Origin of the sequence: Treponema socranskii subsp. socranskii VPI DR56BR1116 = ATCC 35536, from assembly GCF_000468115.1 — a bacterium.
Taxonomy (GTDB): domain Bacteria; phylum Spirochaetota; class Spirochaetia; order Treponematales; family Treponemataceae; genus Treponema_D; species Treponema_D socranskii.
Map to the genome: position 1 here is coordinate 1 of NZ_AVQI01000072.1, position 57,256 is coordinate 57,256.

At 47.7% G+C, this 57,256-nt stretch carries 56 protein-coding genes, 2 tRNA genes and 1 other RNA gene (1 of these 59 cut by a window edge); 35 read left to right on the plus strand and 24 right to left on the minus strand.

What is annotated here, in order from left to right; all coding sequences use genetic code 11:
* Together HMPREF0860_RS09800 and pcnB are read left to right on the plus strand one after the other, a co-directional pair.
* The coding region (locus HMPREF0860_RS09800) for a leucine-rich repeat domain-containing protein (RefSeq protein ID WP_021495736.1) at nt 1-931 on the plus strand (931 nt) is incomplete at its 5' end.
* Between the two features lie 184 nt (nt 932-1,115).
* Complete coding sequence (gene pcnB / locus HMPREF0860_RS09805) at nt 1,116-2,222, plus strand: polynucleotide adenylyltransferase PcnB (protein WP_021330208.1); 1,107 nt, start codon at nt 1,116-1,118, stop codon at nt 2,220-2,222.
* Nucleotides 2,223-2,441: 219 nt separating this feature from the next.
* Here pcnB and HMPREF0860_RS09810 read toward each other — a convergent pair whose 3' ends face one another.
* Nucleotides 2,442-3,350 (minus strand): hypothetical protein, encoded by a 909-nt coding sequence (locus HMPREF0860_RS09810; protein ID WP_021330196.1) that lies wholly within the window; start codon nt 3,348-3,350, stop codon nt 2,442-2,444.
* Between the two features lie 21 nt (nt 3,351-3,371).
* Nucleotides 3,372-4,493: an RluA family pseudouridine synthase gene (locus HMPREF0860_RS13365; protein WP_021330218.1), complete on the minus strand. Its 1,122-nt coding sequence runs from the start codon at nt 4,491-4,493 to the stop codon at nt 3,372-3,374.
* Nucleotides 4,494-4,542: 49 nt separating this feature from the next.
* On the opposite strand from HMPREF0860_RS13365, the gene trpS reads away from it, so the two are divergent.
* Nucleotides 4,543-5,637 (plus strand): tryptophan--tRNA ligase, encoded by a 1,095-nt coding sequence (trpS, locus tag HMPREF0860_RS09820; RefSeq protein ID WP_021330200.1) that lies wholly within the window; start codon nt 4,543-4,545, stop codon nt 5,635-5,637.
* A gap of 7 nt (nt 5,638-5,644) precedes the next feature.
* Complete coding sequence (locus tag HMPREF0860_RS09825) at nt 5,645-6,406, plus strand: exodeoxyribonuclease III (protein WP_021330203.1); 762 nt, start codon at nt 5,645-5,647, stop codon at nt 6,404-6,406.
* Nucleotides 6,407-6,464: 58 nt separating this feature from the next.
* Here the strand turns inward: HMPREF0860_RS09825 and HMPREF0860_RS09830 are convergent, their stop codons facing one another.
* Together HMPREF0860_RS09830 and HMPREF0860_RS09835 are read right to left on the minus strand one after the other, a co-directional pair.
* Nucleotides 6,465-6,830 (minus strand): FMN-binding protein, encoded by a 366-nt coding sequence (locus tag HMPREF0860_RS09830; RefSeq protein ID WP_021330214.1) that lies wholly within the window; start codon nt 6,828-6,830, stop codon nt 6,465-6,467.
* Between the two features lie 161 nt (nt 6,831-6,991).
* Entirely contained in the window at nt 6,992-8,407 is a 1,416-nt protein-coding gene (locus HMPREF0860_RS09835; RefSeq protein ID WP_021330215.1) for a CCA tRNA nucleotidyltransferase, read from the minus strand.
* 2 nt (nt 8,408-8,409) lie between these two features.
* Here HMPREF0860_RS09835 and HMPREF0860_RS09840 point away from each other — a divergent pair, with 2 nt between their 5' ends.
* Nucleotides 8,410-9,222 (plus strand): thiamine pyrophosphokinase, encoded by an 813-nt coding sequence (locus HMPREF0860_RS09840; RefSeq protein WP_021330206.1) that lies wholly within the window; start codon nt 8,410-8,412, stop codon nt 9,220-9,222.
* Here HMPREF0860_RS09840 and HMPREF0860_RS13370 read toward each other — a convergent pair.
* Nucleotides 9,194-9,559 carry a hypothetical protein gene (locus tag HMPREF0860_RS13370; RefSeq protein WP_021330207.1) on the minus strand — a complete coding sequence of 122 codons (366 nt, stop codon included), beginning with the start codon at nt 9,557-9,559 and terminating at the stop codon, nt 9,194-9,196. The genes HMPREF0860_RS09840 and HMPREF0860_RS13370 overlap by 29 nt on opposite strands.
* A gap of 71 nt (nt 9,560-9,630) precedes the next feature.
* Between HMPREF0860_RS13370 and HMPREF0860_RS13375 the strand changes: the two genes are divergently transcribed.
* The 18 genes from HMPREF0860_RS13375 (at nt 9,631) to rodA (ending at nt 25,502) form a co-directional block, all read left to right on the plus strand.
* Nucleotides 9,631-10,383: a hypothetical protein gene (locus HMPREF0860_RS13375; protein ID WP_021330220.1), complete on the plus strand. Its 753-nt coding sequence runs from the start codon at nt 9,631-9,633 to the stop codon at nt 10,381-10,383.
* The gene (locus HMPREF0860_RS09855; RefSeq protein ID WP_021330195.1) at nt 10,380-10,769 is read left to right on the plus strand and encodes a chorismate mutase; all 390 of its coding nucleotides are present in this window, start codon (nt 10,380-10,382) and stop codon (nt 10,767-10,769) included. Before HMPREF0860_RS13375 ends, HMPREF0860_RS09855 begins: the two co-directional genes overlap by 4 nt.
* A gap of 59 nt (nt 10,770-10,828) precedes the next feature.
* Nucleotides 10,829-10,902, plus strand: a tRNA-Thr gene (locus tag HMPREF0860_RS09860).
* A gap of 4 nt (nt 10,903-10,906) precedes the next feature.
* Nucleotides 10,907-10,988 (plus strand) — tRNA-Tyr (locus HMPREF0860_RS09865).
* Nucleotides 10,989-11,037: 49 nt separating this feature from the next.
* Nucleotides 11,038-11,493, plus strand: coding sequence for a YkgJ family cysteine cluster protein (locus HMPREF0860_RS09870; RefSeq protein WP_021330198.1), 456 nt, complete (start codon nt 11,038-11,040; stop codon nt 11,491-11,493).
* A complete protein-coding gene (locus HMPREF0860_RS09875; protein ID WP_021330204.1) occupies nt 11,490-12,428 on the plus strand; it encodes an MBL fold metallo-hydrolase in 939 nt (312 codons plus the stop codon). The genes HMPREF0860_RS09870 and HMPREF0860_RS09875 overlap by 4 nt, the downstream gene beginning before the upstream one ends.
* Complete coding sequence (locus tag HMPREF0860_RS09880; RefSeq protein WP_021330216.1) at nt 12,425-12,622, plus strand: hypothetical protein; 198 nt, start codon at nt 12,425-12,427, stop codon at nt 12,620-12,622. Before HMPREF0860_RS09875 ends, HMPREF0860_RS09880 begins: the two co-directional genes overlap by 4 nt.
* Nucleotides 12,619-13,731 carry an endolytic transglycosylase MltG gene (gene mltG / locus HMPREF0860_RS09885; RefSeq protein WP_021330201.1) on the plus strand — a complete coding sequence of 371 codons (1,113 nt, stop codon included), beginning with the start codon at nt 12,619-12,621 and terminating at the stop codon, nt 13,729-13,731. Before HMPREF0860_RS09880 ends, mltG begins: the two co-directional genes overlap by 4 nt.
* The gene (dnaG, locus tag HMPREF0860_RS09890; RefSeq protein WP_021330213.1) at nt 13,731-15,512 is read left to right on the plus strand and encodes a DNA primase; all 1,782 of its coding nucleotides are present in this window, start codon (nt 13,731-13,733) and stop codon (nt 15,510-15,512) included. The genes mltG and dnaG overlap by 1 nt, the downstream gene beginning before the upstream one ends.
* 22 nt (nt 15,513-15,534) lie before the next feature.
* Nucleotides 15,535-17,385: an RNA polymerase sigma factor RpoD gene (gene rpoD / locus HMPREF0860_RS09895; protein ID WP_021330219.1), complete on the plus strand. Its 1,851-nt coding sequence runs from the start codon at nt 15,535-15,537 to the stop codon at nt 17,383-17,385.
* 114 nt (nt 17,386-17,499) lie between these two features.
* Entirely contained in the window at nt 17,500-18,411 is a 912-nt protein-coding gene (locus HMPREF0860_RS09900; protein ID WP_310823817.1) for a zinc ribbon domain-containing protein, read from the plus strand.
* 66 nt (nt 18,412-18,477) lie between these two features.
* Nucleotides 18,478-18,868: RNase P RNA component class A (gene rnpB / locus HMPREF0860_RS13385), an RNA gene on the plus strand.
* A gap of 57 nt (nt 18,869-18,925) precedes the next feature.
* Nucleotides 18,926-19,870, plus strand: coding sequence for a tetratricopeptide repeat protein (locus HMPREF0860_RS09905; protein ID WP_038080920.1), 945 nt, complete (start codon nt 18,926-18,928; stop codon nt 19,868-19,870).
* A gap of 23 nt (nt 19,871-19,893) precedes the next feature.
* Nucleotides 19,894-20,931 (plus strand): rod shape-determining protein, encoded by a 1,038-nt coding sequence (locus HMPREF0860_RS09910; RefSeq protein ID WP_021330221.1) that lies wholly within the window; start codon nt 19,894-19,896, stop codon nt 20,929-20,931.
* A gap of 9 nt (nt 20,932-20,940) precedes the next feature.
* A complete protein-coding gene (gene mreC / locus HMPREF0860_RS09915; RefSeq protein ID WP_021330197.1) occupies nt 20,941-21,804 on the plus strand; it encodes a rod shape-determining protein MreC in 864 nt (287 codons plus the stop codon).
* Nucleotides 21,801-22,307: a rod shape-determining protein MreD gene (gene mreD / locus HMPREF0860_RS09920; RefSeq protein ID WP_021330212.1), complete on the plus strand. Its 507-nt coding sequence runs from the start codon at nt 21,801-21,803 to the stop codon at nt 22,305-22,307. The genes mreC and mreD overlap by 4 nt, the downstream gene beginning before the upstream one ends.
* Before the next feature lie 8 nt (nt 22,308-22,315).
* Entirely contained in the window at nt 22,316-24,184 is a 1,869-nt protein-coding gene (gene mrdA, locus HMPREF0860_RS09925) for a penicillin-binding protein 2 (protein WP_038080938.1), read from the plus strand.
* 4 nt (nt 24,185-24,188) lie between these two features.
* Nucleotides 24,189-25,502: a rod shape-determining protein RodA gene (gene rodA / locus HMPREF0860_RS09930; RefSeq protein ID WP_021330217.1), complete on the plus strand. Its 1,314-nt coding sequence runs from the start codon at nt 24,189-24,191 to the stop codon at nt 25,500-25,502.
* 248 nt (nt 25,503-25,750) lie between these two features.
* Here rodA and HMPREF0860_RS09935 read toward each other — a convergent pair whose 3' ends face one another.
* The 12 genes from HMPREF0860_RS09935 to mfd all read right to left on the minus strand — a co-directional run bounded on the left by HMPREF0860_RS09935 (nt 25,751) and on the right by mfd (nt 40,315).
* A complete protein-coding gene (locus HMPREF0860_RS09935) occupies nt 25,751-27,106 on the minus strand; it encodes a hypothetical protein (protein ID WP_021330205.1) in 1,356 nt (451 codons plus the stop codon).
* Nucleotides 27,107-27,133: 27 nt separating this feature from the next.
* The gene (neuC, locus tag HMPREF0860_RS09940; protein WP_021330209.1) at nt 27,134-28,285 is read right to left on the minus strand and encodes a UDP-N-acetylglucosamine 2-epimerase; all 1,152 of its coding nucleotides are present in this window, start codon (nt 28,283-28,285) and stop codon (nt 27,134-27,136) included.
* Nucleotides 28,282-29,277, minus strand: a complete 996-nt coding sequence (gene neuB, locus HMPREF0860_RS09945) for an N-acetylneuraminate synthase (RefSeq protein WP_021495740.1) — start codon at nt 29,275-29,277, stop codon at nt 28,282-28,284. The genes neuC and neuB overlap by 4 nt, the downstream gene beginning before the upstream one ends.
* Entirely contained in the window at nt 29,274-29,909 is a 636-nt protein-coding gene (locus HMPREF0860_RS09950; protein WP_021495738.1) for an acetyltransferase, read from the minus strand. The genes neuB and HMPREF0860_RS09950 overlap by 4 nt, the downstream gene beginning before the upstream one ends.
* Nucleotide 29,910: 1 nt before the next feature.
* Entirely contained in the window at nt 29,911-30,957 is a 1,047-nt protein-coding gene (locus HMPREF0860_RS09955) for a sugar phosphate nucleotidyltransferase (protein ID WP_021495733.1), read from the minus strand.
* Nucleotides 30,954-32,102, minus strand: a complete 1,149-nt coding sequence (locus tag HMPREF0860_RS09960) for a LegC family aminotransferase (protein WP_021495729.1) — start codon at nt 32,100-32,102, stop codon at nt 30,954-30,956. Before HMPREF0860_RS09960 ends, HMPREF0860_RS09955 begins: the two co-directional genes overlap by 4 nt.
* Nucleotides 32,099-32,869, minus strand: coding sequence for an acylneuraminate cytidylyltransferase family protein (locus tag HMPREF0860_RS09965; protein ID WP_021495739.1), 771 nt, complete (start codon nt 32,867-32,869; stop codon nt 32,099-32,101). Before HMPREF0860_RS09965 ends, HMPREF0860_RS09960 begins: the two co-directional genes overlap by 4 nt.
* Nucleotides 32,862-33,797, minus strand: a complete 936-nt coding sequence (locus HMPREF0860_RS09970; protein ID WP_021495732.1) for a Gfo/Idh/MocA family oxidoreductase — start codon at nt 33,795-33,797, stop codon at nt 32,862-32,864. The genes HMPREF0860_RS09965 and HMPREF0860_RS09970 overlap by 8 nt, the downstream gene beginning before the upstream one ends.
* A gap of 3 nt (nt 33,798-33,800) precedes the next feature.
* Complete coding sequence (locus tag HMPREF0860_RS09975; protein WP_021495741.1) at nt 33,801-34,772, minus strand: Gfo/Idh/MocA family protein; 972 nt, start codon at nt 34,770-34,772, stop codon at nt 33,801-33,803.
* Between the two features lie 11 nt (nt 34,773-34,783).
* Nucleotides 34,784-35,995, minus strand: coding sequence for a polysaccharide biosynthesis protein (locus tag HMPREF0860_RS09980; protein WP_021495730.1), 1,212 nt, complete (start codon nt 35,993-35,995; stop codon nt 34,784-34,786).
* A 127-nt stretch (nt 35,996-36,122) separates the two neighbouring features.
* Nucleotides 36,123-36,401: a hypothetical protein gene (locus HMPREF0860_RS09985; protein ID WP_021329361.1), complete on the minus strand. Its 279-nt coding sequence runs from the start codon at nt 36,399-36,401 to the stop codon at nt 36,123-36,125.
* Between the two features lie 50 nt (nt 36,402-36,451).
* The gene (gene mfd / locus HMPREF0860_RS09990; RefSeq protein ID WP_038082411.1) at nt 36,452-40,315 is read right to left on the minus strand and encodes a transcription-repair coupling factor; all 3,864 of its coding nucleotides are present in this window, start codon (nt 40,313-40,315) and stop codon (nt 36,452-36,454) included.
* A 172-nt stretch (nt 40,316-40,487) separates the two neighbouring features.
* On the opposite strand from mfd, the gene HMPREF0860_RS09995 reads away from it, so the two are divergent.
* From HMPREF0860_RS09995 to HMPREF0860_RS10005, 3 genes are read left to right on the plus strand one after another with little or no spacing between them, the layout of a single operon-like run.
* Entirely contained in the window at nt 40,488-41,336 is an 849-nt protein-coding gene (locus tag HMPREF0860_RS09995) for a hypothetical protein (RefSeq protein WP_021329368.1), read from the plus strand.
* Nucleotides 41,333-42,043, plus strand: coding sequence for a hypothetical protein (locus tag HMPREF0860_RS13380; protein WP_021495731.1), 711 nt, complete (start codon nt 41,333-41,335; stop codon nt 42,041-42,043). Before HMPREF0860_RS09995 ends, HMPREF0860_RS13380 begins: the two co-directional genes overlap by 4 nt.
* Nucleotides 42,040-42,441 (plus strand): zinc ribbon domain-containing protein, encoded by a 402-nt coding sequence (locus HMPREF0860_RS10005; RefSeq protein ID WP_021329375.1) that lies wholly within the window; start codon nt 42,040-42,042, stop codon nt 42,439-42,441. The genes HMPREF0860_RS13380 and HMPREF0860_RS10005 overlap by 4 nt, the downstream gene beginning before the upstream one ends.
* Before the next feature lie 666 nt (nt 42,442-43,107).
* On the opposite strand, the gene HMPREF0860_RS10015 is transcribed toward HMPREF0860_RS10005, so the two are convergent.
* A complete protein-coding gene (locus HMPREF0860_RS10015) occupies nt 43,108-43,590 on the minus strand; it encodes a hypothetical protein (protein ID WP_021329371.1) in 483 nt (160 codons plus the stop codon).
* Nucleotides 43,591-43,818: 228 nt separating this feature from the next.
* On the opposite strand from HMPREF0860_RS10015, the gene HMPREF0860_RS10020 reads away from it, so the two are divergent.
* Nucleotides 43,819-45,390 (plus strand): P83/100 family protein, encoded by a 1,572-nt coding sequence (locus tag HMPREF0860_RS10020; protein WP_021329363.1) that lies wholly within the window; start codon nt 43,819-43,821, stop codon nt 45,388-45,390.
* Between the two features lie 74 nt (nt 45,391-45,464).
* Here HMPREF0860_RS10020 and dnaB read toward each other — a convergent pair whose 3' ends face one another.
* From dnaB to rpsF, 5 genes are all read right to left on the minus strand, one after another.
* Nucleotides 45,465-46,787 carry a replicative DNA helicase gene (dnaB, locus tag HMPREF0860_RS10025; protein ID WP_021329366.1) on the minus strand — a complete coding sequence of 441 codons (1,323 nt, stop codon included), beginning with the start codon at nt 46,785-46,787 and terminating at the stop codon, nt 45,465-45,467.
* A 177-nt stretch (nt 46,788-46,964) separates the two neighbouring features.
* Nucleotides 46,965-47,576, minus strand: a complete 612-nt coding sequence (gene rplI, locus HMPREF0860_RS10030; RefSeq protein WP_021329377.1) for a 50S ribosomal protein L9 — start codon at nt 47,574-47,576, stop codon at nt 46,965-46,967.
* Between the two features lie 127 nt (nt 47,577-47,703).
* A complete protein-coding gene (gene rpsR, locus HMPREF0860_RS10035) occupies nt 47,704-47,964 on the minus strand; it encodes a 30S ribosomal protein S18 (RefSeq protein WP_231364258.1) in 261 nt (86 codons plus the stop codon).
* Between the two features lie 101 nt (nt 47,965-48,065).
* Nucleotides 48,066-48,536, minus strand: a complete 471-nt coding sequence (locus tag HMPREF0860_RS10040) for a single-stranded DNA-binding protein (protein ID WP_021329356.1) — start codon at nt 48,534-48,536, stop codon at nt 48,066-48,068.
* Between the two features lie 30 nt (nt 48,537-48,566).
* Nucleotides 48,567-48,860: a 30S ribosomal protein S6 gene (gene rpsF / locus HMPREF0860_RS10045; protein ID WP_021329362.1), complete on the minus strand. Its 294-nt coding sequence runs from the start codon at nt 48,858-48,860 to the stop codon at nt 48,567-48,569.
* 103 nt (nt 48,861-48,963) lie between these two features.
* Between rpsF and HMPREF0860_RS10050 the strand changes: the two genes are divergently transcribed.
* From HMPREF0860_RS10050 to HMPREF0860_RS10085, 8 genes are all read left to right on the plus strand, one after another.
* Nucleotides 48,964-50,580 carry an ankyrin repeat domain-containing protein gene (locus HMPREF0860_RS10050; protein WP_038080358.1) on the plus strand — a complete coding sequence of 539 codons (1,617 nt, stop codon included), beginning with the start codon at nt 48,964-48,966 and terminating at the stop codon, nt 50,578-50,580.
* Between the two features lie 2 nt (nt 50,581-50,582).
* Entirely contained in the window at nt 50,583-51,128 is a 546-nt protein-coding gene (gene rsmD, locus HMPREF0860_RS10055) for a 16S rRNA (guanine(966)-N(2))-methyltransferase RsmD (protein ID WP_021329365.1), read from the plus strand.
* A gap of 89 nt (nt 51,129-51,217) precedes the next feature.
* The gene (locus HMPREF0860_RS10060) at nt 51,218-51,568 is read left to right on the plus strand and encodes a hypothetical protein (protein WP_021329376.1); all 351 of its coding nucleotides are present in this window, start codon (nt 51,218-51,220) and stop codon (nt 51,566-51,568) included.
* A gap of 22 nt (nt 51,569-51,590) precedes the next feature.
* Nucleotides 51,591-52,769 (plus strand): tetratricopeptide repeat protein, encoded by a 1,179-nt coding sequence (locus HMPREF0860_RS10065; RefSeq protein ID WP_021329355.1) that lies wholly within the window; start codon nt 51,591-51,593, stop codon nt 52,767-52,769.
* Between the two features lie 48 nt (nt 52,770-52,817).
* Nucleotides 52,818-53,840 (plus strand): dual-specificity RNA methyltransferase RlmN, encoded by a 1,023-nt coding sequence (gene rlmN, locus HMPREF0860_RS10070; RefSeq protein ID WP_021329358.1) that lies wholly within the window; start codon nt 52,818-52,820, stop codon nt 53,838-53,840.
* Nucleotides 53,841-53,901: 61 nt separating this feature from the next.
* Nucleotides 53,902-54,105, plus strand: coding sequence for a heavy-metal-associated domain-containing protein (locus HMPREF0860_RS10075; protein WP_021329373.1), 204 nt, complete (start codon nt 53,902-53,904; stop codon nt 54,103-54,105).
* Between the two features lie 89 nt (nt 54,106-54,194).
* A complete protein-coding gene (locus tag HMPREF0860_RS10080) occupies nt 54,195-55,484 on the plus strand; it encodes a 3-isopropylmalate dehydratase large subunit (protein WP_021329359.1) in 1,290 nt (429 codons plus the stop codon).
* Between the two features lie 13 nt (nt 55,485-55,497).
* Nucleotides 55,498-56,031 carry a 3-isopropylmalate dehydratase small subunit gene (locus tag HMPREF0860_RS10085; RefSeq protein ID WP_021329367.1) on the plus strand — a complete coding sequence of 178 codons (534 nt, stop codon included), beginning with the start codon at nt 55,498-55,500 and terminating at the stop codon, nt 56,029-56,031.
* 132 nt (nt 56,032-56,163) lie between these two features.
* Here HMPREF0860_RS10085 and HMPREF0860_RS10090 read toward each other — a convergent pair whose 3' ends face one another.
* Nucleotides 56,164-57,256: the 3' portion of a response regulator gene (locus HMPREF0860_RS10090; RefSeq protein ID WP_021329374.1), read on the minus strand. 521 nt of this gene lie beyond the right edge of the window; the window shows 1,093 of its 1,614 coding nt (coding positions 522-1,614); its start codon lies beyond the right edge, outside the window — the gene reads right to left on this strand; its stop codon occupies nt 56,164-56,166.

Below are 57,256 nucleotides of genomic sequence, written 5' to 3' on the forward strand. Positions count from 1 at the left end.
GTGGACGGTAAACGGCACGGCCGTTCCGGGCAATATCACAAACACCTACGAGCACACCGTAACAGAGGCGGCGACAATACAGGTATCCTTTATATCTTCCGTAGAGATTCCCAATGAGTTTACGCTCTCAAACGGCGCAGAGTACGAGGTAGTCGACAAGACGCAAAAGCATGTAATAATGACAAAGCGTGAAAACGGTTCTGTCGGCAGCGTTTATACCGTTGCCGTAACGGTCGAATACTCGGGCATTACCTACACCCTCACCGGTTTCAGCGGAAGATGTATCGGTGACTTCGGTTATTTAACCTCGTTGACGGCTTTTGCTTTAAGCGGCGAAACTGCATTTTTAAGCGTAGACGGCGGCGTTTTGTTCAATAAGGATAAAACAAAGCTGATCCGCTATCCGACCGGTAAAACCGGCACATCTTATACGGTGCCTTCTTCCGTCAGGGTGCTGGGAGATCACTCTTTTTACTACAGTGAAAAGCTTACTTCCATTGTTTTGCAACCAGGTCTTACAACGGTGGAAGACCATGCTTTGCATTATTGCCAGAATTTACAAACGGTCAGCATTCCCTCGACGCTTACTTCCATAGGGAGTAACTTCCTTGCCTTCAGCAAGGTGGAACATGTCAAGATTCCCGAAGGCGTTACCAAAGTGGGATTCCAGTTTCTTGATAGTTGTTCAGAACTTAAGACGGTTGAACTGCCTGCAAGCCTTACTACGACGGACGGTCTTTTCTGCGGAAGATGTCCGAAATTACAAAGCGTTACCTGTAAGGCGGCAACACCTCCCCCACTGGAAAGCGATGCTTTTGAGAATGTAGTCTTGTCCGGCGTAACATTAAAAGTGCCTGCCATCTCGGTCAGCGCGTACGAAAATGCTCCGATCTGGAAGGACTTTAAAAAGCCGTTTTTGACGCTGCCGTGATTTAATGGGTAATTCGGTTTATTCCCGGCTTCCGTGTCGGGGATAAACCTCGAGTTTTTGCAAATCCTCACGGTTTTGCAAAAACATCGCAAAACTCGTCTTGAGCGATTTTTTCAAAATTTCCGTATCAAAGCGGACACGATGTATTGACGCGGACGGACTCATTCCTTATTATTAATTTATTGTGCTTATTCGCTATGGAACGGACGAACGGGGCAAACCCGTCAAAAAGGCTCTCATCTATACAAAACTTGAACACGGTATTTCAAAAGATAAAATCGACGTCGATGCGCTCAAGATAATCGAGCGGCTGCGCGGCGCGGGTTTCAGCGCGTACATCGTCGGAGGGGCGGTGCGCGATCTGATCGTCGGAAACGTTCCGAAAGATTTTGACATCGTTACCGATGCGACGCCGAATCGCATCAAAAGAATTTTCAGAAATGCGCGCATTATCGGGCGCCGTTTCCGGCTCGTACACGTCGTATTCGGATCGAAGATTTTTGAAGTGAGCACTTTTCGTTCGACTGTCGACGGTTCCGTCGGAAACGAATTCGGTTCTATGGACGAAGACGTAAAGCGGCGCGATTTTACGCTCAACGCGCTGTACTACGATCCCGTAAAAGAACAGGTTGTCGATTATGTCGGCGGCATGCGCGACATCAAAAAACACGTCCTTCGCCCGGTCATCGCGCTTGACCGCATCTTCGTCGAAGATCCGGTGCGTATGCTGCGCGCGGTAAAGTATTCGGCGATGACGGGAGCACGCATGCCTTTTTCGCTGCGATACAAAATCCGAAAGAGCGCAAACCTTCTCGAAACGGTGTCGGCGTCCCGCCTGACCGAAGAACTGCTGAAAATCATCAACAGCGGCCGCGCTTACGATATCGTGCGTGAAGCGCTCGAAACCGACTTATATATGTACTTGCAGCCCGCGGCGACTTCTCTCATATACGAAAGCAAAGATTTTGAAAGCTCGTATATGAAACATTTGCAAGCGCTCGACGAATTGAGCGCATCGGACGGCGATGTGCGGCTCGGAAGGAAGCTCGTTTTTATCGTGCAGGATTTTATCGAAACACTTACCGATTGGAAAAAAGAAGTCGCCCTTCGCACGCCTTCCGGAGAGCTTTACATACGGACGTGGAGCGAATGCAGAAAGTACGTGCTTCCGATGAATCCTCAGCGAACGGAGCTCGAATTCGCCGTACGCTCGGTACTGCAGACGCTCGGCGTTGCAGTCCGCTCTTCAAAAAAGCGGCGAAAACCGATCGAATACACAGACGATCAATAAGATCCCGTTTTTTGATTAATTAATAAAACTGAAAATGAAAATACCGCTTACGCCCGCGTGGAGCGGCGCCGAAGGCGGCCACTGGAGCGAGAAGAGCGAGCGAAGCGGCCGAGCGTGAGCGAGCCGCGGAAGGCGGGATGGCAAAAAAATGCGTCCGAAAATGTCAAAGGTAAAATCGAAAAATTATTAATTTTTTTATAAAACAAATTTCCGACAGCCTTACCCGGGAACGCGTTCGGTTACTTTGTCGATGATGATATTCGCTTCTTCGATAAAAGTGCCGGTCGTGCTTTCGACGGCGTCGATGATCGATTTTTGCAGTCCGTCGACGCGCTTTGTGAGCGGAGTACCCGATGCGGACTGCGCGTCCGAAGGGATGTCGATCGTGATCGTGAGCTTATAGCCGCGGCTGTCGGCCGCAATCGAAATCTTTTTGACGACAATCGCGCCGTCAAGGCCTGCGATACACGAAACGGCCAGCTTTGCGATCGCGGCTTCGGAAACGTGCAGGCGGTTTTGTTTTGAAAATTCCGGCTGTACGATCGATTTTTCGACGACTTTATTATCCTTGCGAAGGAGCGAGAGGGGATTGAGGCGGTGAAAGCGGAAACGGATGCCGCCTGAAAATATTTTCGGGTCGAGTTTCCGCACTTCCGCCGCTGCCACGGGGATAACGTGTTTGCCTTCGATTTGGCGTGACTTTACGGCGAGCGCGATTTCGTCTTCGGTCGAAATGTCTTCGATGCGGATTATCTTCGACGGCGGGGGCAGCTGCAATCGGGATGCGATGCGCATAACCATTTTTTCGGACGTGCCGAGTATGAGGATGCGCCTGATGTGGTAGCGTTTGATTTTTCGCGCGATTTCGTCGCGGTGTTCTTTGTCGTCGAAAAGCGCAACGCGTACGGCGCCCAAAAACGACTGTTCGCTTTTTGCCGAATGCCCCGCAAGAATTTTATCGGCTTGAATGAGCAGTCCGTCGTCGATGATGGCGCGAAGCCCGAAACGCGCGGCGATGAGCTTTGCCTTATAGCTTTTGCCGGTGCCGCTTCCGCCGACGAGCGCATATACGGTATCCGGTTTAAACGGCTGAATCAATTCGCTTACGACATTACGAAATATCCGCACTGCTTTGTCTTACATCCTTATCTACAGTATAAATGACTTCCGCCAATTCGGCAATATTTTATCGTTGAACGATTCGAAAGCGTGCGGCAGCTTTGATGTGATGACGGGCGGAAGACCGACGGGATTTTCGCCGATGCGCACTTCGTACGCGTGAAGAAAAAAAGCTTGGGCTTCGTCGATGCGGCTTCCTCCGTACGCCGTATCGCCCAAAAGCGGAAAACCGTGAAACGCGGACTGGGCGCGGATTTGATGCATACGCCCCGTTTCGATTTCGTATTCGGCGAGCGTTACGCTTCGTCCCTTGTACGATGCGCGGCAAAGGGGCTTCGCTTTTGTGATCGCGCGTTTTGCGCCGTGCATTGCGGCGAGCGAGCCCGATGCCGCGCCGTTTGCTGCGCACACGGTTTTGTCCGCTTGACCGCTTGCACGGTTTTGCACGTCGCCCGTGCCGCTTGTGAGGTTTTGTACGTCGCCCGCACCGGCCGTACTGCCGGACACGACACGCACGGTATAAAAGAGCGCTTTCGGCTCATCGTTTTTTTTAATAAAATCTTCCCACACGCATTCGCTTTCCATGTCGCCTTCGACGAGCGCGATGTATTTTTTTCGTATGCGATGCGCTTTCAGCTCTCTCGAAAACCACGCAGCTCCTTTAAGGCTCCACGAAAAAAAGAGGATGCCCGTCGTATTTTTATCGAGGCGGTGGAGGGGGCCTGCGACAAAAGAGAGCGAGCGTTTTTTTTTCGGCACGGATGCATCGTAATAGACGGCGATTTTTTCGGCAATCGAATTTTTTCCTTGAACCGCTACACCGTACGGTTTGTCGATGACGAGAAAATGTTCGTTTGCAAAGACGACGGTGTAGGGCAGGGTGGCTGCTTTGTTCTCTCGCCGATTTTCGATCGGGTTATTTTCGCTGCCGGAGGAGTTTTCGTTTTGCAGTAAAAACGATGCGATCGATATGACATCTCCGCTTTCGATGCGCGCATCGGGTTTTACGCGTTGAGCGTTGACGAGGATGAGCCCTTTGCGGAGAGCGCCATATACGGAAGAAAGATTCGCATCGTACAAAAAGCGGCGGAGCACTCTGTCGACCCGTCTTCCGCCGTCGTCGCTTCCCGCAGCAAAATCCGTAAAATCCATAACCGACGACAGTATAGCTTACATCCGCGCGATGTGCTATATTCGAGTAATGAACGAACGCGATGAAATACAGTATGCCGACGAGAGCGGCACCTACGAAGCTTCTCTCGCCAAAAGCCGGGAAATCGAAAAAGATATTCAACTCAATCCGAAAAAATACCGCGTACTCACGGGCGACCGTCCGACGGGAAGGCTGCACATCGGGCACTATTTCGGCTCGCTTCAAAACCGCGTGCGCCTGCAAAATCTCGGCGTTCCGACTATGGTGCTGATCGCCGATTACCAAGTGCTCACCGATCACGACGCTTTCCGCGAAATCAGCCAAAATACGAAACAGCTCGTCATCGATTATCTTGCGGCTGGGATCAAACCGGGAAAAGACGTCGTCATCTATCCGCACAGCTGCGTACCCGAATGCAATCAGCTCATGCTGCCCTTTTTAACGCTCGTGTCGAACGCGGAGCTTATGCGGAATCCGACCGTCAAAGAGGAAATACAGTCCGCCGGTATAAAAAACGTAAACGCCGGCATGTACACGTATCCCGTCCATCAGGCATGCGATATACTCTTTTGTAAAGCGAACGTCGTTCCCGTCGGAAAGGATCAGCTTCCGCACCTCGAAATGACGCGCACGATCGCGCGGCGCTTCAACGACCGCTTTGCAAAAGACGCTCCCGTGTTTCCCGAACCCTATGCGCTCCTTTCGAAAACGCCGAATATCAAAGGGCTTGACGGCAGCCAAAAGATGAGCAAAAGCCGGGGCAATGCGATCATGCTGTGCGCGAGCGAAGACGAAACGGCGGCTTTGATACAAAAAGCGAAAACCGACGGCGAGCGGCGGATCACCTACGATCCGGTAAATCGTCCCGAAGTGGCGAACCTTTTGCAGCTCATTTCGCTGTGCACGGACGAAGCTCCCGAATCGATTGCCGAACGCATCGGAGACGGCGGCGGAAAAATGCTTAAAAGCCTGCTCGCCGAAAGCCTAAACGAAAAACTCCGCCCGCTCCGCACCGAGCGGAAAAAACTCGAAAAGGACGAAGCGTATATCAAAAGCGTCCTCACCGACGGCATACGAGCCGCTCGCGCCGTCGCGGAAAAAACGCTCGACGAAGTGCGGACAGTCATGAACATGGCGATATAGGGAAAGTATGAACATCATTTCGTGGAACGTAAACGGTATCCGCGCCGTTGAAAAAAAAGGATTTGTCGACTGGCTCGCCTCCTGCAAAGCCGATATCGTGTGTATTCAGGAAACGAAAGCAAAACCCGAACAGCTTTCGCCCGCTCTTTTGCAGCCCGCAGGCTATACGTCCTTTTTTGCATCGGCACAAAGGGCGGGCTACAGCGGCACGGCGCTCTATACGAAAAAAGCGCCCGACAAAGTCGAATACCTCGGAGATGCCGCCTACGACGCGGAAGGAAGGGTCGTGAGCGCATATTTCGGAAAACTCGTCGTCATAAGCGCGTATTTCCCGAACAGCCAAGACGGCGGCAAACGGCTCGAATACAAGCTCGGCTTTTGCGCTTCGATTTTAAACTATCTCGATACGCTCGTCAAAAAAGGTTTCGACGTCGTGCTGTGCGGCGACTACAATATTGCGCATAAACCGATCGATTTGGCAAACCCTAAAGCGAACGAAGGCAATGCGGGCTATCTTCCCGAAGAGCGGGCGTGGATGGACGAATTTACATCAAGCGGCTATACGGATACGTTCCGAATGTTTTGCACGGAACCCAAACGGTATACGTGGTGGAGTTACCGTTTTCACGCGAGGGAAAAAAATATCGGATGGAGAATCGATTATCAGTGCGTAAACGAAAGCTTTGCACCGCACGTAATATCGAGCGAGATTTTGAGCGACGTCGCCGGCTCCGATCACTGTCCGATACGGCTTATAGCGGATGCGTAACGACGTAGCCGCACATTCGATGCTTTGAATATGCGGCTACGTTTTTTCGGAAACCGTTTTATTTTTTCAAAGCAGCCGCATCGCCGCCTGCAGCTTTGACCGCTTTTTCGACGGCTTCAAGGATCGCACGGGACGTATTCGTCGCTCCCGAAACGGCGTCGACTGCGAGCGTTTGTTTTTTTACGATCGCATCGGGAATCTTTGCGAACGCGGGATCGGAAAGACCCGGCGTTTCTTTGTGCGAAACGACTTTAATGCTTTTGATCGCATTCTTTGAAAAGGTTACGTCGAGCGTTACATCTCCGTTATTGCCCTTCGCCGACTCTCTGTAGGTTCCCGCTTTGTACGAGACGTCTTTACCGCTTGCATACAGCGAAAACATTCCGATTACGGCAGCCGCCGCAATCACACACAGCTTTTTCATAAAATTATGCCTCCTGTTCTCTTATACAGTCTTTTCGAATATAAACGATATTTGAAAAAATCTCCAGACACCCATTGCCTCACATATCCCTGTTTTCATTCGGGTTTTCGTGCTTTGAGATTTCATCCGTACGGGCAATCGGCTTTTTTGTCGCAGCGATTTCATTTTACATCCTTTCCGTCTTTTCGGTATATATTCCGTGCGATCGTCAAAAGCTTCTCTTTTGTGTTTTCTTTCGGATCGTCGAGTACGGTGTCGAAGAGTTCTTTGAGCACGCGCCCCATCTCTTTTCCTCGAGGTATTCCGGCGTCTGCAAGATCGTCTCCGCTTACCGCCAAATCCTTGAGCGAAAGCGCCGAATTTTCTTTTTGCACGGCTTCGATCCGCTTTTTCAATTCGACAAGATTTTTTCCGACAGCGCTGTCGTGCATTCGCACGGGTTTCCGCTTCATGCCGTAGATATCGGCAAGGCGCAAATCGAAGAGGTCGTCGATAGACTCCGTTCCTGTGCGCACGATAAAGCGGCGGACGGCGGCATCGCTCCATGCGCTTTCGTAATGGAACATGTGTTCGGTTATGAGATGCGAAACCGAAGCGACGGTTTTTGCCGGAAAGCGAAGACGCGTGAGGATTTTTTTCGTCATTTCGGCGCCTGTCCGCTCGTGGCTGTAAAACGTTATCGTTTCGATGCCGTTTTCAGTGAGTACGCGCTTTGTTTTCGGCTTTCCGATATCGTGGAAGAGGGCTGCAAGGCGGACGGTAAGATTGTCTTTCGGCGCTCCGTCGCAGGCGTAAAAGAGGTGGTCGAGCACGTCGAAGTCGTGAAAGCCGCGAGAGTCGGACTGGAGGCAGTCCCGTCCTTCGAGGAGTTCGGGGATAAAAAAAGCGAGTATGCCCGTTTCTTCGAGCATTTTCAGCGCGACCGAGGGGTCGTCGGAAGCCAGCATTTTGATGAATTCGTCACGAAAGCGCTCGATCGAAATTTTTTGGACGACGGCGAGCGTTTTCTCCTCGAAAATATCCGAATATGTATACTTTTCTATACGAAATTTCAATTGAGCGGCAAATCTGATCGCGCGGACGGGGCGGAGTCCGTCTTCGCCGAAGCGTTCGTGCGGGTTTCCGACCGCACGGATGAGTTTTTCTTTGATATCGTCTCTGCCGGAAAACGGATCGACGAGTTTTCCGTCGGCGAGATCGACGGCAACCGCGTTCATCGTAAAGTCCCGCCGCGAAAGATCGTCTTCGATCGACGCCGCATAGGCAACGCTGTCGGGATGCCGTCCGTCCGAATAGCCCGATTCGGTGCGGAAAGTCGTCGTTTCGATGTGGTACCCCATGAGGTGCACGGTTACCGTTCCGTGCGCGATCCCCGTCGGAATGACGCGGTGAAAGAGACGCATGACGTCTTCGGGCTTTGCGTCGGTTGCGACATCGTAATCGTGCGGGGGAATGCCCATGAGCATATCGCGTACGGCTCCTCCGACGAGGTAGGAGCGGAAACCGCCGCGGGAAAAAATGTCGTGCATTTTTTTGAGGACGGGGGGAATTTTTATATTTTTTGCGCTACTATACATGTATGAGCGATTATAAGTTTTCCGAGCGGAAAAAGTCTATACGCTGCACGATCTTTACCGGAGGCGATGCCCCGGAGCCGAAAGCGGTCGAATCGTACTTTATTTCCCATGCGCCCGACATCGTCATCGCTGCGGATTCGGGACTCGATACGCTCAAGCGTTATGCGGATGCGTTCAAAAGCGGCGAAGCGGCGCACATCGATTTGACGCCCGATTTTATCGTCGGGGACTTCGACAGCATTTCAGATGTAAAGCTCATCGATGTGTACGGGCGGAGCGATGATGAAAGTCCGCAGTTCGGAGAAAAACGGGGAGCGACGCGCATTGAACGTTTTCCCTGCGACAAAGATTTTACCGATACGGAACTCGCTTTGGATGCGGCGTTCCGTGAAGCTTCTTTACAAAATGCAATTCCGTTTATCACGCTCATCGGCGGCGGGGGCGGCAGGCTCGACCACCTTTTGGCGATATGCGATTCGTTTTGTTCTCCGCAGCATGCCGACCTATGGCTCCTTCCGAACGAAGCCGTCCGGCTGCTCAAAAGCGGAACTGCTTGCGACATCTCCGATTTAAAACGGGATGACATCGTTTCCGTCGCCCGCACGGCTTCTTCCCGTACCGAAGGAAAGCTCGTATCGCACGGTCTTTTTTGGGAAAACTTTCGAAGAGAGGGTATGCCGAGCATCAGCAACCGTATTTCGGAAAATTATTTTACGGATCGAAAGCCCGTGACGCTTACCGCATGCGAAGCGGATTTTTTACTCATTCTGCCCTTGTCCGCATCGGTTACATTCCGTCCGCAAGAAAATCGATAAGGCGGGATGCGAACATGCACACAAAACCGAAAGCCGCCGTAAAAAGCATAAGTGCCGCGGATACGATGTAGAGCGCGCGGCGAGCGATATCTTTTTTGAGCGCGTATACGAGCGAAACCGCAAAGCCCCAAACGGAAAAAACGAAGAGCATGATAGCCGCGAGAGAAGCCGCGGTTAAAATAAGATATTGATTTTCGTCGAGAAAATTTTGGTAATTTCCGATCGCGTAAAAGACGAGGAGTGAAAATAAAAAGAGGGCGAAAAATAAAACCGTACGCATGACGAGCCGATATAAAACGGGTTTCGAATCGTCCTTTTCAATTTCTTTGCCTCTCATCGCCCACCTTGCAGTTATCGTAAAAAAGATTATAATTTTGAGTATACAGTAAAAACATACATAGAGGAAGTATGAAAAAGGTTATCGCAATATTTTTTATTTTACTTGTTTCAGCGGGCGTCGTGTTTTATTTCGGATGGACGCAATTCAAAATCGGAGCGGGCGAATGCGGCGTGCTCATATCGAAAACGAGCGGCGTCAACAGCGAACCTATTTTGCAGGGCAAATTTTCATGGCATTGGGAAAGCCTGCTTCCGACGAACGCGGTACTCCGCGTATTCAGCTTAAAGCCGCACACGGTAACGAAAACCGTATCGGGTTCTCTCCCGTCGGCTGATGTGTACAGCACCGCTTTTCAATCGGCTCCCGATTTTTCATATCGATTCGATTTTATCTGTACAGCGCGCGTTACGCCTGAAAACATCATCGCTCTCGTAAGCGGCGGCATCGTCACCGACGCCGAAAGCCTCGACGCATATCTCGATTCTTCGTGCACCGCCCTTGCGGGAAAAGCCGCGTCGTATATTTTAATGAAATCGTCCGACAGCACCGACTTCCAGCCGGAAACCGTTACATCGGAAGAGCTCCTCGAAGGCCTTCGCGCATCGATCGATTATCCGAACATCGTCTTCGACAACTTTGCCGTTCTTTCGTCGAAGCTGCCCGACCGCACATTGTACAACAGCGCGCGCGATGCGTATATCGAAGCGCAGCACATACGGCAAGTACGTACGGAAGCGCGGAATAGGGACGTATCCGAACTTTTAAAAACCTATCCCGAATTGCAGGGAAGTTTTTCGGGAAGCGCAGCGAGCGGCCGATGACAAAACGTCTCTACGGTTTACGCGGAGCGACGGGCGCGGAAAATACGGCCGAATCGATTACGAAAGGGGTGTGCGATATGTGCACTTCTCTTTTTAAACTTAACAATATCGCTTCGAAAGACGTCGTATCGATACAGTTTACGATGACCGAAGATCTGGACGCAAAAAATCCCGCTTCCGCGCTCAGATGCGGACAAAACGAAATCGACGTTTCCGCCTGCGCACTTTTTTGCAGTCAAGAAGCTTCTGTCCGCGGCATGGCGAAAGGTATGATCCGCGTGCTCGTTACCGCATACATGGACGAGGGCGCATCCGTGCGCCACGTATACATAAACGGAGCGGAAACGCTGCGCCCTGATTTGAAATTGTATACGGCAGCCGTATGATTTTTTAAAAACTACTTGACGAGATTTATATTATTATATAGTATGTGCCGACCTGCAGCGCCGATTTAGCTCAGCTGGTAGCAGCGCGTGATTTGTAATCTCGAGGTCCAGGGTTCGAATCCCTGAGTCGGCTTTTTGGGGAGTTTCCAGAGTGGTCAAATGGGACAGACTGTAAATCTGCTGGCTATGCCTTCGTAGGTTCGAATCCTTCACTCCCCATTGCGAAAAGCCCGTTGCCTGTAACGGGCTTTTTCTTTATACTGATACTATGCCGGCTTTTTTTGACGACGGTCTTTATTTTGAGTGCAACCGATGTTCCCGCTGTTGCAGAATCGAACCGGGATTTGTCTTTTTGTCGCAAAGCGATTTGACGGATCTGTGCCGATGGTTTAATTTGAGCGAAGATCAGTTTATTAAAACCTATTGCCGCCTTGTTCCCCGGTATGACGACGAATACCTTTTGTGCTTGAAAGATACGGAAGATTACGACTGCATTTTGTGGAAAGACGGCTGCACCGCTTACGGTTCTCGTCCCGTGCAGTGCAGGACATATCCGTTTTGGACGGGATTTTTGACGGACAAAGAATCGTGGCAAAAAGAAGGAGACGCCTGTCCCGGCATAAACCGCGGAAAGCTTTGGACAAAGGATGAAATAAACGCAGCGCGTACGGCGTATGAAAACAACGAGCCGCTGCGTTTTAAGCGCGGAGGGGAGTGCAGATGAAAGTATATTTCTGGGGAGTGCGGGGTTCCATTCCGACTCCGCTTACGCCTCAGCAGATTCAAACGAAAATCACCGCAGTCGTCCAGCGTATTACGCAAAAAGACATCGCGTCGGAAGATGCGCGCGAACGGTTTATCGCATCTCTGCCCGAGTGGCTGTACGGCACAACCGGCGGCAATACGCCCTGCGTTGAAGTAAAAACTGCAAACGGAACGGAGATCGTGCTCGACGCGGGTTCGGGCATACGCGTGCTCGGAAAGACCGGCGTAAAGCCCGCCGACAATCACTACAATCTGCTTTTATCGCATTTTCATTGGGATCACTTGCAGGGCTTTCCGTTTTTCGACGCGATCTACGACACTTCGGTCAAAATCGATATCTATTCGGCTTTCCCCGCAGCCGATCGTATTCTCGCTTTTCAGATGTCGCGGCCGTATTTTCCGGCGCCCTTTGACGTGTGTGCAAAGCGGATCACCTTTCACACGGTCAAATCGGGCGAACCGTTCAGCGTCGGAGGAGTTCCCGTATGTTGCTGCAAAATGTCACATCCGGGAAATTCGTATTCCTATGCCATAAGCGAAAACGGAAAGAAATTCGTGTACGCGACGGACGTCGAGCTTTCGCAAAAGGATTTCGAAAAAACGAGTGCACGCATAAAAGTGTTTCAGGACGCCGATGTCATTGTGCTCGATTCGCAGTACACCGTCGCCGAAGCCTATCAAAAAGAAAACTGGGGTCACTCGGCGTTTTGCTATGCGATCGATTTTGCGGTTCACTGGAATATCAAATCGGTGTACCTCTTTCATCACGAACCGACGTACGACGATAAAAAGCTTCATTCAATTTTGCACGCGGCGCGGTGGTACGCACAATACATCGAACACGCGAATATGCAAGTTTACCTCGCGACGGAGGGCGCGGAGATAAGTCTATGACGGACGATGTAACAAAGCTCACTTCTCTTTCGTTTTCATACGATTTTTCACCGAACGAAACGGCGCTCATCGCGCATTTTTTCCGCGACCACGAAGAAAGCATTCCTTCAGGTCTTGAAAGATTCGTACACGCCGTCGAAAAAGCGGTGTATAATTCCATTTCGATCGGAGATGCGGAGCGATTTTATTCATGAGAACAAAAAAATCGGGCGGAGTGCGCGATAAGCGCGGCATAAGGTTATTCGACACAAAAGGCAGACGCAATTTTTTTGCCGCGCTTTGTGCATTCGTATTCGTTTTTTTTGCCGCGTCTCTTTTTTTTATATACGAAACGCGGCCGGCATCGAGCGCGGAGAAGGCGATAACCGAACGCATCGAAGTTCCGGAAGGAATGACCGTAAAAAAATTCGCCCGCACGCTCAAAGAAAAAAAACTCATCAAAAACAAAAATGCGTTTTACCTTGCCGCACGCTATTCCTTTTTCCGTTTTCTTGCCGGCGGCGCAAAGCTCAAGCTCGAAAGCGGCGTATACCGTATTTCAAGCGGTATGAGCGTCGCCGACATATTCGCTCTCGCATCGTCGGGAAAAAAAGAATACGTGCACATAGCTTTTCCCGAAGGATTGACGATTTCGAAAATCGCCGAACGCCTCGAAAAAGCGGGCATCTGTTCGGCATCGGATTTTAAAGCTTCGGCGAAAGACGGTGAACTTATTAAAAAATACGATATCCGCTCTTCGACGCTTGAAGGATATCTTTTTCCCGATACCTATTTTTTTACACCCGGCATGGCATCTTCGTCGGTCATCGATATGATGGTAAAAAATTTTTTCGAACATATACGCGCAAATCCTACTCTCGCATCCCTTCCTCCGGACGAACTCCAGACAACGCTCGTCCTCGCGTCCATCGTCGAGAGGGAATACCGCGTTGCGGATGAAGCGCCGCTTATCGCGAGCGTGTTTAAAAACCGCATCGCAAAAAATATCGGCTTGTATTCGTGCGCGACGATCGAATACATCATCACCGAAATACAGAACAAAGCGCACCCCGACGTCATCACCTACGACGATTTGAAAATCGACAGTCCCTACAACACGTATAAGTGGGCGGCGCTTCCGCCGACTCCGATTTCGAATCCCGGCATGATCGCGCTCGAAGCGGCAGCCGACGCTCCGAAAACGAATTATTATTATTTTCGCCTCATAGACGAAAAAACGGGACGCCACGCATTTTCGGATTCATTCGGCGAACACATCAAAGAAGGCGTTCGCTATACGACAAAAAAGGCGGCGGAAAACTGATGGCATCTTTCATATCTCAGGATACGATCGAAGCTGTCCACAATATGTCCGATATCGTTTCGATTGTCGGCGAATACACGAAATTGACGAAGCGGGGAGGGAACGACTGGTGGGGCTGCTGTCCGTTTCACAACGAAAAAACCGCCTCATTCCACGTCGACGGCGATAAAAAATTTTACTATTGCTTCGGCTGCCATGCAAGCGGAGATGTTATCAAATTCGTTACGGAGACGGAAAAGATTTCCTACGCCGACGCCGTGCGCTCACTTGCAAAGCGGGCGGGAATCGAAGTGACGTATTCGGGGGGCGACATACCCGAACGGCCGAAAGACGACGGATTAAAGGATCTCTATATCGATCTCTACGAGCGCACGGCTTCTCTCTTTCACTACCTGCTCACTGAAACGCCCGGTGGAAAAGATGCGCTTTCGTATATCACCGGCCGCGGTATCACGGCCGAAACGATAGCGGCGTTCAAGCTCGGCTATGCGCCGGCCGACAGAAGCTGGCTTAAAAAATTTTTGCGCGGAAAAAATTTCAGCGACGAATTTCTTTCCCGCTCGGGACTTTTCAGCAAAAATTATCCCGACTCGGCTTTTTTTTCCGATCGTCTCATGTTTCCGATCTTTAATCGGAGGGGACAGTGCTGCGCGTTCGGCGGGCGCCTGCTGCACGGAGACGGGCCGAAGTATTTGAATTCGGGAGATTTGATCCAGTATAAAAAAGGCGAAACGCTCTACGCGTTTAACTTTGCCAAAAATAAAATCCGCGAAGAAAAAAAAGTGATCTTTTGCGAAGGCTATATGGACTGCATCGCTTATCACCAGTGCGGCATTTCATACGCGGTAGCGCCTCTGGGAACGGCGCTCACCGAAGAGCAGCTGCACATCGTCAGAGGGTTTGCGGATACGATACTGCTTTCCTTCGATTCGGACAAAGCGGGCGAGGCGGCGACAATGCGGGCGATCATCATGTGCCGCTCGTTTGACTTTACGGTAAAGATCATTAAACTGTCGGAAGGAAAAGATCCTGCCGAAATTATGACAAGCTACGGGGCCGATGCCTTGACAAATGACGTAAATAATGCTATATTGGATAGTGACTTTCTTTTATCCAAATTGGGCAGCGATTTTGCTGTCGATACCCCCGAAGGCAAAACAAAAGCATCGCTCGAGTTTTTTCGGTACGTCGACGCGCTCCGCTCCGATATCCAAAGGGAGTCGTGCCTTGAGCAGCTGTGCCAGGCATTTAATCTAAAGCCGGAGGCCGTTAAGAGAGATTTTGAAAATCGTGAACAGGCCCGCGACCGCTTAAAAACCCGGCAGCAATCACCGACAGGCAGACAGAATTCGGATATCTCTCTCAACGCCGAATTGCGAACCGTTCTCGCCGTCATTGCCGAACTCGACCTGTATACGGTCATGCGCGCGGAAATCGCCGTCGACGATTTTGAAGACCCTCTCGCAAAAAAATTATTTATTATCTTGGAAGATTGTTTCAGAGAAAATACCGTATCGATAAGCGGCATACTGAACCGATGCGACGATGAAGAGCTCGGACGGATGATTACACGTGTCATATCGTCGGGTGAGTTTTCACAAAACGGAAAGCGCATTGTGAACGACGGTATCAAGCTTATCAAACGGAACGCGCTCGAACGCAAACGGAGCGCGCTCATGAGCAGAATCCGATTATTCAATCCCGCAACGGAAAGCGACCGCACACAGTTCGAATCGCTTCTTGCGGAAAAAATGAAACTCGACAGCGAATTAAAACAGTAGCAAAACAGGTACCGAAAAAAATATGGATCAACAAAAAGATCAAAACAACCGAGAGTTGGATTCCAACGTACAAAAACTTTTCGAATATGCAAAAGAAAAGTCCGTCGTCACGTGGGACGAAGTGACCGATATGCTGGGGCAGGATTTCGTCAATTCTCCGAAAATGGAAAACGTGCTTCAGCTTTTTTCAAGCGAAAATCTGCAGATCGTCGAAAGCGACGATTTGCTCGTCGAAGATGAAGAACCTGAAGAAACGGGCGAAGACGACGATGCGGACGAGAGCAACGACGATGATATCGCCGACGATGTTTCGAGCGAAGCGGCCGACGTCGCAAAAGCCGTCGACATTGTCAAAAGCAGACTCGTCAACAGCGACAAAGAGACGAGCATCGACGATCCGATCCGGCTTTACCTGCGTGAAATCGGCAAAGAAAATTTGCTCACCGCCGAACAGGAAGTCATCCTGTCGAAAAAAATGGAAAACGGCAAAAACATCATCAAAGACGTCATCAAAAATTCCGGCATCATGATTCCCGAATTTTTCGCCGTCGCGCAAAAAGCTTTTACGCGGATCGATATCCACGAACCCGGCCGCCCGCGAAAAGAGATAAACGAAGAGATGGCGGAAAAGCGGCGGCTCAAAAGCTGTTACAGTGAATACATCAAACCGGTGCTGCCCGAAATCAAGCAGTACATGACGATAAAAAAACAGCTTTTCGAAACCGATCAAACCGTCCGCATATTCGATACGTCGCAGCTTATATCGCTTCGTAAAAAAATCCAGCCGCAGCTGCAGCGAATCGACATACAGTCGGAAGAGCTCGATAAATTTACGATGAAGTTTCGCGACGCGATGCAAAAGATCGCAGATTATCATCAAAAGCAGGAAAAAAAGATGAAAGAGCTGCGCGTCGTCAACATAGCCGACCTCCGCAGTCTCGGCCGTCGCATCGCCATCCGTTCGGAATCGCAAAAGCTCGAAAAAGAACTCAACATGACGACCGACGATATCCGCGATATCTACACGCAGATCCAAAAAATCGACAGAAAGCTCTACCGCCTCGAATACGAATTCGAAAACAGCGTCGACGAAATTTTGAGCATGGGCAAAGAGATCGAAAGAGGATCGGCGATGATGGAGCAGGCGAAAAACAAGCTTATCAATGCGAACCTGCGCCTTGTCGTTTCGATCGCAAAAAAATACACGAACCGCGGTTTGCAGTTTTTCGATTTGGTGCAGGAAGGAAATATCGGTCTCATCAAAGCCGTCGAAAAATTCGAATACCGCAAAGGCTTTAAATTTTCGACGTACGCGACGTGGTGGATCAGGCAGGCGATCACGAGATCCATTTCCGACCAAGCGCGCACGATCCGCGTTCCGGTGCACATGATCGAGCAGATCAATAAAGTCGTGCGCGAGTCGCGGCAGCTCATGCAAAAGCTCGGACGCGAGCCGAGCGACGATGAAATCGCACAGCAGCTCGGCTGGCCGGTCACCCGTGTCAAGCAGGTAAAAAACGTCGCGCGCGAACCGATTTCGCTCGAAACGCCGATCGGAGAAGAAGAAGATTCGCTGCTTGGGGATTTCATCGAAGACAAAGAAGTCGAAAACCCCGCGTCTCAAACGGCGGACACGCTGCTGCGCGAGCAGATCCGCTCGGTGCTCGACACGCTGCCGCCACGGGAACAGGAAGTGCTCAAAATGCGATTCGGATTGGACGACGGCTATTCGCTCACGCTCGAAGAAGTCGGTTTGTACTTCAACGTCACGCGAGAGCGTATCCGGCAAATCGAAGCGAAAGCGCTCCGACGCCTCCGCCATCCGCGACGCGCGAACGGTCTTCGCGACTACATCGATCCCGCGCAGCAATAGCATAGACACAACGTTTTTTTTATTATACAATAGGATATTACAGACTTCAAAAATTGTAATTTTTAGAGGTCTTCCTTAGATGCGGTAATCTGGAAGGGTATAATCGACATGGTGATGACAAAGGTTTTCGACAAATTAAAAGATCTACAGGAAATACTCGTACACAAATACGACCTTGAAAGAAAGGTACGCGAAGCGCCGAAACAGCTCACGTCGCAGGAAGAATTGCTCGATCGCATGAAAAAAGAATTTATCGGAAAAAACACCGACTACGAAGAAGCGAAAGCGAAAGTCGCCCGGTTGCAGAGCGAGCTCGACGAAGCGGTCAAATCGCGCGAATCGGGCGAAAAAGGCATGGACAACATCACGACGCACCGTGAATATGAAGCGCTCGACCGGCAGATTTCGGAAGCGTCACTCAAAGAACAGGACATCCGTAAAGATCTGCAAAAAGAGGAAAAAACGCTTGCCGATTTGAACGATAATTTAAAGCAAGTCGAAGCGATGATCAAATCGCAGGAAGCCGACCTCAACGCCGGGCGCGCTTCTCTCGACAAAGAGCTCAATTCATACAAAAGCGAACTCGCAGCCCTGCAGAAAAAAGAAAATAAAATCACGCCCGATCTCGATCAGGAAATATTGTTTAAATTCGAGCGTATCATCCAGCGTAACACGCAGGGCATCGTCGCCGTCAAAAACGGCGTGTGTCAAGGCTGCTGTATGTTCCTTCCGGCGCAGTTTGCAAACGAAGTGCGCAAAAACGAAGATATTTTATTCTGTCCGTACTGCAGCCGCATTCTTTACTACGAAGAGGCGTCCGAGGATCAAAAACAGAGCTTTACGGGCAGCCTTGCAAACCTCGATGACGACGATGACTTTGAAGACGATTTCGAAGACGAAGACGAGGAAAACGAAGAAAAAGAAGCGGCCGGCGATGACGACGAAATCTTCGATGAAGAAGACGATATCGATGATGACGAAAACGAAGAAGACGATATCGATGATGAAGACGATGATCAGTCGTAAGCGATTCGGAATTGAACGCACAAATGCCGGTGCGAAAAAGTGCCGTGCATAAAATTGTTAATAATACGGATGGGATATAACCGCGCGGGCATTCTCTGATGAAAGAGCATATCCGTGAGGCAAAGTCCGGGCTCCGCCGGAAAAAATGCCGGGTAATCACCGGGCGGATGCGGGAACTGCAGAAGTGCAAAGCCCGCCTCCGACAGACAGTGCAGCAGAAAATATACCGCCCGTTGTAAAACGGGTAAGGGTGAAAAGGCGGTGTAAGAGACCGCCGCGCATCCGGCAACGGGTGCGGCAGTGCAAACCTCATTTGGAGCAAAACCAAGCGGCAGCGGGTTTCCGGACCGTAACTGCAGGTAGGTTGCTTGAAGCGCAGGGTAATCTGCGTTCGAGACAGATGGTTATGTCGGCGTATCGTCGATACCAGAACCCGGCTTACCGTCCCATCCGTTTTTTTATTAGGTCGAATGTCGAGTTTCGGCGGTTTCCGAACGTGATTTTGTTAAACAGTATGAACGGCAGCAGTAAAGAAGCGCACATATTCAAACGCAAAAGCAATCTCCTGCGCAATGCACTCATCGCGTTTTCCGCGTGTGCCGCGGCAGCCGCACTCGTGTTTTCATTTTCCCGCTTTGTCTTTCCGCGACTGCGCTCGGGATCCGTGTACGCGCTTTCCAAAAGCTGGAAATCCTACGACTATGAAAGCGTATATGAAATCAGCAAGGGCATTTTAAGCAGAACCCCGTTCAACAACGCCGCTCTCACGTACCACGGGTATGCGGCTTTTTACCTCGGCGTATCGTCTCTCGATAAGATGAACGAGCAGAATTACCTCGACGAAGCGATCAACAGTTTGCGTCTCGCGCTGCTCGACGCGCAAAGTTCGCTTACATCCCAGCTTTTCTACATGCTCGGCAAAGCGTATTTTTATAAAAATACCGTTTCGTCGTATTATTATGCCGACCTCGCGGTAAAATATCTCGAACTTGCAAAAGCGCGCGGCTACAAAGCCGACGACATAGCCGAATATTTGGGATTAAGCTACGCCGCGCTCGGCATGACGATGGAGAGCATCTCTTCGTTTACGGAAGCGCTCCTTGTACGGGAATCCGATATGCTGCTCTTTTCCATCGCGGAGCAGTATTACAAAGCGGGGCAAAATGCGGCGGCGGAGCAGTACCTCTTCCGCGTCATAAAAGAATGCGACGACGAAAATTTGATCTTGCAAAGCCGTATGCTCCTCGGTAGTATTTACATTGCGGAAAACAAATACGAAGAGGCGACGGAAGAATTTTTGAGCGTTTTGGAAAAAGATGAAAATTCCGCCGATGCGCATTACCAGCTCGGCATACTATATGAAAAACAGGGCGATATGGTGAAAGCCAGAGCGGAGTGGCGAAACGCGCTTCGCATACAGGTAAATCACCGCGGCGCTTTGGAAAAAATGGCGGACTAAATCGTTTCGGGAGGCATAACAAAATGGGTCTGTTTGATAATTTTTCGATCGACATCGGCATCGATCTCGGTACCTGCAATACGCTGATCTACGTGCGCGGCAAGGGCATCGTCATAGACGAACCGTCCGTCGTCGCCGTCGAAAAAGGGACAAAGCGCGTCAGAGCCGTGGGTGCCGAAGCGAAAAGCATGCTCGACAAAACGCCGAGCAGCATCATCGCAATCCGTCCGCTTGCAGACGGCGTCATCGCCGATATCGACAGCACCGAAAAAATGATAAAATATTTTATCTCGAAGATCACCCCCCGTCATCAGTTTTTCCGCCCCATGCGCATGAGAATCGGCATACCCTCGTGTATCACCGATGTCGAACGAAGAGCAGTTATCGAAGCCGCTCTCCGTTCCGGCGCAAAACAAGTCGAAACGATTGCGGAGTCGAGAGCCGCTGCGATCGGTGCCAAAATTCCGATCTTCGAGCCGGCCGGTCACATGGTATGCGACATCGGCGGCGGCACGACCGAAGTCAGCGTCATCTCCCTCGGCGATATGGTCATCACGAATGCGATCCGCGTCGGCGGCGACAAATTCGACGAAGCCATTGTCAAGCACGTCAAAAGCGTTCACAATTTGATCATCGGCCGCCAGATGGCCGAACGCCTGAAAATTCAAATCGGAAATGCAACGCCCGATAAGACGATCGAAAAGATGGAACTGCGCGGGACGGACGCGATCACCGGTCTTCCGCGCCGCCTCGAAATCGACAGTGTCGAAGTCAGAGAAGCGCTGAAAGATCCCGTCACAAGAATCGTCGAAGAGATCAAGAGCACACTCGGACACACGCCGCCCGAACTCGCCGCCGACATCGTAGACCGCGGTATCGTCATGACCGGCGGCGGCTCCATGCTCAAAGGGCTTCCGAAGCTCATCTCAAAGGAGACGGGAGTTCCCGTCATCCTCGTCGAGCACCCGCTCGAATGCGTTGCGATCGGAGCGGGGGAGGCCTTCGAACTGTTTAAAGACAGATCGCTCGACCGCGCGATTTACGCAAACCTCAACGACTAGCGGCGCCTCATGCACATTCGCGTAAAATCATCCTTCAGATTCAGATTTCCCGAATTCGTGCTCGCTTTGCTCGTCGTCGTTTCGGGCGTTTTTCTCGCGTTTACGACCGGCAGCTTTGTCGTCAATTTCGGACGCATCGGCTTTTCGATCTTTTCGACTGCGGAAAAAGGCGTTTTTTTCGTAACGGATTCGGCAAAACGGAGTATCACAGCCGTACGGGAACTGTCCGAGCTGAAACAAAATTACGACGAACTCGTCCTCAAACTGCAAAATTACGAACAGATGCAGCGGACAAATGCCGAAATACGCAAAGAAAACGAACAACTTAAAGAGCAGCTCGATTTCGCCAAATCGATCGAACAAAAAAATTACCCTGCGCAGATCATATCGCGCGATGTCGATAAGCTCTATGCATCCCTCACGATAGATAAGGGAAGCGTCAGCGGCATCGGCAAAAACATGCCGGTTATCGCATACCAAAACGGAAACATCGCCCTCGTCGGAAAAGTCGTCGAAGTCGGCCGATTTACGAGTACGATCATGCCGGTGTACAGCATCGACTGTACGGTGTCGGCACGCATTCAAAATACGCGCGATTTGGGACTCGTGTCGGGCTTCGGAGACGATACGAAGCTTTCGCTCAAATACATCAAAAAACGCGTCATGGATACGCTCAATTACGGAGACGTCATCGTGACGTCGGGCGAAAACGGAAACTATATGCGCAATATGCCGATCGGCTCCATCTCCGAAATCCGTGTCGTCGAATACGATTCGTCGCTCGAAATCGACGTTGCTCCTCTCATCGATTTTCCGCGCCTCGAAACGGTTATCGTCGTCGACGTTAAAAGCGAAACGGAGGAAACGCGATGAAGTCATACATCGTATCGGCGATCGTTCTCTTTTGCGCCGTCCTCATCGAAACCGCGGTTCTCTCGAATATCGCTTTGCTTCCTGCCGTTCCCGATCTTTTGCTTTTGTGTTCGCTCTACCTATCGTTTTTAAACGGCAAAACGTCGGGCGAAATAAACGGTTTCGTTTCGGGCGCGTTTTTGGATTTCCTTTCGGCATCTCCGTTCGGCTTCCACTGCCTGTATCGGACGCTCATCGGATACGTTTTCGGCGCGCTCGGCAGCGTTTTCAATTCCGACGGAATCGTCATGCCTTCTCTGTGCGCATTCGGGGCGACTTTATTAAAAGCTTTTTTCGTGTGGCTCATATCGTTGCTTTTTCCGAACGTAAACGCCGTGTACCGCGTGTTATCCCTTCCGTTCCTTTTCGAACTCGCATGTAATACGATCCTTGCACCCCTCGTCTTTAAATTTCTGTCGCTGTTCCGTTCGGTGCTTTCAACAGAGCGAAGGAGCGCGCTGTGACGGACGATATGCCGCAGGACCGCCGTGCACCCGTTTTGTCGAAATCCCTCCGCATCGTTTTGCTCGAAGCGGCGATCGTGCTTTGCTTTGCAGTTTACGTCTATCGGCTCTTTTCGATGCAAGTGCTGCTTTCAGATACATATCGCACGCAGTCTCGCACGGTTTCGAGTCAAGTTTCCCGCATTCCTGCACAGCGGGGCGAAATATTCGACAGAAATGCAACCGTACCGATGGTCATCAATACCGATTCCTTTGCCGTCGAAATAACTCCTGCGGAAATTCCGGCGGGATACTACGATACGGTCGCTTCGCGCCTTGCGCAATACCTCGGCGTTTCGAAATTCGATATCGATAAACGCATTCCGGAAAAACTTCGAAAATCTTATACGGCGATCACCGTGCGCTCGAACGTTTCGTTTGAAACGATTTCGAACATCGCCGAAAATAAAATCGATTTACCCGGAGTTTCGTGGGTATCGCGCCCGATTCGAAACTACGTGGAAACGGGTTCTCTTTCGCACATCATCGGCTACGTCGGAGACATCACACAGGAAGAGATCAACGTGTTATACAATCAAGGCTATACGAGAAACAGCGTCGTCGGAAAAACGGGAATCGAACGGCAGTACGATCAGCTTTTGCAGGGAACGAGCGGCATCGAAAGCCGCACGGTCGACGTTCGCGGGCGTATCCTTTCGGACAAGCCCGACATCCGTCCGCCCCAGCCGGGAAAAAATCTCGTTTTGACGATCGACTCGCGCATTCAAACGCTTGCCGAAAAAACGCTCGGAAATAGGGTAGGGGCGGTCGTCGTTTTAAAGCCTGCGACGGGTGAAATACTTGCGCTCGTATCCTATCCGTATTTCGATCCGAACATATTCAATTCCGACGACTATGCGCAGGAATTCGTAAAGCTCCGCGACAGTCCGGAAAAGCCGCTTTTAAATAGGGCCGTCGCAGCGCAATATCCGCCGGGTTCGACGTTTAAAATCATCATGGTATCCGCTCTTTTGCAGGAAAAAAGTTTTTCTCCGTTTGAAAAAATCGAATGCAAAGGAAAACTCGTCTACGGTAACCGCACGTTCCATTGCCACGTCCACGAACCCGGACACGGCTGGCTCGATTTGAAAAACGCGCTCGCGCAGTCCTGTGACGTTTACTTTTGGACGATCGGACGCGATTATCTCGGCATCGACAAAATCGCACAGTATTCGACGATATTCGGACTCGGAAAAAGCGCCGAAATCGATTTACCGAATCAAGTGTCGGGTTTTATTCCGACGGCGCAGTGGAAAGAGCGAAAGTACCACGAACGGTGGCTCGGAGGCGATACGATGTCCGCTTCCATCGGACAGGGCTATATCCTCGCCACACCTCTCCAAGTTGCCGATATGATGGCGATGGTGTGCAACGAAGGCGTCATCTATAAACCGCATCTGCTCAAAGAAGTGCGGAACCCTGTGACAAATGAAGTTATCACTGAAGTAAAGCCGGAAGTGTTATTTAAATCCGACATACCGAGCGACGTGTGGAAGACCGTGCAGGAAGACTGCCGTTATACGATCACCGACGGCACACCCCAATACCCGATGCGCAATCGATTCGTGCAGAGCGCGGGAAAGACGGGAACGTCCGAAGTCGCGCAGTATAAAAACAGCTGGCACTCGTGGATGGTCGCCTATGCGCCCTACGATGCGCCGGTCGAAGATCAAGTCGTCGTTTCGACGCTCGTCGAAGCGGTAAACCCGTGGGAATGGTGGTCACCCTATGCGACGAATATCATCATACAGGGCATCTTCGCAAATCAAACCTATGAAGAAGCCGTAAACGCGCTCGGCTTTCATTACCTCCTTGCAAACGGAAACCGACAGGAGTAGGGAAGTGAAACTGAAAATTACCGATGCCTTCGATTACGTTCTCCTCTTTTGCGTCCTTGCGCTCACTGCAGCCGGCATCGCATTTATCTATTCGTCGGGAATCAATTCGGACGGCATTCTTGTCACAAAAGAATACGTCAAACAGATTGTGTGGGCGTCGTTCGGTCTTGCACTTATCGTCGTCTGTGCGCTCTACGATTACCGTAAAACCGCCCGCTACGCGTACATCGTATACGCAGCCCTCGGCGCAGTGCTTTTATATACCGTCGTGTTCGGCCGCTACGTCAACGGAGCACGCAGCTGGATCGGTATCGGCGACTTCGGCGTACAGCCGTCCGAATTCGGTAAAATCGTATTTATCGTTTTTCTCGCAAAATACCTTTCCGAAAGCCGTACCGAAGTTCCGCTAAAGCGCTTTGTAATCGCCGTTTTGATTTTCGGCTTTCCCGCATTGCTGATCCTCGCGCAGCCGGATTTGGGAACCGCAAGCGTCTATATTCCGATCTTCCTCGTCATGTGCTTTATGGCGGACATCCCGCTGCGCTACATATTGTTCGTATTCGGTACCGGCATGGCGACGATTTTTTTTACCGTGCTTCCCGTGTGGAACGACGTCATCGCGCATCGGAAGATTCCCGCGATCGGAGCGCTCACCGACATACGCTTGCGCCTTTTGCTCATCGCCGCATCTCTTTCGATTACGCTTATCGGAATCGTCGTGCGGCGCTATTTGCGCGGTCAACGGTATTTTTATTGGATTTCATACGTATCGCTCATCGTTGCGCTTTCGCTTTTCGGTTCATACGGAGCCGGACGCGTACTCAAAGAATATCAAATCAGCCGCCTCATCGTATTTATGGATCCGTCCGTAGACCCGCGCGGAAGCGGTTGGAATATCATCCAGTCAAAAATCGCGATCGGAGCGGGCGGCATATTCGGCAGGTCGTTTTTACACGGAACGCAGAGCCACTATCGATTTTTGCCGCAGCAGAGTACCGACTTTATATTCAGCATTTTGTCGGAAGAACTCGGCTTTATAGGCGGACTTGTCGTCTTTGTGCTGTACGGCCTTATCTTTTTCCGGACGTTGAAAATCATGCGGAATGCGACGGGCTATGGATTGTATATTGCAGCGGGTATACTCGGCATGTTCTTTTTTCACTTTTTCGTCAACATCGGTATGGTTATGGGCATCATGCCGATTACGGGAATACCGCTTTTGTTTTTGTCCTACGGAGGTTCTTCGCTGTGGACTGCGATGATCGCCGTAGGGCTCCTCATGAGTATCAATTACCACAAATACGGATTCGACGCGTAAAAGTAAAACGACTTATTTTTACGGGGTACTGCATATTCATCGGTAGACAGAATTCGACACATAATCGACATTTTAAAATACTATCTAAAAAGCAGGGTAAACACCCCTGTTTTAAATGGCTTTTTTTATATCTTTTGGTAGACAGAATATACATTATCGGATGTAAAATTAAGGCGGAAAAAAATATATAAAATTCTCCCCATTGTCTTTTTTTATTCTCCATCTCTCTCTCGTAACACACTGTTTTTTTATGCTTCAAAATATCTTTTTATAGAAACCTTAGTGTCATTCGTTAATTCGGTTATTTTTACACATTCACAATAGCCGTACGCATTATTTGCTGCAACTCCTATGACATCGATATCGTTTAGAAAAACCGTATTGTTATCAAACGTATATGTCCATTCTTTACCGGGAATGGCAAAATCAAAATTATCCCAATAATAACGCCCTTGTTTATCTTTGATAGCTAAAAACGGCTGTGGACCAAAAATGGCATGTGACGTTTTTACGCGCAGAATATCCTGTGTGTCATTTTTTGTAATTTTTACCGTAAGTTCAAATGTTTCCGGTTTTAAGTTCAAACAATTTCTCATTGCAGAAACCGCATCGGAATATATAAAATCTACGTCAGAATATTTTATTGAGGTTGATTTTATTAAATCTCGTACACGATTTATTTCAAAAATCATATCTTTGTAATCATGATCGGTAAATGCAAGTATCGCATTCATACCCGAAGCAGCCTGTTTGAATGCGTCATCAACATCTTCCAAACTTAACTGTCTGATTCTTGCATACATATTCAAGCATTTCGTGATCCAACGACGACAAGTACCCTCCTTTTGATAATCATCGTGATCGGGATGATAAGGATACCACTTTACCGGTGCATGCCGCCAATCTCCAAAACGACCGTTTGCGCAGTCCAATTGTTGCGTATCTTCGTGAACTGCTTGGTTACCATAATCGAACGGTATCCATTGTTCCAAAAAGAAATTCGAATCCGGCCGCTCAGTGTGAAATCCCGGTCTAAAAACGACAGGAAACCACTGTCGATCTATTATTTTACGGCAGTAAATCTGATTTAAATTTTCACTGCCCCAAAAAGCGGTGCCGGAATCGTTATAATTACCTGAGTATGAAACAGGATGATGATGAAATCCGATACAATCGCCTTTATTTTGTTCGGACACCATTTTCATATAACGATCGAAAATTTTATGATGTCCGGCATCACGATGTCTCGGATTATTGCCGGTAAAACCCACGTGATCCATGCAAAACCAATTATATATCCATCCGTGTCCATAGGAGTCGGGACAGGCGTTTCGAAATTCATCCGATGTAATTTGAGCAAGCATTTTTTGAATCTCGTCCCAGTCTCCCTTTGTGGTTATTTTATTTTTATCGACTAAATTTTTTACAGCTTCCTCTTTTCCGTCAAGGGGATATTCGCCTTTTTGAAGTTTTATTAAATTTTCTTTTGTTGGTTCAATCGTTATGCCGAATACATCTTTTATCCGTTCAAACGGTACGATAGGTGTTTCGTACAAAGGGCCTTCAGTATCGATACAATGCACGATATATACTTTCCCGTTCATTTTAATTATTCCTCTTTAAATCGCTGTTCATAGATCCCAAAATTCTTTTTTCAAGTCAATTCCTTTTTTCAGATAACGCAGGATATGCTTTGCTATTATTTCTGATGGCATTCTAGATTTATTCTGTGTATTCATAACCGAATCGGATTTTTGCATCGACAATGCGTTTTTTATCGCTTTACCGATAGCGTATCTGTTCGGACTGCATGATATCACAGTTTGGGGAATCAATCTCCCCTTTTGCCGATCGCCGATATTGACCGAGGGAATACCAAGTGCAGGAGCTTCCGTCAATCCGCTGGACGAATTTCCCAATACGAACGCCGCATATTGCAATGCGCTTAAATACCGCCGTGTTCCCAAAGAAAAGAACGATTTGCAATTGGCGTGTGTTTTACAAAAATCGTCTATTTTCCGATTAATAATTCTGCCATCCGTATCCGAATTCGATTTTGTAAAAATAAACTTTAAATCGTGATACCCTTCAACGGCGGAAAGTATCTCATCGATTTGCATGGAAACGGTATTAGCTTCCAGCGTGACGGGATGAAAGGTAACCACTGCATAGTTTTTTAATTTAAGCTCCATCATCAAATCGCTCGAAAGTTCGGACAGCGACATTTTAGGAATTTTCAATATATTTTCAATTCCTAAATACCCTGCCGTAAAAACCCGAGCGGGATTTTCACCGAGCTGAATAACTCTTTTCGTATACGGTTCCGCTTCAGTAAAGTGAAGATAACTCATTTTCGTGATACTGTGCCGGATCGCATCATCAATAGCACCCTGTGTCGATTCACCGCCGGCAATATGAGCTATCGGAATTCTTGCGTTCATTGCGGCACAGCATACGGCCAGTGTTTCGTATCTATCACCTAAAACTAAAAGCATATCAGGTTTGGAGCGTTCAAAGTAATCGGCAAAGCCGGACAAAGCGAGCGCCATTGTTTTGCTGGTGCAAACGGGGGAATCGCCGCTCATAAGTATATCAATTTTCGTATCGATGGGGATAGCATCTTTTTCAATTTCGATATAGGTATTTCCAAATTCGGGAGAAAGATGCATGCCGGTTACAGCGATATTTATTTTAATATCTTTTTCGGTAAGAAATCTTTTGATTATCGGTTTTAGCAAACCGTATTCGGCGCGGGTTGCCGTCAATATACAAACGGTTTTCATAGCTTTATCAATTCATCCTCTGCAAAATCATACTTTGCTTTTTTCCCCAGCACGCTATACCAGTTCATCGGCGATATTCCGTCTCCCGGACGTTTACATGCGAGATTTTTATCCGTAAATATCTCCCCTGCTTTTATATCACATGCAGCAACGATACTTTTTCGCACTATTGATATATTCTTTCGTTCGGAAGGACTTGGCTGTTTAATTCCGTTTCCTAATGCCCTTTCAATTTTTCTAACTCCGTCGACAAGGGCTTTCAATTCTTGTACTTCGATACTTGCTTTATGATCGGGACCGTCCATAGTACGGTCAAGTGTAAAATGCTTTTCCAAAACGACGGCACCCAATGCAGCTGCCGCCAAAGCAATTTCGATACCTTGCGTATGATCGGAATATCCTATAGGAACATTAAACTTTTTTTTCATCGAACGCAAACAAAGTAAGTTCACATCATCCAACGGAGCAGGATATTCGGATGTGCAATGCAAAATCGTTATCTCAGAAGCTCCGTTTTTTTTAAGAATTTTTACGGCATTACCGATTTCTTGTAATGTTGCCATACCCGTCGATATAATAACCGGCTTATGCAATCTCGCAATTTTTTCAAGATACGGCAGATTAGTGATCTCTCCGGACGGAATTTTCCATTCGTTTACACCGATATGATCGAGAAAATCGATACTGTCGAAGTCGAAAGCGGAGGAAAGAAATATGATCCCCTTTTGTTCACAATACCTCTTCAGTTCCGTAAAATCTTCATATCCGAGTTCCAATTTTTTCAGCATGGAAAATTGTGAATCGTCATTTTTCGTATTAACGGTTTGGTAATATGCTTTTTTTGCATTTTTTGAAACTATCTTTTCTGTTTTAAAAGTTTGAAATTTTACATAATCCGCACCGGCGTCTTTTGCTTTATCTACAAGGCGCTTTGCAATTTCGATCGAGCCGTTATGATTGACGCCTGCTTCAGCAATAATTTTTATGCTCATTTTCTCACCTTACACGGATTACCATATGCAATACAATCGGCGGCGATCGAATTAATAATATTACTGCCCATACCGATGATCGCATGATCGCCGATTTCTATATACTGCTTTACTGTCGAATTTGCACCGATATGGCTGTCGTTGCCTATCGCCGCGCCGCCGCAGATCACCGAACCCGGCGAAATATGAACAAAATCTTGAACGATACAATCATGCTCTATGATTGCACCTGTATTTATAATTGCAAAGTCACCGATAACGGCCCCTGTATTTATAGAGACGTTTTTTCCTATAAATATTCCCTGCCCTAACTTTGCAGTTTTACTTACAGCAGCGGTCGGATCGATAAGATTGGGGATCTCAAAGCCGATTTTCAATAAATTATCTGCAATTTTACGTCTTATGCTCGTATCGCCGATACTTCCTACCGCGACAAATGCCTGCGCATATCCGTTCCGTAACAGCATCGGTAAATCATCGTCGGTTCCGGCATGTATGACAGTATCGATCTTCGGAATTTCATCGTTCTTATCTTCCGAAACGATCCCGATCTGCGAATATACGTTCATTGAGAGAACAGTGTCGAGAATCGATCTGCAGTGCCCGCCGTTACCGACTAAAAGAAGTTTCATTTCACTCCCCTACCCCGAGCTTCCGTTCCATTTCTTTCATCGCATCAAATTGCCCCATATCCATCCAATTATTTTCACTTATGGGATACATACCGAGCCGATTATGCCGGTTCATATATTTTGCTGCGATATCGGGAAATCCGATCGAAGTATTTTCAGGAATATCGTTTAAAACTTCCGGCTCTACGATATAACATCCCGTATTCGTAAGAAAAGAAAACAATGGCTTTTCTTTCATAGCTTCTATATGACCGGTTTTATCCGTTTCTATAACGCCGTAAGGAATAGTAAAATTTTTAAGACAGCAGATCATCGTAATAAGATTTTTTTGTCGTTTATGGTGTGCTAGGATTTTTGCAAAATCTTCCGTAATCAAAACATCACAATTTGTAAGAATAAATGTTTTATCGATCTTTCCTTTAAGTAAACCGATCCCCCCTCCCGTCCCAAGAGGAATATTTTCATCCGCAAAAGTTATCGTATAGTTCTTTTCCAAATCGTTAAAATACGCTTTTATCATATTTTTTTTATAATTAACAATCATGTAATAATCATTGCAGCCGTATTTACAAAATCCGTTGATTATATGTTCCACGATAGGAATTTCTCCGATCGGAATAAGGGGTTTAGGAAGAATTTTCGTATACGGATAAAGCCGTACTCCTCTTCCGCCGGCTTGAATGACAACGGGTAAATTGAGCTCGGTCCTTTTATCGACTGTTAAAGCAGGTGTCAAAACGATATCGATAATTTTCATGCCGTCATTTACAATAGGAAGCGCATCTATGGAACAGTTAATAAGTTCTTTGTGTATATCGTTTGATCTATCTTGCTTTGCAAATCGAGGTTTATAGTTTGCAAATTCTCTTGCCCTTGCATCAAGACTTCCTTTAGAGAGAATCCAGCGACGAATATCGCCGTCCGTTACTGACGCTTGCAAAATTTCGTTTTCGGCGACAAAAAGAGTTTTTTTTGCAGTTTTATCGAGACGTTCCATCGCCTGTAAAAGCGTACAATCTTCCGTAATTAACAAGTCTTGAAAATTCATTTTCTGTATCCACTTGGAATATTAACTATCCTATCGGCAAACATCTCCGCCGTAGCTAAATCTCCTCTTGTTGCACTGATAAACATCGGCAGTCTATTCATCAATTCCCAAATCGGACGAGTTTGAATTCCATTATCATTCGTTTCCGCAAGAAAAATATCCCGTTCACGTTTATCTCTGAGCAGAACGGCATTGAGCCAAAAATTCGATTTGCAATCTTTAGGCTCATCAAAGAAAGAGATATCGTCTATGTTCGAAAAAAAATCTTTATACATGCGCGAAGTTTCTCTTTTATTTGCGAGGATCGTATCTATGCATTCCAGCTGTGCACACCCGAGTGCGGCATTGATATTCGGCATCCTTAAATTATATCCGATTGCATCGTGTTTGAATTCCCATCGGTGGGGGATCTTTGCCTGCGTTGTAATGTGTTTCGCATAATCGCCTTTCTCTTTATTTTGGAACAGCAATATCCCTCCCCCGCCGCACGTAATCGTTTTATTGCCGTTAAAGCTCATGCAGCCGATTTCACCGTATGTTCCCGTATGTCTGCCTTTATAGAAACTGCCGATACTTTCCGCCGCATCTTCGATAAGCGCCAGTTTCCATTCATCGCAGAGTTTAACAAAGTCGTCAATTTTTACCGGGTGACCGAATGTATGCATCGGAACTACAGCGCGTATCTTTTTGCCGCTATGTTTATCATAGCAGCCGTCCGATTTTACAGCGGCATTCCGTTCGAGCCATAAACGAACTTTTGTCGGTGAAAGTCCCATCGTATCTTCGTCGACATCCAAAAAGACAGGATGAGCATAACAATAGGCAATGGCATTTGCAGTTGCAATAAAAGTCAACGGCTGTGTGATAACTTTTTCATCGGGCTTTATACCGCACAGTTTAAGTGCCATAAAGAGTGCCATCGTTCCGTTTACACATACTACTGCGCGATTCGCGCCTGTATATTTTGCGATCGCATCCTCAAAACGATCTACATACTTACCGACACTTGAAACAAATGTCGTGTCAATGCAATCATCAAGATATTTTTTTTCATTACCGATAAAAGCAGGCGCATGGAGAAGGACATGGTCAACATTCTTATAAATTTGTTTAATAAAATGTATTGTCGATTCGTATTTCATCATTGTTCTTCCTGTACGAATTTTCGTATTTGCGCAAAGCTTTCGTTTTTTTTGTATAAATACTCCGCTATTATTTCCATAAATTCAAAATCTTGCTCGCTGTCTATATCGAGTACAGCCGTATCAAACATTCGATAAATATTCGATTTCGCATTTAACAACATATTTTCGGTATCGTTTCGCAAATAATCGGCATCGATTATGTAAATTGATGCGTTCATATCATACACCGCGGGAGCTTCTTGCCGCGTCGTGTAATTTGAAGATATAAGTTTTACGGCAAAGCCGTTTTCCGCTTTTACCATATTAAAGTAAGGATTTCTTCGACTGTCACATACGCTGTAGATCAATTTACAGTCGCTATGCTGAAGTTTTGTTTTATATGCGTTGATCACATCATCAATCTGTCTCAACGGACTCGTAATATCAAGGTCGATCACAAAGTCAAAACAACAATCATATTTTCTTTCGAGTATATCAAGACAATTATGCCAAACCGCCATTTTGGCAACTTTGTCACCGCAAAGCTCGGCTGCTCGCTCGATGATTTCTATATCTTTATATCGTTTTGAAACAAGGTCTTTTAACACTCCGCTATCGGTATTAAGACAAATCAATGTTTCACATTCGTTTGTCATCCTCTTTTTGAAATCTTCCGCTATTGCTGCAGTATAATAGACAAGCGGTACGCCTAGAAAGTTTTTTATATTTTTATTTTTGAATCCCTTACTCCCTGCTCTGCCGCAAATCGTGATAAGCACTTTATTCATTTTTTACCTTCCATTCGCCGAGCGCCGCTCGCAACACCGCTAATGCTTTGGCAGGAGGATTGATATTTTGCTTTTTACCTGCCGTAAAATCCAAAAAATATTTCATTTCACGGATATATCTGTCATTTATGCTTTCGGTACAATCGATAATCGAATGATCGGAAAAATATATCTTCGATGCTAAGTAATCCGCTGTATACACATCCTCGGCGGTAAACGCTTCACAATACCGTTTCGGTTTGCGCCCGAAATAGTCCAAATGAACTTCAACAAGTTTATCGTCATAAACGGCGATATAAACGCTTAAATCATCGCTGTCTATTTCCAAATTACTGTATTTTCTGTGTACATTTATGATCCGATTCGGATAACCGTACAAAGCTATCATATAATCGATTTCATGAATCAAATCAAGCGTAACACCGCCGCCGAGTGCTTTTATCGCAGAATAATTTTTTCGGTAGTCTATATTCGGTCTCCAGTCAGGCAAATAACTTGAACAGATTATTCGAGAAGAAAAAATTTTTTTATCTTTAATTAAATTAAAAAATTCCGTGTAGACTTTTGTATGCCGCAACGGACAGGCGATATATGCGTTTGCCGCATTGATATCGAGAAGTTCTAACGGATAATCGATTTTTTCGAAAAGCGGCTTTTCAATAAAATAAAAATCAATTTTTCCGAGTAACTGTTTGAGTATCGTATAATGCAAATTTGTCGGATTCGTAATAAAGGCACAATCATAATGTGTATTCGATAATTCCGTTATCTGTTGTATATTCATCGATTCAAAATCATCCGCCAAACCGCCGATTTTTCTACGAAGCACTTCTATCTCTAAAAATATACCGCGTTCACGGCATATTGAGTGGAGATTCTTAATATGTTTTGTCGCAATAGAACCTAATCCCGTAAACAATACTTTCATAAGCTATTTTTCTATTTCATCAATAATAGATAATATCTCTTTATCTTTTGCTAAACTGTACAAGGGTACGGTATGATTATACACTGCGCTTAGAAAATCACGAATTTCAGCTTCATAATCGTTTTCAATGATATTTTCAGCATACCCGTCTTCGTGATTTACAACGGACAGCAGCTCGAGTTTTTCTCTTTGTTTTGTACTGATATTATAATTAAACAAACCGTTATTTTTGCCGTCCCATATCAAATGGATTTCTTCACCGATAACTTCAAGATATGTGGTCGCTTCGCGGCATACGACATCTACAAGAACGGTACCGATATTTCCGTTTTTATGTTTAAAAGACACTACGTATGTATCATTGAAAGGAATATCGAGCGCGCTTGATTTATTGGAAATACTTGACAGAGTCTCTATATCACCGAATGTATTGATAAGCCACGGCAGTTGGATCGCAAAAATTTCCCGACACCCGTTGCTTTCTTTTTTTGCGGCAAAAAACGATGTATAGCTCTCCCATGGATGCCAATCCGGCAAATACTGTCCTATGTGATACATATAGCTGAGCGGTTTTGTTTGCTGATGCACTAAGGCTTTTATTTTTTGTATCTGCTTGCTGTATAACTTTGTATTCGACATAAATAAAACGACATTATTATTTTGTGAAAGCATCAGTATGTCATCATAACGAGATGAGGAAAGATTTAATTCGGTAAATGTAGGAATTTTATGTTCCAACAACGTTACGATAATATCCGCATGTGCTAACGGAGTGGTACATACAAATGCAATATCCGGACATTCCGTAAGAGCTGTATTCAAAGACTCAAAAGCTTTAAAACCGTCTTTAACGACTTCTTTCCTCCGTATGTCATTCGAATCTACGCAGAGAATTTCCCATGAGCGATCTATTTTTTTTAAAAGACGAATACGTCTTTTTCCCATTGAACCGTATCCAATGCATAAAGCTTTCATGCGTCATCCTTTTACATTTTTGCATCAAGCGATTTATTGCGCTCTTCATGCGTAAAGGACGGAAGATATGATTTTAGTATTTGTACAACTTCAGCTTTTTCAGTATCAGGTTTTGCAAATACCGTTTGCAATTTATCGAAAAGCGCATCGAGTTTTTCTTTCGGCTGCTGCGATTGACTATCTTTTATCACGCCGAGCGAAATAAATTGATCCATGTCTACAATTTCCGTATCGGTATAAAACTCTTCATAGGCTTTTTCACCGGTTGTATCGCTTCCCGAATAATGAACGGGATATTCTTTTGAACCGTGTTTTAATAGTTTCGATTTTTCAATCGCTTCTGCATCGCTCGAACATTCGAGCACCGTATAACCGTTTACTTCAAGAAGTTTTGTCGCAATAGCGGAAAATGTCATCATCGTTGTTTTTTCAAGTTTAGGAAAAAAAATTTCTTTACTTTTTCCGAGCATACATGCAAGCATACAAATTTGGCCGCTTTCTTGTGGGGAAACAAAATATCGCTTAACATCATTCGGTGCGCTAATCGGCTGCATCTTATGTATTCTATCGAGAAATCCGGCTGGGAGAGAGCCGTTAGAAAATGCAACATTCGCAAATCGTGCCGTATTAACCGGAAAATATGGAGCATACGAGAAGATCATATCTTCCATAATCCTTTTACTTGCTCCCATAATATTGACCGGATTTGCAGCCTTGTCGGTGGAAACGCAAAAAAATCTTTCCGGCGGGAAAGATTTTAATAAGTCGAGAAGTTTTTTTGCATTTAAAAGATTGTTTTGAATAAGTGCTTCTACCGAATAAATATCCTTTTCGCTTCTTACATGTTTATGTGCTGAAAAGTTTGCAACGATATCGAAACCATTTCGGTTGTTGAACATCTTCTTAAATACCGAATCCGCATAATTGATAGGATATGTGATATAATCATCCGGTACATGTATACCGTACGTACTGCGCAAATCACGGCTCAATTCTGCCAATCCGTTTTCATTTATATCAACTACGACAAGCGATTGCGGCTTAAAGGGCAGACAAGCTTTAATAAATGAACTACCGATACTCCCCGCTCCGCCGATAACAAGTATACGCTTCCTAGCAATTACTTCTGCAAGTTTTTTTTTGTTGGCTGTTATATCTCTTGCAAAAATGCTCTCCGTACGCTTGGTAATATTACATGCGATAAAATCTTCTAAATTAAACATAAAACCTTCTTTAAAAGGAACTTCTCAATTTAGAGGCTTTCCTTAGATTTAAAACGTTTGGGATACATTGACAAAAAACATATCTAAAACTATAGCAGTCAGTTTTATTTTTGTAAAGATTGTCTTGTTATAACTTCATCATTCTTCCCTTTCCCATTTCCTCTACGAGACGCTTAGCCGCATCTTCGTTTTCCGGCCTCACGTACACGGACCACAGGTACGGGCTGTAATTTGGGTTGATAACTTGGCGCATATTGATCTTTGCGCCGCAGCCGCACGCGACTTCCGTCTGTACCCAGCCGGTACCGTAGGCAATGCCGTTTTTTTTGAGCAGTTTTTTGAGCGCTTTGAATTCGCCGTAATTCCGACTTTCGTAGATTTCAACTTTTTTTCCGAATAAAAGCATGTCTACCTCGCTTCCTCATTATATCATGTTCCGAGCCGATACTGCAAAGGTTATGCAAGTTTTTCGAGGCGCTCTCTGATAAATTCGCTTTTTTCTTTGAGGCCGATTTTTCCGAGTTTTAAAAACAGCATATTCGGTTTTGCCGCGTCGAGCCATACGCTGCCCGAACTTTCTTTTATCAGCTGCAATACGCGATCGACAGAAATGTCGGACACTTTTGCAAATTCGATTTCGACGACGCCCTTCGATTCTTTGAGCGCGCTCACCGAAAGCTTTTTGCACAGAATGCGTATTTCGGCGAGTGACAAGAGGCTCGCAACTTCATCGGGTACGGGACCGAAGCGGTCTTCGATTTCGTTCATCACCGCGATCAATTCGTCGTCCGTCTGCACCGACGCGATCTTTTTGTAGATTTCCATTTTCGTCTCCGCCGAGCGCACGTAGGCGTCGGGGATAAAACCCGTATATTCGAGTTCCATGAGCACTTCGCTCTGCGCTTTGTAATTTTCAGAGGCGGTAAGGCGTTCAACCGCTTCGTTCAGCAATTTCAAATACAATTCGAATCCGACGGCATACACGTCTCCCGACTGGTCGCGGCCGAGCAGGTTTCCCGCCCCGCGGATTTCCATATCTTTCATTGCGATTTTAAAACCGCTTCCGAGTTCGGTAAAATCGCTGATGACTTGCAGACGCTTCATCGCAACTTCGGAAAGAGACGTATTTTCGGGATATAAAAGATAGGCGTACGCTTTCCGGTCGCTCCGCCCGACACGCCCGCGGAGCTGGTAAAGCTGCGATACGCCGTACATATCGGCCCGGTCGATGATGATCGTATTGACGTTCGGTATGTCGATGCCGTTTTCGATGATCGTCGTCGAAACGAGTACGTGAAATCCGCCGAGTTTAAAACGGCGGAAGATGTCTTCAAGTTCGGCGCTCATCATTTGTCCGTGCGCGACGTCGACGAGCATTTCGGGGACGAGCCGTTCGATTTTACGCCGTACTTCAAAAAGGGAGTCGACTCGGTTATGCAAAAAAAACACTTGCCCTCCCCGTTCCGTTTCCCGCCTGATCGCAGTCGCTACGCGTTCGTCGCTGTACGGCTCGATCGCCGTTTCGATCATCTGCCGGTTTTGCGGAGGCGTCGCGAGCAAGCTCATATCGCGGATTTTCAGCAAACTCATGTGGAGCGTGCGCGGGATGGGCGTTGCCGAAAGCGCAAGGCAGTCGATATTCGCTTTCATCTCTTTGAGTTTTTCTTTATCTTTTACGCCGAAGCGCTGCTCTTCGTCTATTATCATGAGGCCGAGATTTTTAAAGACGACATCCTTTTGAATGACACGGTGCGTGCCGATAAGAATGTCGATATCGCCCGATGCGAGGAGAGTCAAAGTCTTTTTTTGTTCCGCGTGCGGCACAAAGCGCGAGAGGACTGCGATTTTGACGGGGAAATTCGCAAAGCGTTCGACGCAGGTTTCGTAATGCTGTTCGGCGAGGATCGTCGTCGGCGCCAAAAAAACGACTTGCTTTCCGCCCATTACCGCTTTGAACGCGGCGCGCATCGCGATTTCGGTTTTACCGTAGCCGACGTCTCCGCAAATGAGGCGGTCCATCGGAACGGGCTTTTCCATATCGCGTTTGACGTCTTCGGTGACAATCGCCTGATCTTTCGTATCTTCATAGGGAAAGGCCGCTTCGAACGAAGTCTGCCATTCGGTATCTTTCGGAAACGGAAATCCCCTCGACGCTTTTCTCCTCGAATAGAGGTCGATGAGCTTTTTTGCCAAATCTTCGACGGCTTTCTGTACTTTGCGCTTTCGGTTTTCCCAGCTTTTGCTGCCGATTTTATCGAGCTTCGGAGCATCTCCTTCGCTTCCGATATAGCGCTGTACCATGTTCACTTGTTCGATCGGAACGAAGGCGACCTCTTTGTCCGCGTATTCGAGCTTTATATAGTCCCGCTCGTTGCCGCCGGCTTTTACGCGCTCGATGCCGCAAAAGATGCCTATGCCGTACTGTACGTGCACGACATAGTCGCCGGGGGTGAGTTCGACAAAAGTGTCGATTGCGGCGCTTTTCGCTTTTTTCAGCGATTTCGGCACTGCCCGCCTTCTGCCGAATATTTCGTTTTCCTGTATGACGATGAGCTTCAAGTCGGGGATCGAAAAACCTTCGGATATCGCTTCGGGAAAAACCGCGAGCGCACAGCGTTTTTCGATCGGAGCGGAAGAGCGCTCGAGCGTGCGGTGTTCATGCGTACGCTCTTCGTGCGGTTTTGCATCGCGTTCATGTATTTTCGCATTGCGTCCGTTTAAAGCGATTTCGTTTCCGCGCTCTTCGGTAAAATCCGAAAGCAGTTGGGCTATGCGCCGCTCCTGATTTTCGCCGTCCGCAAAGACTGCGATCTTCCAGCCGGCATCCTGCAGCTTTCCGATTTCTTCTTTCAAAAACGGAATATTGCCGAAAAAGCTCCGCGATACTTCGCACGGAAAAGCGATATCGGACGGAGATTCGTCAGTTGAAGGTGTATCCGCACGGGAAGCCGTATGAAAAAGTATACTTCTTGAGACGATTTTTAGGTTTTTTTGAAAATCTGAGAGTATTTGCTCGGGCGGAAAGGCAGGAAACGAAAGACGCGCTTTCCGGTACATGCCGCCGTATTCCCGAACGATCGTTTCTTCGGCGTTTACGAGACGATCGTAATCGAAGAAAAAAACGGTCGTCCGCTCGCCTATATAGTCCGAAATCGTATAGCGCTTTTTCCACAACACGGGATATAAAAGCTCTTCCCCTTCGCACGATTTTGCCGTTTCAAGCTCGGAAAGCATATTCGATAACGCGGCTTTCGCTTCTTTCGTAAACGGAAGGTGTGCGCGACAACTTTTTCGCAAAGGCGGCTCTCCGTCTTTCGGTGCGCCTGCATCGGAGAACTCATCTTCGTCGGAAGACGGTATCTCGCCGGCACTCGTGTTATCCGCCGTATCGGAGTGTCTGTCCACATTGCAAAACGGCGTCTCCCCGTTTTGTGATGCCGCATCCGACAGCCTCATTTCGTCTTCGGCGCTCACTGCCGTCGCTTCGTAGGCTTCGATCGCATTTTTCAAATCGGTCAAAAGCGCATCGTCCCAAATCACTTCGCGCATCGGGGAAATAAAAACGCTTTCGAGGGAGCCGGTCGTCGTTTGCGTATCCGTGTCGAAAGTTTTAATCTGTGCGACGGTATCGAAGTCGAAAATGATGCGGCACGGAGCGGTGCTTTGCGGAACGAATACGTCGAGCACTTCGCCTCTCAAACTGAACTCTCCCTGCACGTAGACGCGCGGCGCTCTCGTATAGCCGAGAGATGAAAGCCTTTCCGCCGTTTTTACCGTATCGACGTGAGCGCCGCGCGAAATCGAAAACGAGCGGCGCTTTACCGATTCGGGAGGCGGAAGCGGCGAAAGAAAAACGCGCTCGCTCACGATAAAGATTCTCGGCTTTTGAGAAAAGCCTTCCCTCCCCGCTCCGGCAAGTTTTGCGAGAGCCGCCGCGCGCTCTCCGAATACGGCCGCTCCCCGCGATACCGGACGATAGGGTATCATACCCCACCATGGTATATCGATTATCTCCGCTTCGGGAAAAATCGAAGTCAAATCGGTACGGATATCGATCGCTTCGTTTTCTCCAGGCGTGACGATGACGATGTCGGATGAACGCGAATCGAAGGATACTCCTCCCGATACGCTTTTTTTAAACGCTAAAGATTGTATGCGTTCACAGTATTCGGCTGTAAAATAAGCTGAAAGAGAGCCGTGAAGTCCTCTGACCGAAAAAGGAAAACGGCACGAAGCATCCGTCAAACGGAAAACGGCATCGCGCATGGGAGGCCATGAGTGTATTGCTTCTTTGATAGAATTTGTCGATAATGTATACATACGGTTTGTCCGATATTATAAGAAAGGTCTATTACCCTTATACCTTTGGGAGACGTAATTGAAACGTACTGTTTTTTTGATTATATCGTGTTTAGCCTTCTTTGGACAGTCGACATCCGCGCAAAGCCGCGTACAAAACGCAGCGGTTTCGATAAAGTTTTATGATAAAACTATGTATTATCCCGATGCTGCGGATTCGAATCCCGTGTTTATTCACATAACGGTGCGCAATACGGGGACGGATACGCTTCGTTTTAAGCTCGCCGACGACAGAATGTTTTCGATCGATTTCAATGCGTACACGATCAAAAACGAACGCCTTTCGCAAACCGAAACGCTTATTCGAAAACGCACGACAAATCAAACTGTGTATTTCCGGGAAATCGCGCTTGAAGCGGGCGAAGAATATTCGTTCGTCGAAAACTTAAAAGAATATCTTACCGTTGCAAATCCGTCGGTCTACTATGTCGATCTCGCGTTTTACCCCGAGCTTTACCGTTTTCGAGACGAGCGCATCGTATCGAACAGACTCACGCTTGAAGTGCGCCCTTCTCCGTCGGCCGCATCGTCTTCGGCGATTCCCGTCGAAGCTGGAACCGTGCGTATCCTGCAGCCGGAAGCGATTCCGCCGGATCAAGTCGTAGAACGGACTATCGTCGCGCGGCAAAAATCGCTGTGGGATCAGTATTTTTTGTATATGGACGTCGAAGCGATGCTCGAACGTACACCTGTGCAAAAGCGGCGCTACCGAGCGGCTTCGGCCGATGAACGCGAGCGGATGATCGACGCGTATAAATCGGATTTGATGCAGTCGCGGATCGACGGCGATATCGTTGCCGTACCCGAGCGCTTTCAAATCGAAAAGACGGTGTATTCGCAGACGGAAGGAAGCGTGCTCGTCATCGAATGGTTTAACAACCGCACGTATTACGAAAAGAAAAGCTATACGTACCGTCTCCGCCGGAGGGAAGGCGTTTGGCAAATCTACGATTACACGGTCGTAAATCTGGGGACGGAATGAAAGCGATCATCATCTGCGACGACGAAGACGTTATCGCGAAAGTCGATGCTGTTCTCGCATCCTTGTCATACGATACGATCATCTATCGCTGGCTTTTAAAAGCGCTCGACAATATCGAAGAGATTCGGCCGGATATCGTCGTCGTGAGCGCTTCCGATTATCCCCGCCATTGGAAAACATTGACGCAGTTTATTAAAAGCGGCATCGGAGGAACAATCCCCGACGTCATCCTCTATGTACCCGAATCGTTTTCGGATGCGGAAAAGAAAAAAGCTCGACAACTCGGCATCAAAGGCATATTTTCATCGTCGGATAAAAGCGGCATCTCGCTCTTTCGCTCGATCGTCACTTCTCCGACAGGAGAACCCGCTCCTTCACTTGAAGAAGCCGAAACGGATGTGCCGGACGCGGAAGCGGCTTCGATATCGGAAACGGAAACTGTATCGCCGGAAGGACTTTCGGACGACAAAATCGGAACGGCTGTTTTTACTCACCCGAAGACGGGAGCTTTCGTTACCGGAAGTATACGGCGCCTCTCTGACGGAAATGCGGAGTTTACAGCCGACATCCCTTCTCTAACCCAAGGAATTTCTCCCGGAGACAGGATCGAAGAGCTTTCACTTCGTACGGGCGGTGTGCCGACGTATTGTACGGCTTCCGTCGTGAACGTCGGAAACGAAATTATTATACGACCGGACAGAGCATGACAGCAAAACGGAAAGCAAAATTTTTTTGCGAAAACTGCGGCGCCGAAGTTCCTGCAGACGCGCGCGTGTGCAAAAACTGCGGCCGCTTTTTTTCTTCCGTACGCTGCCCTTCCTGCGGTGCTACCGGAAGCGCTTCGAGATTTGCAAAAGGCTGCCCTGTCTGCGGCTACGCGATGGATTCGGGTACGTTCAATATAGAGGCGTATTCGGAAGAAGAAAAAGAAGAAGTCCACCGTCGTCTTTCCGACGCCGAACAGAAAAAAATAAAAAGCGCCTTTGCCTCATACGAAAGAAAACGCGCAAGAGGAGCAGGCAGCGCGCTTCCGCTTTGGGTGTACGCCGTAACGCTCGCAGTCCTTTTGGGAGTCATCGCGGCCGTCGTAAAGCTCGTGCGGTGAGAGATGATACCGCTTTCTAATAATAAAATACGCTAAACTTCCGCCGCAATATATTTTTTAATTTTTTTTCACGGGCATAATTATTCCAACTGTCGGATCCGCATATACAATAATCAACGCAGATACACTCCGTATTGCGATCATAATTATTAAATTTAATAATATAATTCTTTGAACGGTAATTATTTCGCGCAAATACAGTATACGGTAAAAAGCTTTTTATATCATTACGTGCGTCAACCATGGAAAGAAAATCATCTGCCGTATTGTTAACGGTACATACGATATTCAGTATATAAATTTTACTTTCATCATATTGTTTACAAAGTTTTATGAGTTCGTCAAAAAATATGTTTTCGGAATTCGTTAACATTATTTTTTTCTCATAGTTATTGAATATTCTGTATTTCGTTTTACAATGTGCCGCTTCTATAAATATTGAGAGATTCGCGTCCGTTTTTAAATTTAAGCCGAACATTCTACGGGTGCGAAATTTATAAAATATCAATTTTTCATTTTCGTAATCCGCGCGGATCGTTTTACGATAAGGTATTATGCCGCAATTTTGCATACCTAAAAAGAGTATGCATAAAAAAGCACACGAACCGATTACATAAAAAATCTTTTTTCGCATTTCGGCATCCGAAGCCGCTCGGCGGTTTTCTCTCAATACGTAAACGTGCTGTAAATCGCTTTAAACGTATCCGCGTAGCGGTCGAAATCTTCGGGAGTCGAAGAAAAAGTCAATACGTACGCTTCGGTTCCGCTGATCGACACGAACTGCATCTGCTGCAAAGCGATTCCGTTGAGCTCGCCTGAAAATATCTGATAATCGGCACCTTCTTCGATGAGTTTAAAATTCGCGTAAAGCTTTTTCAGCACTTCCCTTCCCGCTTTTAAATATGCTTTTACCGAATATTTTGACGGAAGTTTTTCTACGGTCAAATTGCCGTTTTCCTGAAACGTATCGTTTTCTTCAAGCGGCGAATACAGGATAAACACGGTCGCGGAATCCGTCCGCTGTGCGAGCCAAAGCGAAGGAATCGTTATGGAATAGTTGTCTATCTTTATCTGCATACCGTCGTCGCCGAACGCAGATGCTACAAACGCCAAAAACAAAACCGCCGCCAAAGCCGTCGCTTTTTTCATACGAACCTCGCTGTTATTTTTTCAAAAATTTACGCTCATCATCTTACTCTTCGCGTGCCGGTTATGTCAATCGATATGAAATTGATTCTGCGAATGCGCGCTTTTACGATAGCAAAAATAATTGCCCTATGCTATAATTACGCCGATATGATATATAACTCGGAGGCTTAAAAAAATTGAAACAAATTTTTAAAAGCATCCGACCGCATCATTTTCGGATGAATACCGATGGATAATCGCTTTGTTTTTAAAATCGCTCTGGCTTTTGCATGTACCGCGTTTTTCGTATCGGCGCTTGCGGCGCAGGTAAACGAACCCGAACTGAAGAGCGTTTCCGGTACTATCGAATTTATCAACTACGTCGGGCCGCACGCACGGATCGATTCGCTTTCGGCGATCAAAGCGATCGGCTCTTCGTCCGGCCGCGTCATCGCCCGTTCGCGCGATGCGTATATGACGACGGGTGACAGCGGAAAATACTATGTTATCCACGCCGTCGACTCGAAGGAAAAAGGCAAGCTCGATGCCGATATCTTTTTTATCGGAAAAAATGCGACGGTCGATCACATCGTCAATCTTCGCCGCATCATTTCGGCATATCTTTCGGCGGCATACAATTATTCCGAACGGGACGCCGATACGCTTGCGGTTTTTATAACGGTGTACAACGCGGTCTACCGTTCGAATATCGATTATTTCAAATCGCGCTATAAAAATATCGTCACGAAAAATCTTACCGAAAAGATTTGCGGTCTTTCGGTTCGATACGACGAATGGCCCGGCCGCAGTCAAATCGTCATTCCGCTGTACGACGTAAACGGCGGCTTGAGCACGGTCGACACGTCGGCGATCAGCGACAAAAAAGTCGTCGAATCGATGCAAGAGGATGACGACAGAAATATCGAAAGCCGCAAGCAGATGGTCGACATCAAAGAGCGAGAAGCCGACAAAGCGAGCGAGCAGGCGCAGAGTGCGCAAAAACGCGCGACCGAGGAGCAAAAAAAGCTCGACGAAGAAAAAAAGAAAAACGAAGCGGCACAGCGAGAAGCGGAAAAAGCGCGGGAAAAAGCGGAGCAAAATCCGAACGACAAAAAAGCGCAGGCCGACGCCGACAAAAAAGAACAGGCGGCGGACGAACAGCAAAAGAAAACCGACGAACAGGCTGAGCGTACAAAGCAGGCAAAAGACGAAGCTTCCGAAGCACAGGCTCGAGCCGATAAAAAAGAAACCGAAGCGCAGCAGGAGCGCAAGGAAATCGCAAAGGATCAGCAGGAAGTTATCGAGCGCGATGCTGCAAACGCGAGAGCGGGTGCCGTCTACGGTATGCAGCTGACCGACGAACGCGAACTTCTTTCGGGTTTGGTTAAAGTCAATTCGCAGACGGGCGAAGTCATTCATGCTTCCCCCGTCACGTTTATCCGCGATAGAACCTATTATCCGGCAAGCGGCGGCTTTATCGCGATCGCCGGCAAAAATGCCGGAAACGGTACGGTAAAGCTCGTTATCCTCGATTCGGTCAATATGGAAATTACAAAGGAAAGCGATGAAACCGTTTCCGAAAATTCCGTACTTGCCCGGGACGGAAAGGATTACTACTGTATTATCCGCGACGGAAACGATTGGGTGCTCGCAAAGTACGACGAAACGCTGAAATTGCTTTTGAAATCGAAGGTGCCGCTCATGGAGAGTTCGCCCGTTTCCGTTTCCGACAGTGCGATCGTCGTGACGGGAACGAACGGCAGAATCAAACTGCTTGCAAAAAGCGATTTGACGGAAATACCGAATCCCGTAAAAAAATAACGCCGGATCGTGACGAGTCGATTTCGAGTTTTGCAAAGAAATTCGGAATCGGCTTAAAATGCTTCGGTTTTCGTTCAATGATCGGCTTTGTTTTCGAATTTAGCACACGGCGGGATAAACATCATTTCGACGGTGCCCGTCGCGCCGTTACGCTGTTTTGCTACGATGAGCTTCGCTTCCTGCACTTCATAAGGATCGTCCCGCTTTCTGTCGCGGTGAATGAATATGACGACGTCGGCGTCCTGTTCGACCGCACCCGAACCGCGAATCTGCGCGAGCGTAGGCTCGTTGCCTTCGGCATCGCGGGAAACCTGCGAAAGCGCGACGATCGGAATCGTAAGTTCGCGCGCCAGCGCTTTCAGCGATTTTGAAATTTCCGCTACCTGTTCGAATACGGGCGCGCTCCTGTCTTCCGTAACGATAAGTCCGATATAATCGATAAAGATGATTTTGACGCCCTGATTGGCGACGAGGCGGCGCGCCATCGCGCGGATATCGAGGAGTTTCATATTCGGCGTGTCGATGATAAAAAGCGGCGCATTATAGCAGCGGCCGGCTGCGTCTTGGAGGCGCTGAAAATCCTGCATCTGCAAAAAGCCCGACCGCAGTTTGTTGCCCGGGATGCGCGACACTTGCGACAGCAGGCGCTGGCCGATGAGTTCGTACGACATTTCGAGTGAAAAAAATCCGCACGGAATCTGCTGGTCGACGGCGATGTACTCCATCATCGACAGCGCAAGTGCGGTTTTTCCGATCGAAGGCCGCGCGCCTATGACGATGAATTCGGAATTTTGAAAACCGCTTGTCATCGTGTCAAGCTTCGAAAATCCCGACGGTACGCCGGTAAACTGATTGCGGCTTTTGTATCGCTTGTCGATAAGCTCGATCGTTTCGGCGAGCACGTCGTTTATGCTGCGGATCTTTGTCGTTTCGTTGCGCTGCGAAAGCGCGAATATTTTCTGTTCGGCTTCTTCGATGAGCTCAATGCTTTCGTGCGTTTCATCGAACGAAGAAGCATGCATTTCCGATGCGATTTTGATGAGATCTCTGCGATAGGCGCAGTCGAGGACGATATCGGCGTAGTATTCGATGTTTGCGCTCGTCGGCACTTTGCCCGTTAAATCGGCGATATAGGCCGCCCCGCCCGCTTTTTCGAGACTGCCGTCTTTCGTCAGCTGATTGATAACGGTGAGCGTATCGCCTTTGATATTTTGCTGCAAAAGCGATACCATTGCCTGATAGATGATTTGATTTTGGAGCGAATAAAAGCGGTCTGTGCGGAGAATCGTGACGATATCCGTCGCCGCGTTCCAATCGAGGAGCAGCGCGCCGAGAACCGCCTGTTCGGCTTCCGCATTGTGCGGCGGAACCTTATCTTTTAACATCGCAGCTGCCATAGTTTTCTCCACACGCTTTCAACAGATTATCCCCAAGATATCCACAGCTTTGCATTTTTAGACGACAAAAGCCGGCCGCTCTTTTCGGAACGCACCGGCTTTCGCCGCAATCCATTCGATATTTACGCGCTGCGAACGGAAAATCGACCGCGACAGCGTTTTATCAGGACAAAGAAATTACGCTTCGGCACCGTCCGACTGCGCGCTTTCCTGCGAAACGCTTTCGGAAGTTTCCGCTGCGACTGTTTCCGCGCTTTCGCCTGCGGAATTTTCATCGGCGTTTTCGGCTTCCGCTTTTTTCGCTTTGTCGTCGTCTGCAGCTTTCCCTTCGGCGCTCTTGTCTTCTTCACCCTTTACCGATACGACCATCTGCGCGATCTGCGATTCATAGAGTTTTACGTTGAAGTGATAATTTCCGACCGATTTGATCGAAACGCCCGGGATTTCGATGCGTTTGCGCTCGATTTCGAATCCGTGCTTTGCAAGCAGTTCGGAAACGACTTGAGCGGAAACCGCGCCGAAAAGTTTGCCGTTTTTGCCTGCCGGCATCGTAATCTCCAAGTGCAGCGCTTCGAGCTTTTCTTTGAGGCTCGCCGAATCTTTTCGCTTTTGCTCTTTGCGCGCTTCTATTTCGGCTTTACGGCTTTCAAAGAATGCAACGGTCGCCGCATTGTACGGTACGGCAAGTCTTCTCGGCCGCAAAAAGTTACGGAAATATCCGTCGGCAACGTTTTTGACGTCTCCTTCTTCTCCGAGTGTTTTAATGTCCGTGTTTAAAATGACTTTCATGTTCAAGCTCCTCTTAAAAATGGTATTGCGCCGCTTAAAAATCATCGCTCGGTTTCGTCGGCGCTTCGTATCGTTCGGGCGCGTCACCAGGAGTCGGATCGCATACCCGATCAATCGATTATCGGTTTCAGTCGGCTACGTAGGGCAACAGACAGATATTGCGCGCGCGTTTGATAGCCGCTGCAAGTTCTCTCTGGTGTTTTGCGCAGGTGCCGGTGATGCGGCGCGGAAGAATTTTGCCGCGTTCGGTCATATAACGGCGCAGGCTGTCCGCGTTTTTGTAGTCGATCTTCGTTTTGTTTGCACAAAAGCGGCACACTTTTTTGCGGAAATAGGTTTTGCCGCCCTTTCTTCCCGCTCCTTTTTCTTCCGCTTCGTCGTCGCTCATGGTGGCCGTATCGAGAGCGGCTGCGTTCATCTTTTCTTCAGCCGAAACAGCGGCTGCGCTTTCGTTATTCAATTCGTCTGCCATTATAATCTCCAATTATATTAAAAAGGAATATCTTCGGGGAACCCGTCATCTGCCGGCGATGATGAAGCGCCGTATTGTCCCTGCGTTTCGGCTGCCGCTTTCGGCTGAAATCTCGGAGCACCCCCGGACGCTTGTCCGCCCTCCGACTTTCCGCCGAGCAGTTGTACCGAATTCGCGACGACGACGACTTTGCTGAAGTTTTGTCCGTCCTTTTGCCAGCGATCCTGCCGCAGATAGCCGTCGACGGCGATCTGTTTTCCTTTGAGCAGATACTGTTTCAGGTTTTCGGCTGTTCGTCCCCAAATCGTTATATCAAAATAATTAACTTCGTCGACCCACTGTTCGCCTTCTTTTTTGCTTCTGTTGACGGCAATGCTGATATTTGCCCGCGCCATCTGTCCGTTGCCGACATACGCAAAAGAGCGTTCGTCCGCGCCGAGGTCTCTCGTCAAGCGCCCGATCAAAAATACATGATTCATATCCGTCATACTGCAGCCTCCGAAAGCGGGATTGCGATCTCAGTTCGCTTCTTTATCGTCGAGTTTTACAAACAGGTATTTGAGCATGTTCGCGTTGAGTTTAAACTGTTTGTTGATTTCGACGATCTTTGCGGGATTGAGCTTCATCGTAAACAGGATAAAGCGTCCTCGTTTTTGTTTTTTGATTTCGTAAGTTAAATCACGGTCGCCGAAGGGTTCTTCTTTTTCGATTTCGGCTCCGAATTCGCTTAAAACGCTGCGAACATCGTCAGCGCCTTTTTTTGACTTTTCCTCGTCGAGCGGGAAAACGGTCATCAGTTCGTATTTTCGCATGGTATCTCCTTGTGGACATTTGGGAACTTCATACGAAGCTCCAAGGGGTGTTTTATTATAGTATCAGATTGATGAAAAATGGTCAATCGTGTATACTATCGGTATGAAATTATTTTTCCGAATTTTTTTCATCATGGCGTTTTTTCCGCTTGCCGCATCCGCAGCCGATAAATATCTCTCGCTCATGCAAACCGGCACGGCGAAGCAAATCAAACGCGCATTTTTATTCGACGGAGACGCCCCGTTCCACACGATCGGAAAGGAACGAAACAACCTTCTCATCACGGCGATTATACACGATCGGAGCGAAGATGTCATCCGCGTGCTGCTTAAAGCGGGTATCGGTGCCGATCAAAAAAATCGGGAAAAGCGGACGGCCGTTTCATACGCGTGCGAATACTGCACCGACCGGAATGCATTCCGCCGCATTCTCGGTTCCGGCGGCGCGTCGAAAAAGAAAATACACAAGCGCCTTATGACGCTCGATAAAAAAGGCAGATACGCCGCCTCATACGCGGAAACGAATTCCGAAATACGTGAGCTTGTTGCATCGTATTTAACCGCAAACGATATCGCGCTCCTCGAGCAAACGACCGAAGGAGGCGTGCCGCTCCTTTCCGCAGCGGCAAATTTCGATCGACCGGCCGGAAAAACGGAATCTGCAAAAACCGTAAAACAAAAAAAGAAAAAAACTGCGGAAGCCGAACCGCAAAACGCGGACGACACCGTTCCTCTGGAAACGGATGATACGGCGGATAAAACCGGCGAAACCTCTCTTTCCGAAACGGATGCGGTTGAAACCGAGCCCGCTGCAAAAAGCAATACATCTTCGGAAAACACGGAAACGGGCGCATCCGCACGTGAAGAAATCGCCGTGCCTGAAAAACAGGATGACGCCGCACGCGAAAAGTCTGCAGCGGATATCGTACCGCAAGCGCCCGAAGCGGACACCGCCGTACCCCTTCCGCCACCTTCCCTTCCCCCTCCCGCTGTACGTCCGTCTTCGTCTTACGGCAAAACCTTTTTATACGATTATGCCGATGTGCCGTCCGATGCCGAAAATGCGGCGATAGAAGCGGTACAGAGCGGGCCGATTATTAAAAATGTCAATATGCAGGATGAAAAAGGCGTTACGCCGCTCATGTTTTCGATAAAGTGTGCGAGCGCCGATCTTACCCGTACGCTGCTTAACAGCGGCGCCGATGTAAACGAGCGCGACAAAGAAGGCTGGACGCCGCTCATGTACGCGGTGAGAGTGCAGAACGATTCGGCGCTCGTCGGTATGCTCATCGACGCGGGAGCTTCCGTCCGCACAAAGAATTCGTACGGCGTATCGCCGCTCGTCATTGCAGCCGAATATTCGGAAAATCCCGACATCGTTTCGCTTCTCCTCGATTCGTATGCCGCAACCGAAAACGAAACCGTAAAAGCCTTTGTTCATACGATCACATCTTCAAACGTGCCGCTTTCCGTTCAGTGCGAAAAAGTCCGCCGCTTTATCGATAAGGGTGTACCGCTCAACGCTTTTTGGGAAGGCAAAACGCCGCTCATGTACGCGGCAGCCGCGGGGAGCTCTACCGCCGTCATCGAAGTATTGCTCGAAGCGGGTGCGATGCCGTCGGCGCGCACGGCTTCCGGCCTTCGCGCCTTCGACTTTGCGCAAAAAAATCAAGCGTTGGAACGCGATGACATTTATTGGTCGCTCAACGCGGATAACTGAGCATGCGCATAACGGGCGGCGTTTTAAAAGGCCGGCAGATCAAATGCCCGAAAGGCGTCATCCGTCCCGCAATGGACAGAATGCGCGAATCGGTGTTCGCAATCCTCGGCGATCTTTCGGGAAAATCCTTTCTCGATCTGTTTTCCGGTTCGGGCACATTGGCGATCGAAGCGGCATCCCGCGGAGCGGAACATGTCGAATTGTGCGAAAAGGATAAAATTAAAATTCCCGTCATACTCGAAAACGTCGCCGTCGTCGAACGCGAGCTCGGCATCGTCGTCAAATGCCATTTTATGCCCGTCGAATATTTTATTAAACGATGTAAGACGAGTTTCGACTATATTTTTTTCGATCCGCCTTTTCCGTATAAGTTTCACGCGGAATTGATAAAAAATGCCGTGGAAAACGATATGTGCAAAAACGGCGGTACGATCATCGTGCACCGTCCCGAAGAACACGCGATGCCCGACGAAATCGGAAAGCTTTCACGCACGGATATGCGCAGCTACGGGCGCTCAATCGTCGATTTTTACTCAATAAATAAGTAAAAAAATAAAAAAAATCCTTGACTTTTCGTAAAAATGTGGTAGCATAGTATACTAGGGGTAATAATTAATTATTATTAAATTTTGCGCATATGATAAGGGATGAATTACAAAAACAGATAGCGGAAAAACAGGGAAACGCAGGATTTATTAAAACCGTCGATACTCCCCTTGCCGCTCTGTCTGCCGGACAAAAAGCAGGCTTGAACCGTACCGGCAATACCCTTTTCAATGAAGGCAATATCGAACAGGCGCGCAGGATATTTACGGCGACGGGGTATTCCGACGGATTGACACGCGTCGGAGATGCGTACGCGAAAAAAAACGAAACGATTAAAGCGCTCAAGCAGTATGTGCTTGCACATAATGCAAAGAAGTCGGAACCGATTTATGAATGCATGGCTCGCATCATATCGACGATATTACAAGAAAAAAACGCATAATTGCAGCAAAGGAGTATACATCATGGAAGCAACTATCGAAAGCATTGAAAGTACCGAAATGGAAACCGAAGAAGAATTCTTTTCCGATGAATCCTCTGTCGATGAAAACGTGAACGCAGATCGTATTTCGGAACTTTCAAAAGACGGTTACCAATTATTAAAGAACAATAAAATCACCGATGCGAAAGATATGTTTAAAAAAATCCTCGACATCGAAAACAACAATAACTACGCTCTCGTCGGACTCGGCGATTCGGAACGCAAGCAAAGCAACTACAATAAAGCGATAGGCTATTACAACGACTGCCTCTCCTACCATCCGGGAAACAACTACGCGCTCTTCGGTCTTGCCGACTGCTATAAAGCGCTCAACCAATACCGTAAAGCGATCGACATTTGGGAACAGTACCTCGTGCACGACGACCGCAATATCACAGTTCTCACGCGCGTGGCCGACGCATATCGGAAAATACACGATTTTAAAAAATCGAAAGAATTGTACCTCAAAGTTCTCGACATGGAACAGGACAACGCGTACGCGCTCATCGGCCTCGGACACTTGCACTACGACTTTAAAGAATACAAAGACGCGCTCTACTATTGGGCGAAGATGCTCGAACTCAACGAAAACGCCGTCGATATCCGTGTGCTTACGTCGATCGGAAACTGTCACAGAAAACTTAAAACCTTTGAAAGCGGCGTCGTCTATTTCGAACGCGCGCTCGCACTCGATCCGAACAATTTTTACGCGCTGTTCGGGCTCGCCGACTGTTACCGCGGTATGAACCAGCAGTACCGCTCCATCGAATACTGGAACAGAATTCTGGCACTCGATCCCGATAACAAAGTGATTCTAACTCGTTCGGGCGACGCGTATCGCAATACGGGTGACTACAAAACCGCCGTCGAATACTACAACAAAGCGCTCGACATTGCGTTCGACGTATACGCGGCTCTCGGGCTTGCGCTCATCTGTAAAGGCGAAGGCAAATACGAAGAAGCGGCCGAACGCCTTTCGAACCTCATCCGAAACGATGCAAAAAATTTCCGTCTGTACATAGACCTTGCCGACTGCTATGTAAAGCTCAACAGAAAACAGGATGCCGTCTCCGCCCTCGAAAGTTTTCAAAAGCAAAGTATACGCTGTCCGCCTATAAGCGATATGCTCGACAAGCTGAAAAACAATAAGCCGATCTATTGATGTGCACGCTATATTTCAGTAATTTTCTTGTCGGATACTATCCTAGTTATGGATAAAGTCGCAGTCGCAGGTTTCTTGCCCGAAGAGCTGTGCGCTTCTCTTTCCCTCTCCCCCTCGTTTCGCGGAAATCAAATATTTCAGTGGATCGGAAAGGGAGTCGATTCTTTCGATGCCATGACGAATCTGAGCGCGGAGCTGCGGGCGTCACTTGCCGAAAAAGCGATTCTCCGGTCGACTCGGGTGTCGGATGTGCTGAAAGCGGACGACGGCACGGTAAAGCTGCAGATACAAACGGAAGACGACCTTGCAGTCGAAACGGTACTCCTCACCGATAAAGCGGCACGGAAGACGGCTTGCGTCTCGTGCCAAGCCGGCTGCGCGATGGGCTGCGCCTTTTGCAAAACGGGAACGCTCGGACTTGCCAGAAATTTGAGCGCTGCAGAAATCGTCGAACAGTTTTTATATCTTGAAAAGCACGCGGGTGCTCTCGACAATATCGTCTTTATGGGCATGGGAGAACCGCTTTTAAATCTCGATGCCCTTCGAAAAGCGATCGCCGTACTCACCGATAAGCGCGGCAGAAATCTTTCGAGCCGCCGTATCACGGTATCGACCGTCGGCATCGTGAGCGGCATATACGATTTAGCGAACAATGGCCCCGATGTGCGCCTTGCCGTCTCACTTACGACGGCGGACGAAACGCTGCGGAGGGAACTCATGCCGGCCTCTTTGACAAATCCCTTGAGCGATTTACGGCAGGCGATTTCGTACTACATCGAAAAAACGGGAAAAAGAGTTACGCTCGAAGCCGTGCTGCTTTCGGGCAAAAACACGAGTGAAAAAAATGCGGATTCTCTCATTGCCTTTGCAAAAGGTTTGGATGTGCACGTAAATCTCATCCCGTGGAATCCCGTGGAAGGGCTTTCCTTTGTAACGCCCGATCCGGAGGAAACGGCACAATTCGTTTCGCGTCTTGAAAAAGGCGGACTCAACGTAACGCTCCGCATGCATCGCGGAAAAAGCATTTCCGGCGCCTGCGGGCAGCTGGGCAAAACGAATCCGTACGCTTGAAATGCCGCCTATTTTAATTTATAATCGTTTTTAAGACGATAAGTAAAATGTGGAGTACAAAATGCAAAAAAAGATTTACGTCGCCGGTATGTTCGACGGCGATACGGCAAAAAAAGTTGAAGATGCCGTCCGTGCGGTAAGCGGTGTTACAAGCGTTACCGCATCTCCCGACAAAGCGCAAGTGCTCGTCGATTACGCCGATGATGGCGTATTGACTGCGATCAACGCTGCCATTTCGGCGCTCGGCGTCGATGTTCTCGACTAGCGTTTTTACGGTGTTCTTGACCTTCATATCGGTTTTAGCTATGCTGTAATTATTTAGTAATACTAAAAATATTTTAGGAGCACAGCAGCATGGGTAAAACAATAGCACAAAAAATATTCGATGCGCACAGGCTCGACACGCCCTTCCCCGGCACATCGGTACTGAAACTCGACCGCGTATTTTGTCATGAAATCACGACTCCCATCGCGATCACCGATCTGATCGAACGCGGAAAAGACAGCGTATTCGACAGCGATAAAATCAAAGCGGTCATCGATCACGTCACTCCTGCAAAAGACAGCAAAACGGCGGCGCAGGGAAAAATCCTGCGCGATTGGGCGCACCGGCAGCATATCAAAGACTTTTTCGATATCGGTCGAAACGGCGTGTGTCATGCGATCTTTCCGGAAAGCGGCTTTGTGCGTCCGGGTTTTACCGTCATCATGGGCGATTCGCATACGTGTACGCACGGCGCTTTCGGCGCGTTCGCCGCAGGAGTCGGCACGACCGACATCGAAGTCGGCATATTAAAAGGCGTGTGCGCGTTCCGTGAACCGAAATCGATTAAATTTATTTTAAACGGAAAACTCCGTCCGGGTGTTTTTGCCAAAGACGTCATACTTTCGATCATCGCAAAAATCGGCGTAAACGGCGCGACCGACCGCGTTATGGAATTCACCGGTCCCGTCATTGAAAGTTTCGGCATGGAAGAGCGCATGACGCTGTGCAATATGGCGGTCGAAGCAGGCGGCACATCGGGCATCTGCGCTCCGGATATGCACACGGTCGACTACCTCTGGGAATTTATTAAAGACGATTATCCGTCGAAAGAAGCCGCCCTCGCCGATTACTCCAAGTGGACAAGCGATGCGGACGCCGAATACGAAAAAACGATATCGATCGACTGCAGTGAAATCGAACCCGTGTGTACCGTCGGCTACAAACCCGACGAGGTCAAAAACGTGCGCGATATGAAAGGCACGAAAGTCGACCAAGTCTATATCGGCAGCTGCACGAACGGACGCATATCGGATCTCCGCATCGCGGCGGAAGTGCTGAAAGGAAAACGCATAGCCGAAGGCGTGCGCGCCATCGTAAGTCCTGCAACTCCGAAAACGTACAAAACGGCGCTCAAAGAAGGCATCATCGACATCTTTATGGACTCAGGATTTTGCGTTACGAATCCGACCTGCGGGGCGTGCCTCGGCATGTCGAACGGAGTGCTCGCAGAAGGAGAAGTGTGCGCATCCACGACGAACCGTAATTTTAACGGCAGAATGGGAAAAGGCGGCATGGTTCATTTGATGAGCCCCGCGACGGCGAGCGCAACGGCAATCGCCGGCACGATATGCAATTCATCGCTTTATCAGGAGACCTAAAAGGAGGTATGAGGTGAAACAATTCGGAGGGAGCGTGCTCTTTCTCGACCGCTCCGACATCAACACCGACGAAATCATTCCGGCGAAGTATCTTACCGAAATTTCAAAGCAGGCGCTCAAGCCCTATCTGCTCGAAGATTTAAAGATCGATGGCTTTAATCCGAAAACGGATATCGCCGGCAAGCGCGTCATCATCACGCGGGAAAACTTCGGCTGCGGCTCTTCGCGCGAACACGCTCCGTGGGCGCTCGAAGTGAACGGCATTTCCGTCGTCATCGCGGTAAACTTTGCGCGCATATTCCGGCAAAACATGTTCAACTGCGGCATGATGGCGATCGAACTCGATAAAAAATCGATAGACGATATATTTCGCACGTTTTCGGATAAAGACGCCGAATGCAAAATCGTGCAAAACGACGACGGCAGCGCAAAGGTAAAGCTGATCGCGGGAAGCCTTTCGAAAAGCTATCCGTTTACGCTCGACAGTTTTGCAAAGACGCTCGTCGAAAACGACGGGTGGATCGGCTACGCGGATAAAAAATATTGATGCATTTTTAAATTTGCGCGGACAGGCCGCCGTGCGATAATTCATTTGACGGATTCGATGTATATACGTTTTCCTCAGGCGATAAGGATGCAACGTATTATCTCAGTGTTTCTCCTTTTCGGGTAAGACGGTTTATTTTACCACTTCTTCAACTGATTTTATATTGTTATTTACATGCTCATTTTTAAATATTTTACAGCTTTTTCCTGTCAATTTTTTAAATATTTTACTGAAATAATACGGACTGTAAAACCCTACGGCATCAGCTATTTCATATATTTTCATATTTGTATGTATTAATAAATCTTTTGCTTTTTCAATACGATATCGTGTTATATAGGTTATAAAATTCACGCCTATTTCTTTTTTAAAGATAGTAGAAAGATAACTTTGTGTTATCTCTAAGTGCCGTGCAACCATATCTTCCGAAATATTACTTTGATAGTTTTTTGATACATAGTCCATACATTTTTGAACGGTTGAGTTAAGACTTTTTTTTGAGCCCCAACCGTTTTGTTTTAAGACTTCATCATATGTATCGATAATATGTTGTTCTATTTCTTTTACGGATAAAAAAGATAAAATAAAAGCTTCATCTTTATTACAAAAAAACTGCGGTAATTTTTTTGCAGTCATTTGAGCAATGTCTATAAATCCTAAAAAAGCGGTTTTAAGATAAGTATAATTTCCGGCTTTACGTAAATTACAAAAAAAAGCATGGATAAATTCGATAAGGCTGTTATAATCGCCTTTTACTACAAGACGAATAAGTTCAATACCGTCAAGTACCGGCTGTGTTGTCGGCAATATTGTTGGGGAATAAAAAATAAATTTTTCAGTAAAAAAACTTTGTTGCCGAGCACTTTCCGCTTCTTTTAACAGTTCATAGATATTTGAAACCGAATTTACACTGCTGAAGCCCCCGTAGAGTTTAAGCGTGAAATATAAATTTATTTTTTGTTCAAAAACGGTTGTTTTTTTTAAAATATCCGACGTTGTGAATTTATCTTCTTGAATTGGAAATAGAATAGTAATAGCATAAAAATACTCAAAACACTTAATATTTATAGTTGAGCGTGGAAAAACTATTTCAGCAACAGACGCTATAATGCCGTAGATCATATCGTTGTTCTTGGTTATATCATTTTTGGGTATTCCCGAGTATTTTATAGCAATATACAAATCATCACAAAAAAAGGCATTTCTTATTTTTTCATCTTTATTA

Bases quoted from the DNA above. Each gene is read 5' to 3' on its own strand.
- HMPREF0860_RS13365 (WP_021330218.1), bottom strand. From the start codon at position 4,493: ATGGATTTTACGGATTTTGCTGCGGGAAGCGACGACGGCGGAAGACGG.
- trpS (WP_021330200.1), top strand. From the start codon at position 4,543: ATGAACGAACGCGATGAAATACAGTATGCCGACGAGAGCGGCACCTAC.
- HMPREF0860_RS09825 (WP_021330203.1), top strand. From the start codon at position 5,645: ATGAACATCATTTCGTGGAACGTAAACGGTATCCGCGCCGTTGAAAAA.
- HMPREF0860_RS09830 (WP_021330214.1), bottom strand. From the start codon at position 6,830: ATGAAAAAGCTGTGTGTGATTGCGGCGGCTGCCGTAATCGGAATGTTT.
- HMPREF0860_RS09835 (WP_021330215.1), bottom strand. From the start codon at position 8,407: ATGTATAGTAGCGCAAAAAATATAAAAATTCCCCCCGTCCTCAAAAAA.
- HMPREF0860_RS09840 (WP_021330206.1), top strand. From the start codon at position 8,410: ATGAGCGATTATAAGTTTTCCGAGCGGAAAAAGTCTATACGCTGCACG.
- HMPREF0860_RS13370 (WP_021330207.1), bottom strand. From the start codon at position 9,559: ATGAGAGGCAAAGAAATTGAAAAGGACGATTCGAAACCCGTTTTATAT.
- HMPREF0860_RS13375 (WP_021330220.1), top strand. From the start codon at position 9,631: ATGAAAAAGGTTATCGCAATATTTTTTATTTTACTTGTTTCAGCGGGC.
- HMPREF0860_RS09855 (WP_021330195.1), top strand. From the start codon at position 10,380: ATGACAAAACGTCTCTACGGTTTACGCGGAGCGACGGGCGCGGAAAAT.
- HMPREF0860_RS09870 (WP_021330198.1), top strand. From the start codon at position 11,038: ATGCCGGCTTTTTTTGACGACGGTCTTTATTTTGAGTGCAACCGATGT.
- HMPREF0860_RS09875 (WP_021330204.1), top strand. From the start codon at position 11,490: ATGAAAGTATATTTCTGGGGAGTGCGGGGTTCCATTCCGACTCCGCTT.
- HMPREF0860_RS09880 (WP_021330216.1), top strand. From the start codon at position 12,425: ATGACGGACGATGTAACAAAGCTCACTTCTCTTTCGTTTTCATACGAT.
- mltG (WP_021330201.1), top strand. From the start codon at position 12,619: ATGAGAACAAAAAAATCGGGCGGAGTGCGCGATAAGCGCGGCATAAGG.
- dnaG (WP_021330213.1), top strand. From the start codon at position 13,731: ATGGCATCTTTCATATCTCAGGATACGATCGAAGCTGTCCACAATATG.
- rpoD (WP_021330219.1), top strand. From the start codon at position 15,535: ATGGATCAACAAAAAGATCAAAACAACCGAGAGTTGGATTCCAACGTA.
- HMPREF0860_RS09900 (WP_310823817.1), top strand. From the start codon at position 17,500: ATGACAAAGGTTTTCGACAAATTAAAAGATCTACAGGAAATACTCGTA.
- HMPREF0860_RS09905 (WP_038080920.1), top strand. From the start codon at position 18,926: ATGAACGGCAGCAGTAAAGAAGCGCACATATTCAAACGCAAAAGCAAT.
- HMPREF0860_RS09910 (WP_021330221.1), top strand. From the start codon at position 19,894: ATGGGTCTGTTTGATAATTTTTCGATCGACATCGGCATCGATCTCGGT.
- mreC (WP_021330197.1), top strand. From the start codon at position 20,941: ATGCACATTCGCGTAAAATCATCCTTCAGATTCAGATTTCCCGAATTC.
- mreD (WP_021330212.1), top strand. From the start codon at position 21,801: ATGAAGTCATACATCGTATCGGCGATCGTTCTCTTTTGCGCCGTCCTC.
- mrdA (WP_038080938.1), top strand. From the start codon at position 22,316: ATGCCGCAGGACCGCCGTGCACCCGTTTTGTCGAAATCCCTCCGCATC.
- HMPREF0860_RS09935 (WP_021330205.1), bottom strand. From the start codon at position 27,106: ATGAACGGGAAAGTATATATCGTGCATTGTATCGATACTGAAGGCCCT.
- neuC (WP_021330209.1), bottom strand. From the start codon at position 28,285: ATGAAAACCGTTTGTATATTGACGGCAACCCGCGCCGAATACGGTTTG.
- neuB (WP_021495740.1), bottom strand. From the start codon at position 29,277: ATGAGCATAAAAATTATTGCTGAAGCAGGCGTCAATCATAACGGCTCG.
- HMPREF0860_RS09950 (WP_021495738.1), bottom strand. From the start codon at position 29,909: ATGAAACTTCTTTTAGTCGGTAACGGCGGGCACTGCAGATCGATTCTC.
- HMPREF0860_RS09955 (WP_021495733.1), bottom strand. From the start codon at position 30,957: ATGAATTTTCAAGACTTGTTAATTACGGAAGATTGTACGCTTTTACAG.
- HMPREF0860_RS09960 (WP_021495729.1), bottom strand. From the start codon at position 32,102: ATGATGAAATACGAATCGACAATACATTTTATTAAACAAATTTATAAG.
- HMPREF0860_RS09965 (WP_021495739.1), bottom strand. From the start codon at position 32,869: ATGAATAAAGTGCTTATCACGATTTGCGGCAGAGCAGGGAGTAAGGGA.
- HMPREF0860_RS09970 (WP_021495732.1), bottom strand. From the start codon at position 33,797: ATGAAAGTATTGTTTACGGGATTAGGTTCTATTGCGACAAAACATATT.
- HMPREF0860_RS09975 (WP_021495741.1), bottom strand. From the start codon at position 34,772: ATGAAAGCTTTATGCATTGGATACGGTTCAATGGGAAAAAGACGTATT.
- HMPREF0860_RS09980 (WP_021495730.1), bottom strand. From the start codon at position 35,995: ATGTTTAATTTAGAAGATTTTATCGCATGTAATATTACCAAGCGTACG.
- HMPREF0860_RS09985 (WP_021329361.1), bottom strand. From the start codon at position 36,401: ATGCTTTTATTCGGAAAAAAAGTTGAAATCTACGAAAGTCGGAATTAC.
- mfd (WP_038082411.1), bottom strand. From the start codon at position 40,315: ATGTATACATTATCGACAAATTCTATCAAAGAAGCAATACACTCATGG.
- HMPREF0860_RS09995 (WP_021329368.1), top strand. From the start codon at position 40,488: ATGTATTATCCCGATGCTGCGGATTCGAATCCCGTGTTTATTCACATA.
- HMPREF0860_RS13380 (WP_021495731.1), top strand. From the start codon at position 41,333: ATGAAAGCGATCATCATCTGCGACGACGAAGACGTTATCGCGAAAGTC.
- HMPREF0860_RS10005 (WP_021329375.1), top strand. From the start codon at position 42,040: ATGACAGCAAAACGGAAAGCAAAATTTTTTTGCGAAAACTGCGGCGCC.
- HMPREF0860_RS10015 (WP_021329371.1), bottom strand. From the start codon at position 43,590: ATGAAAAAAGCGACGGCTTTGGCGGCGGTTTTGTTTTTGGCGTTTGTA.
- HMPREF0860_RS10020 (WP_021329363.1), top strand. From the start codon at position 43,819: ATGGATAATCGCTTTGTTTTTAAAATCGCTCTGGCTTTTGCATGTACC.
- dnaB (WP_021329366.1), bottom strand. From the start codon at position 46,787: ATGGCAGCTGCGATGTTAAAAGATAAGGTTCCGCCGCACAATGCGGAA.
- rplI (WP_021329377.1), bottom strand. From the start codon at position 47,576: ATGAAAGTCATTTTAAACACGGACATTAAAACACTCGGAGAAGAAGGA.
- rpsR (WP_231364258.1), bottom strand. From the start codon at position 47,964: ATGAGCGACGACGAAGCGGAAGAAAAAGGAGCGGGAAGAAAGGGCGGC.
- HMPREF0860_RS10040 (WP_021329356.1), bottom strand. From the start codon at position 48,536: ATGACGGATATGAATCATGTATTTTTGATCGGGCGCTTGACGAGAGAC.
- rpsF (WP_021329362.1), bottom strand. From the start codon at position 48,860: ATGCGAAAATACGAACTGATGACCGTTTTCCCGCTCGACGAGGAAAAG.
- HMPREF0860_RS10050 (WP_038080358.1), top strand. From the start codon at position 48,964: ATGAAATTATTTTTCCGAATTTTTTTCATCATGGCGTTTTTTCCGCTT.
- rsmD (WP_021329365.1), top strand. From the start codon at position 50,583: ATGCGCATAACGGGCGGCGTTTTAAAAGGCCGGCAGATCAAATGCCCG.
- HMPREF0860_RS10060 (WP_021329376.1), top strand. From the start codon at position 51,218: ATGATAAGGGATGAATTACAAAAACAGATAGCGGAAAAACAGGGAAAC.
- HMPREF0860_RS10065 (WP_021329355.1), top strand. From the start codon at position 51,591: ATGGAAGCAACTATCGAAAGCATTGAAAGTACCGAAATGGAAACCGAA.
- rlmN (WP_021329358.1), top strand. From the start codon at position 52,818: ATGGATAAAGTCGCAGTCGCAGGTTTCTTGCCCGAAGAGCTGTGCGCT.
- HMPREF0860_RS10075 (WP_021329373.1), top strand. From the start codon at position 53,902: ATGCAAAAAAAGATTTACGTCGCCGGTATGTTCGACGGCGATACGGCA.
- HMPREF0860_RS10080 (WP_021329359.1), top strand. From the start codon at position 54,195: ATGGGTAAAACAATAGCACAAAAAATATTCGATGCGCACAGGCTCGAC.